Raw genomic sequence first — 51,448 nt, 5'->3', positions numbered from 1 at the left:
CGCACCACACCCGGCGACGCGGCACCACCAGCACCACTCGGTACTCGAACAGGGGAAGATCCCGAACCCGCCGCAGCGTCGTCTCGTGCACCTGCCGGGTCCGATGACCGCAGCGCTCGCAGTGCATCCATTGCCGCGTCGGCTTCAGGTGCAACTCCAGCGTGCCGCCGGCCTCCTCCGGCCAAACCGCACGCTCCAGCCGATAGCCTTCCCAGCCCCCCAGCTTCTGCAACGTCTTCTTGTCCAGCATCGCTCCCTCCCGCGTCCTTCCTGGCTCCACGCGAGACTACGATGCCCTTCAGCGGACGAACACCTCCCCGGTATCCTTCGATGAACCTCAATTTTCGGGGTCCTGTCTCCGGTAATGAGTCCCTTGCCGGGAGCCGGCCCCGCCTTGGCCCATCGGTACGGTCACTCTACGGTAAACGGCCACGTATGCGACGTCCTGTCGCGGGGCCGCGGCAATCGGTTGGCGTGCTACGGGTGGGGGCCGCTCGTGGTGGAGCAGGGGCATGGGAAAGACCTGCCCCTGAATTGACTCGGAGCTACTTCTCGCCGATGCCAAGGCCGCTATCGACACCGGTCACGGGCACGATACGGCCGTTCGGGTCAAGGAAGAGGTCGCTGGTGAATGCGCTTTCCCCGTCCTCGGTCGGCATCTCGGCCAGTTGGGTGTCGAGGGTATCGGCGGGGCGCCCGTAGAGCCGCTGGACTCCGCGCAGATCGCCGGGCTGCAGGTCGGCGAAGTCCTCGGTGTACCTGAATCCCATCACCTGCCCGGATGGCCCGGGATGGTCCAGGCCGATGGCGTGACCGATCTCGTGAGTCAGCGTATAGCGGATGTCGTACACATCCTTGTTGCCGTCGAATCCGACCTTCCACTCGTGTGCTGGATTCAGGCACACCAGCGACTGTTCGATGGTGCGCACATCCACTTCCGCATCGGGCGAGTAGGAAACGTTGGAGAAATCGTCCGAATCGGGTGCGTAGGCTACGTTGGCGAATGCCCGTCCACGCGGCTGCCCCTGGGCACCGAGGATGATATCCGCCTCCCGGGTATCGCTTACCTTGTGGAATGACAGACCGGCCGCGCGCTCCCAAACCCGAAACGCCGCCGCGGCCTCGCGATCCAGCGTCTCCATGGAGAGGGCTTCGCCCAGAAGCTCGTCAATCGGTGCGAGATCGCGGCAGTTGTGCGCATCATCGAACCGTAGCGCCTCCCCGGCAAAGGCATAGCTGATGCTGGCCCCCACCCCTAACTGCTGGTCTCCCCACTTCACCTTGTAGCCATCCAGCTTGAGCAGCCGATACCCACCGTCGTCGGCAAGGGCCGGCAGCGGGAGTGCCAAGGGCAGAAAGCCGGCCATTACCAAGGCCAGCGCGGGAAGGTGTGCATGCGTGACTGATCGCACCGCAGTCTCTCCTGGTCGGGCACCCGTCAAGAGCGCCGTCAGGGCGCGCGAGGCTCCCGCGCAGCGTAACATAACGGACGACTAACGCTTATGTGTGACATCGAACCGACGAAGCACTCGGTCGCACCCAGAGTCCGAACGGGGCGTCCTGCGGTCAGCGCACCGTACTCGGCTCAATCTGCGGCGTGGACCCGCGCAGGCGAGGGTGGGGCGCGTATCCAAAGCCGAACCAATAAGCCCGCAGTGCCGTGTCATTGCGGGCCTCGAAGAGGCCGTGGCAATCGGTTGCAGCCCCACGAATCCGGGTCGCTGGCGCGGGCGCAGGGGTATAACCGAAGCCCTACGCGAAGCCCTACGGGGTCAAACCTTGCCCTTTGCCCGCGCCTACGGCCCGTGCCGGAAAGCCAGACTGGATTGGAGAGACGCGTTTGATGAATCGATCGTGGCCCGTGCTGGGCCTTTGTATCTCCCTGGTTTTCGCCGGCGCAGCCTGGGCGGACACCACGGAGCTGGACGGCGACTGGGCCTGTCCTGCCGTAATGCACCTGGCCGCCATCGGCTCGAGCCAACTGAATCTGCAGCTCGATACGCGCTCCCGTCTGCATCCGGACGGGCGGTACCAGAGCGAGGGCGATGCCGTGGCCCAGTTCGGCCTGTGGCCGCTCACGCTGATCGCGACCAGCGAGGGGCAGTGGCAGCGCGAGGAGCAGCAGCTCACGCTCACCGTGGAAGCCCTGGACCTGTCGCCCGGCTCCCCATCAGGTGTCGAACTCCAGCGCCACCTGATCCGGCAGATCACTACGCGGCTACCGGAACTCCCGCATACGGAGGTCACACGGATCGTCACCGAATCACCCACGCGCCTCGTGGTCGAGCACGCGTCCGGCGAACAGTACACCTGCCAACGACTGTGAGCCCTCGCGCGGGCGCAGACCGAGATATGCCCCGTCTTCCCCTTTCCTGATTAACCACGAGGGTCAGCCAGTCACGGGGATCCTCCGGGGACGACAATGGCCCGTCGCAGGTCGCTTTAGTCCGGGCCTTTTGGGAATCTCACTCTCCCCGGGGCCCTTGCCCCTGCACTGTCATCCCGGCCGGAGCGAAGCGACGAGCCGGGATCTCCCCCGTCGGGGCAACCCCAGTCGCCGAGATCCCGGATAACCGCTACGCGGTTTCCGGGATGACGAAAAAGAAGGCGCGTGGAGCCGTTGGGCGCGTACCGTTGCGCTCCAGGGCCACCTTCGGCCGCCGGGTGCTGTGCACACCGGTCCTTGGGCCTGGCTGACGCTTGTGGCTAATCAGTGCTTCCTTAGGGCGGGGGCAACGGGCAAGGTCGGAAAATCCGAAGCTGGACCCCCAGGCCGTCCGGTCGTCAGACGGAACTCTCGGAGGTGTCGTTTGCCTTCTCGTAGGCGCGCAGTCCCCCGGCGATGGACTGCACATTGGTATAGCCCAGATCCACCAGCTGGGCCGCCGCCAAGGCCCCGCGGTTGCCACCATTGCAGAAACAGACCATGGGCGCGTCCTTGTCTGGTGCGACTCCCTCGATCTGGCGCGTGATGGAATCCAGCGCTACATTGTGGGCGCTCGGCAGGCTGCCTTTTTGGTATTCCTCGGGTTCGCGCACATCAATGGCCACCGCACCGGATGCCAGGCTGGCGTCTACCTGTTGCGGCTCGATCTCCTTGATGCGAGCGCGCGCGGCTTGCGCCCGACGGAGAAACTCTTCGTCGTGATGATCCATAATGATTCTCCTTTCGGCGATGGTTTTTCGCGCGGTTAGTGCTGAGAACAGCCCATCCTCGCCGCGTCGCGAATCAGGTACGGGGCACAAGACCAAGTTCGACCGCGTTCTTGCCCGTGGACAGGAGGTGATCACGATGGGTTTGAGCCAGTGGTGGCCGTTCGGCCGCGTGCCGGAAATGAGCCCCGAGGAACTGGCGCAGGCGATGGAGAACGCCCAGGTGCAAGTGCTGGATGTGCGCACCGGTGTCGAGCATCGTCGGAGTCGTATCCCGGGCGCGCGTCACCTCCCGATTACGCAGTTTTCCAAGAGACGCCTGGCGGACCTGGAACTCGATCCCGATCGTCCCGTGGTGGCCATCTGCCTCAGTGCACACCGCAGCATCCCCGCCGTGCGCAAGCTGCAGGCCCGCGGCTACGAGGCCCGCCAGCTTCGCGGCGGCATGCTCGCCTGGTGGCGGGCAGGACTGCCATGCGAGCGGGGAAACGAAGGCGTCGGTGGATAAGACCTGCGACCGTTACGCGGGCCCGGCAAGCCCAGAAACGGTGCGGCCATCCCCCTCGGACGCATGCTCTCGGAGTGCAAGGGCCCCGCTTCCGGCCCAGGGTCCAGCGTGCGCGCCCTTGGCGCGGCCGTTGCGTTCAGGCGCGCCGAGTAAACGCAGTTCGCGGCTTGCGTCTGTCCCCGGCCGGCATCTCAGTCGTCGTCCTTGTCCTGCTTGCTGCCCGGAGTGACGGCACGTCCCACCGCTCCGGCGGTCTTGCCGGTCGCCTTTGCGGCGCCGGTGGTGACGCTGACGGCGGCGCTTCCCGTGGCACCGGCGACCTTCACGGCCGTGCAGCCCGTGGTCAGCGGCAGGATGATGGCAAGCAGCAGGAGCGGGCGGGTGTAGGCAATCATCGGCTAGAGACTTCGTTGATGTCTGCGATCAAGGGTACGCCCGTCATGTCTGTGAGGCCATGGCATGTCCAAAAGGGAGCACCGAAATGGAGGATGTTCGGCGCCATCGTGGCCCCGGGCTGGCGGTCACGAACCAGCCCTCCACAGAACCAGCAGGTGCGCCGCTGGTCTGAAGGTCGAGCCCCTGTGGAGACTTGCGATGTCCCGTTTTGCGCCCTTGTTCGCTTCCCTGTTTCTGGTGCTTCCGATGGCCTGCGCAACCGCCACGGAGCCCGATACCGAGGCCTTGTTCCAGCACGAGCTGGGCCGGCTGCACGCGTCCGAGATTGTCAGCCTGCAGGAACGCTTCCAGGGCCATCCGCTGCTGATCATCAATACCGCCAGCCATTGTGGTTACACCGACCAGTTCGGTGGGCTGGAACAGTTGCATCAGGACTACCGGGACCAGGGGCTGAAGGTGGTGGGCTTCCCCTCCCACGACTTCAATCAGGAGGCCGACGACGAGGCCGAAACCGCCCGGGTGTGCTTCGAGAACTTCGGCGTGACCTTCGACATGTTCAGGCCGATCGGCGTGCGTGGCGCGGACGCCCATCCGATCTTCCGCGAACTGGCGCGCCAGGCCGCCGCTCCGCGCTGGAACTTCTACAAGTACGTGGTGGACCGGGAGGGGCGGGTGGTCGCGCACTTTCCCAGCCAGGCCGGCCCCGGGTCCGCCGAGCTGCGCCGCGCGATCGAGAGCATCTTGTAGCCCATCGTGCTGCGGCGCCGCCGACGGAAAAAATAGCGGGAGACTATCTCGCTCATGGTGAATATCAACTGGCACTAATAGCTTGTGGGGCCTAGCTTCAAGGGCAGGTGGACAGTGAAGCCCACCCTGGCCGAAGGTGGCCCTGGGTCGGAACGGCTTGCGGTCCCTGAGGAAAGCCATCGATTACACATGGATGACGGCTTCCGAAACACGAACCAGCTGAACGCAGCGAAAAATGGAGAACGATATGGGTGAGCATCAGAACATGGGCAAATGCCCGGTCATGCATGGCGGCGAGACCGCCGCGGGCCATTCGGTCATGGACTGGTGGCCGGAGGCGCTGAACCTGGACATCCTCCATCAGCATGACCGCAAGACCAACCCGATGGGCGAGGACTTCGACTACCGGGAAGAGGTCAAGAAGCTCGACTTCGACGCCCTGAAGAAGGATATGCACGCGCTGATGACCGAGAGCCAGGCGTGGTGGCCGGCCGACTGGGGTCATTACGGCGGGCTGATGATCCGCATGTCCTGGCACGCGGCCGGCACCTACCGTATTGCCGATGGTCGCGGTGGCGGCGGCACCGGCAACCAGCGTTTCGCACCGATCAACAGCTGGCCGGACAACGTCAGCCTGGACAAGGCGCGCCGCCTCCTGTGGCCGATCAAGAAGAAATACGGCAACAAGATCAGCTGGGCGGATCTGATGATCCTGGCCGGTACCGTGGCCTACGAGAACATGGGTCTGAAGACCTTCGGCTTCTCCTTCGGGCGCGAGGATATCTGGCATCCCGAGAAGGACACGTACTGGGGCGCGGAGAAGGAATGGCTGGCACCCTCCGACGAGCGCTACGGCGACGTCGACAAGCCCGACACCATGGAGAACCCCCTGGCGGCCGTCCAGATGGGCCTGATCTATGTGAACCCGGAAGGGGTCAACGGCAAGCCCGATCCCCTCAAGACCGGCGAGCAGGTCCGCGAGACCTTCGCCCGCATGGCCATGGACGATGAAGAGACCGCGGCGCTGACCGCCGGCGGACACACCGTGGGCAAATGCCACGGCAATGGCGATGCCGGTGCGCTGGGTCCGGAGCCCGAAGGGGCCGACGTCGAGGAACAGGGCTTCGGCTGGAAGAATCCCAACATGCAGGGCAAGGCCGCCAACGCCGTCTCCTCGGGCATCGAGGGTGCCTGGACCACCCATCCGACGAAGTTCGACATGGGGTACTTCGACCTGCTGTTCGGCCATGAGTGGGAGCTGAAGAAGAGCCCCGCCGGCGCCTGGCAGTGGGAGCCGATCGAGATGAAGGAGGAGGACAAGCCGGTGGATGCCAGCGATCCCTCCATCCGCCACAACCCGATCATGACCGACGCCGACATGGCGATGAAGATGGATCCGAAGTACCGGGCCATCTGCGAGAAGTTCATGGCCGATCCCGCGTATTTCCAGGACTGCTTCGCCCGCGCCTGGTTCAAGCTGACCCACCGTGACCTGGGCCCGAAGACCCGCTACATCGGTCCGGAAGCGCCGCAGGAAGACCTGATCTGGCAGGACCCGGTGCCGGCCGGCAACACCGACTACTGCGTCGAGGCGACCAAGAAGAAGATCGCCGAGAGCGGCCTCGGCATCGCCGAGATGGTCAGCACGGCCTGGGACAGCGCCCGCACCTTCCGCGGCTCCGATATGCGCGGTGGCGCCAACGGCGCCCATATCCGCCTGGCCCCGCAGAAGGACTGGGAGGGCAACGAGCCGCAGCGCCTGGACCGGGTGCTCAAGGTCTACGAGCAGCTCTCCGCTGAGACCGGCGCCAGCGTGGCCGACCTGATCGTGCTGGGTGGCAGCGTGGGCATCGAGCAGGCGGCCCGGGCGGCCGGTCACGATGTCCTGGTGCCGTTCATCCCGGGCCGTGGCGATGCCAGCGCCGAGATGGTCGACGCCGACTCCTTCGCGCCGCTGGAGCCGCTGGCGGATGGCTTCCGCAACTGGCTGAAGAAGGACTACGTGGTCAAGCCGGAGGAGATGCTGCTCGATCGCGCCCAGCTGATGGGCCTGACCGCGCCGGAGATGACCGTGCTGATCGGCGGGATGCGCGTGCTCGGAACCAACCATGGCGGCAGCAAGCATGGCGTGTTCACCAGCCGTGAAGGCCAGTTGACCAACGACTTCTTCGTCAACCTGACCGACATGGCTAACGCCTGGAAGTCTGCGGACAACGGCATCTATGAGGTCCGCGACCGCAAGAGCGACCAGGTGAAGTGGACCGCCAGCCGCATCGACCTGGTGTTCGGCTCCAACTCCATCCTGCGCAGCTACGCCGAGGTGTACGCCCAGGACGACAACGAGGAGAAGTTCGTGAACGACTTCGTCAGGGCCTGGACCAAAGTGATGAACGCCGACCGCTTCGATCTGGAGCAGTACCAGCAGTAAGCACGGCCTGAACCGGGCGGTTTGCCCGGCATGCAGACCAGGACGCCCGGGACCATCCCGGGCGTTTTTTTGTGTCTTGGGTTCGGCTCCCGCGACCGCCGGAGGGCAACCTCCCGCTCCTGATCCTCCAGGCCTAGCTGGCCCCTGCGAGCCCGCACCCACTCGGCCTCCGGGGGGTAAACGCCGTCCGGCCTTCACCCGCCGCCTGTTGCGACGCTCAGGTCGGGCCGTCCAGGACCTTCAACGAGCCCTTCGAGCCCGGACAAGCTCGTCAAGCCAATCGGTTGCCGTGGTCCGGCCTCGGCAGTTCGGTAGCTAGCCGTAACGCCCGTCGACGCGCGGTTTGACCAGCATCGGGGCATGAACCCAGAGAAACCCGGCGAAGGCCGCGATCCACAGGAGTTGCGAGGCGCTCATCCAGCTGGCGGTCAAGGCCGGCCAGAGCAGGGGGCCGGCCACCCGTACCAGCGCCCCGATGGCCAGCAGGCCGAAGAGCAGCCCGAGGACCCGCGGAGGGTCAAACACGTTACGTCCGGTATGGCCCAGGGCGACGCGCGTCATCATCCCCAGGGTCATCATGCCGATACCCCCGTAGGTGAAGGCGTGCAGCGCGGCCATCGGGCTGAGGGGCGTGAATTCGGCCACGGCCCGCAGGGCAAAGCCGACCACGATCCAGCCGTAGGCCATCATCAGCACCCAGAGCAGTGGCTTGCGCCACAGCGCCGGCGTATGCCAGCCCGTCCAGCGCATGCCATGCGCCACGGCCAGCCCAGCCGCCAGCCCCGCCGCGACCGGTGCCCATGGCAGGAACACCTCGACCAGCCAGAAGGCGAGCAGCAGTACCAGGGCGAGGCGGTCCAGCCAGTCCCGGTTCACCGGCGTAAAGGCACCATCCAGCCCGCGCTCGATAAAGAACGGGATGACCCGGCGCCCCATCATCAGGATCAGCGACAGCACCAGGTAGACCCCGGAGTAGAGCCCCAGGCGCTGGCCGCCATCGAGCAGATCGAAGGCGCCCAGGTAGAACAGGCCGTTGCTCGCCCCCAGCAGCGCGATCTTGCCGATCACGGCGAGCTGGGCCCATTGGCGCGTCTGCCATACCGGGCGGGCCAGGGCGGCCAGCAGCCACAGGGTAAAGCCGAGATCGAACAGCGCCATGGCCACCAGCCCGGGGTCCCCGAACAACGCCGCCACCCGGCCGCCGAGCCAGAGCCCGGCCAGCACCAGCAGCGCGGGCCCTTGGGTTGTTTGTACCCCGGTCCAGTTGCGTACGGCCGTGAGCAGGAACCCGGCGACGACCGCCATGGCGTAGCCGAAGATCAGGGTATGGCCGTGCCAGGCGAAGGGCCCGCCAAAGGCGGCCGTGGGCAGCGCCGCCATGTCGAATTGGTAGAGCCAGGTCCACAGACCCACGACCAGCACGGCGTACAGCCCTGCCAGCAAGAAGAACGGGCGAAAGCCCAGATGGCTCAGGGCAAACCGATACGGTCCCGGCTCTTCGATATTCAGCTTCAACAGCGCCCCCTTGGCCCTGCGGGGCTAGTACCCGCCATCTCTACGCGAACCACCCAGAATTCAGGTTCGCACCCGCTCATATAATGCATGCGGGTTAAATCTTTTTGCGAGCCTGGGTTCTTCGTCATTGCGAGGCCTCGCAGAGGCCGTGGCAATCGGTCGGAATGGCCTGGATGCCGCTCGATTGCCACGGGACCAAAAGCCAGGGACTGACCCCGAGCCCCGCGCCTCGCTATCCCGTCGCGCGCATGCCGCCGCCTCCCCCTCCGCCGGGCGGGGGTGTCCAGACGTTGCGAAAGGCCTGATGCGTCTTCGGTGGGAGGTGGCGGGAGAAGCGCAACTCGACACCCCGGTCGGTGCGCACGGCCTGGATCCGGCCCTGCTTCAGCCCGTATCGTCGAGCGACGTCCTCGCAGCCCCGCACGAACCCGGACGGCGGCTTGCCGCGCCGCACGCGGGCAGCGCCATCGCGCAGCTCCACCGAAAACACCTGCCGGGCATGCCAGAGCATCAGCGCGACGCCAAGCCCCAGCAGGGCGAACATGATCAGGAACGTGAGCAGCATGATGGATGGCGGGACAAGGGTGCGCCCCAGTGTAGCGCACCCCATCCGCGGTGCTTCGCCTCCGCTCGACGGCGACTCGTCAACGCAATAGCCCATTTACGGGCCCAAAAGCCCCGTTTAAGCCCTGGAAATAGCCCGTCAAATTCGCAAAGCCGCGTTAACTCAGTCCGTTACCGTGGTCCGACCCTGTCCTTGGCGACACGCTCAACAATTGTTTCGCATATTCAAAGCGTTCCTCTACCTCCTGGCGGTCCTCAACTTCGGGCTGTCCCTCACTAGCCCCACGGGCAATCATTTCAGCGTGCCGTAACAGCGCAGCGCGATCCTCTGGCCGCTGTACGAATCTCGCGACCTCGGCGATCGTTTCCAGCAGGCGGACAGTAACCGCGGTGTTCGAGCGGGACATTTGTCGGATCTGGTTGAAGGCCGCATCTGTGACGTCCACAAAAGTAGACCCTGGAGCAATCACCCTCAGCTGATCCGTACTGTCATAACGATAGGGCGATGGCATGTCTCGCGTAGCCAAACGACTCAAAGCGGACGCCAGGTGGTCTACGCACGTAATTGCCGTGAACGGGTCATTCACTCCCGAGGAGAGGGCACGCAGAGCGACCTCCACGAGTTGGGTAACCGCGAACTCGATGTCCTGGCCCGAAGTCCGCTGGTTACCCAGGGCAAAGGTGTTGTTGACCTGATCCGCGGGCACATCGGCCGCCCTCTCTCCCGGCCAGACCAGCATAAGCGGGCCACCGGAGACCACATAGTCGCCGGGTACCCGCTCCAGTCGAATGACCACATCCTTTTGCATCGCCAACTCGATCAAGGCGTCCGTGTCGATGAACTGAATGTATCCGTCCGCGCTCGCTCGAATGGGACGAGCCTCCCGGTCAAATGCGTCCAGAAATGCCGACTCGGGTGGCGTTGCCGACGTCCGTGGCTTCGCCCGCCCGATGTGTTCCGGAAACAGGCGGTTCACCCCGGCGATCAACTCGTCGCTCACGCGCGCCACGATTTCGTTGGCCTGCATCGAAACAGACACGTGGTGAATGAAATAGATCAGCACCCCCACGCTCGCGACCGCAAAGAGCACGCCGAGCGTGATTGATACATGAGGAACGAAAGCAACCTCCTCCGCGCGCCGGATGGTAAGGAGGACCAGCAAGCAATACAGGAAGGTGGCGACGAACGTGCCCAGCACGACCTGAGTCGTCGTATCGCGCAGGAAATTGCGGAGCAAGCGCGGCCCCAACTGCGACGTCGCCAGCGACAGGGCGACCAGCGTCATCGAAAACACAACTCCAGCGATGGTGATCATCGATCCGGCGATGATCCCCAGCACGGCGCTGGCCCCCTCGGCTCCAGCGGTGAATGTCCAGCCCCACGAACGCAACAACCAGTTCGTCACCGGCCTATCCAGGGCGACGCTTATGAAGGCCAAAAACACCGCGCCCAGGGCCATCATGGTGGGGATGAACCATAAGCTGGATCGAATGCGGTCCCAATACCTGAAAGTCAGTGTTTTCACTATGACGCCTCATTCACTCACATGCTGTCCGCCGGCTTACCGTGGTCCGACCCCGTCTTCCTCCATTCTCCCGACCCGGGGAGATCCTATCTTCCGTGGAGGAAAAACAAGGCCGTGTTCTTACAGAAGAGTACGCCGCGTGTCGTCAGGACCGGAAGGGGCGGGGGAAAAGGGTGAGATGGCGTCATTGCGAGGCCTCGCAGAGGCCGCGGCAATCGGCCGGACTGGCCCGAGACCTTGTTGGTAGCATTCGCGGTGCCGGGTCGGATCGGAAAGGTGGTGTCCTCTTTCTCCGGCTACGTCCCGCGCCCCGCCTTGAGACCATACATCGCGCGGTCGGCTTGCCCCAGCAGTTCGTCTGGATCGCCGTCTCCCGGACCGTAGGCCCAACCCAGAGTCATCGCCAGCGTGACCTCGCCCGCAGCAAGCTGGACCGGCCGGGACACCGCCGCCTGCAGTCGCTTCCCCTCGGCTTCGGTTGAATCCTCGCCAAACAGCAGCACCGCAAACTCGTCACCCCCGACCCGGGCCACACAGGCCGGCTCGCTGAGCGCCTCCTCCAGCCGGCGGGCGACCACCCCCAGCAGTTCGTCGCCGGCCGCGTGTCCGAACCGATCGTTCACCGGCTTGAACTGGTCGAGATCGATGAAGCCCACGGAGAACGCTTCGCCGGTCCGTTGGGACCAGGCGATTGCGTCCTGCAGGCGCTTATAGAAAGCACGCCGGTTGGGTAGACCGGTCAGCGGGTCGTGGCTAGCCTCGTGCTGCAGCTGGCGTCCGGCCTCGTCGAGCTGTGACGCCTGCTCGCGCAAATCATGGTGCATGGTCACCAGGGTCCGCCGGGTGAGCAGAATCAGCGCCAACGCGAACACCACGCCGCCCCCACCGAACACCAGCATGAAACGCTGCGTGTGCGCCCCGACTTCGCCTGCGCGCTCGGCTGCCGCTTCCATCTGTGCGCGTTCATGTGCTCGCAACGCCTCGATGGAGCTGTCGAACTCCCGATCAAGATCAAACAGACGCTCGCTCAGGATCGCCATTGCCGGCGCGATCTCCTCGCGGGCCGCCAGGTCCACCACCTGGTCCTGCAGCCTCACGATCTCCGGGATCAGGGCATCCTGTTCCTCGAGTCTTGCCCGCGCCGCATCCTCGGTCACGCGCTCATTGAGGGCCGCGCGCACCTCGCCGACCCGGTTTCCCCAGCGGTGGTACGCCATCATCAGGTCATCACGCTCGAAGGGGTCGTCGGTGATGACCTGATTCACCATGGTCTGGTGGCGATTGTAGGCGGCCTCCAGCAGATCGGACGCCAGCTGGATGCGCTGTCCTCGCTCCTCCGTGATGTGACGCAGCTCGTCCAGCAGGCGCTGGTTCTGCCACAGGCTGTTGCCCACAATCACAATCATGCCCGCCAGCAGGACCACGAAAGCGACCGTGATGGCGTTCAACAACCGCCCGCTGATCCGCTGCACCTTTTGCGAGAACTGCATCGACTACTCCTTCCAAGGGGCGAGCATGGGGAGCCGCCCTCCCATGGGCCAAGCGCCCCGCACTGTCGCGCGGATTCCGGATAGTATCGGATCAAGTCGTGATTTCTTACCCGAATATGAGGCGGAGGGCCAAAGCAACGTCTGCCCCGTCATTCCTCGCCGTCATTGCGAGGCCTCGAAGAGGCCGCGGCAATCCGTCAGAGCGGCCCGAGACTCTACCGACCCCCTTTGCGGTGCCGGAGTGGGATCTAGTCTCAGAGCAAGAGCCCATTTATGGGCCGGAATGCGCCGTTCAAGGCCCTGAATTAGTCCGCCTGATTCGGAAAGGCGTTTTAAGTCAGTCCGGTACCGTGGTGGTCCGACCCGTCGTCTGCTCGGCTGGCTGTCACAGTGCCTCGTAGTATCGGCGGACGAGTGCGGCCATCATTTTGCGGCGCGCTTCCAGGAACTCCTGATAGTTGGTGGCCGTGACGTCCCCGATAAACTCCGGTATGGCGTTCTCGGCTAGATTCGCCTTGAGGTCTTCCTGATTGGTGATCTCGCCAAGCCGAAATTGCCCTGTGGCAATCTGCTCGGATATCCACGCCATGTACTCCTTGGGCGGACGATCCTTGATCGCGATATTGATAGGCGTTTCGGTGAGCGCGAAGTTGGCCACCTGGTTGTAGTCCCCCTGCTTAGGAAACCCGTTCTGGATCAGGTGGTTTTTGGGGACGATGTGATGCAGGTCGCCGTGACCTTCGATCATCTGCGCGACGCTGATCGATTTGGACAGGAATCCGCGGCCCCCGCTGTTAACCCGCGCCGCGAGATACGTCTGGAAAGCCGGGTTGCGAGTGCTGGGTGTGTTGAGCTCCTGAGGGAGCGCCACATTCCAAAATCCGTCCCCGAGCTCGGACTCCTCGAGTATTTCGAGGTAACGTTCAGCACCACTTTCACGAATTCGTCTTAGATCGGTCTCCCAAGTCGACTCAAAACTCCCTACAGCCCGACCCGAGAGCAGGGTGAGCACAAACCAGCGCTTGATGATCCGAGACCGTTGTCCTTCGGTCATGTCGCCATCCTGACGCAACAGTAGGTACAAGGCGTAGGCGAAGTTCAGCGCGTTTTTCGACCCGATCATGCTGGCGTCTATGAACCCCGCTGATTTGATCATCATCACGAAGCGCTCGATGTGTGTCTTGCTTACCAACTGATCCAGGGCATGGCCAAATCGCTCATAGGCACCCGGAATCCGGGCTTCATCGATCTTCCGGGTTTCGGGGTCCAGCCCGGAGAGTTCGCTCACGATCGCGCCCGCCTTGCCTCGGTTGAATCCAACCAATCCGGTAATGCGGATTACATCGGTGTACTCGGGCTGGAAGAGTTCATCTGACTGATTTCGAAGCCACTGTATTTTCTGAAGATGCTCCGTGGCGGCGAATTCCTCGTCGTTCTCCTTGATGTCCGAGAAGGCGTGCCCCGCCACGGCCAGGTGACAAAAATAGTCGATCAGCTTTCGCAGGTTTCGGCCTTCGTTACCGTAGGTGGCGATCTTGCTCATCACGAAATCGGCGCTCGAGAGGGGGACGCCCTTGGCATTGATGCGAACAAAGATCTCCGCGACCGTTTCGACATCCAGATCATCCGCCAGCGAGATGACGCCGACCTGGGCGTGCTCGATTGCCGCGAGTTTCGTTACCGAATCCTCGACCTTGCGCTGGTCGGTATCCGGATTCTTTTCGAAATAACTGCGCAGAAAGGTTAGCTGGCTCGAGCCGGAGTAGAACTCGCTGATGTCGTGGATCCACTCATTGCTCTTTCGGATCGCAGGCGTTTGCGTTGCGAACACCTCGGTTAGAGGATTAAACGAGATCGCGATGCGCTTTTTCTGATACCGGGTACCGACGACAGGCTGGCCAGCAATCGCGGCGCGGAGGGCTGTTACCCGCTGTTGCCCGTCGATCAGAATCTGCTGGTGAGCAGCGACCTCTCCCCCCTTGAGCTTCGCGCCAACGGATTGCCAAGTGATCAGGTAGCCGACCGGGTAGCCGTTGTAGAGCGAATCCAGTAGGTCCCGAACCTGCCACGTCTTCCAGACAAACGGCCGCTGCAGTTCCGGAATCGCAATCTTGTCGCTTCGCACGTCAGCCAGCACCTGGCTTACCGCGGTTTGCTTCACTTCATACTTTGCCATTCTTATCGCCTTGTGCTTGATGCGGGACGGTCGCGTAGCGCTCCCAAATACCAGTCAGACGCTAGCCCTGCCGGTGGGGGGTAACGCCGCAACCCTCAACGCACGTTTGTCGCCGTTTTTCAGGGTCTCTGGAATCGTCGAAGTCAGGATGCTACTGCTCGGTAGAACTGCCACGCTGCTCGAACACCACCCACTCGTGGGAGCAGTCCTGGCAGGCGCTGGTGTAGGTCGGGCCGGATTTGGTCACTCGCACTTTGCGGGACTGGCAGGCGGGGCAGGGCACCTTCATTGAGGTGTTCGTGCCGCAGGAGTCGCAGCGCACGTAGTAGCCGTATTTGCCGTACATGCCGGTCAGCTTGTCTTGCTCGCCGCATTTCTTGCAGGCGAGAGTGGAGGCTTGACTCGGGCTCGTAGCCGGCGAGGGCCCGGCTTGGGCGGATTGCGGCTCTGGCGTCGGCGCTCGCTGCGCCTTTGGTGCCGGCTCGGGATTATCGGAAACGGGCGGCTCCTGGACCCGCGGGGCCGGCTCGGCCACGGCAGAGGTATTCGCGCTAGGCCGGAGGTGGCTTTGGAGCAGGAAGTCGCCGATGCCTTCGATTTCCTTTTGGCTGAATCTCGGCCGGGCCGTCACCAGCCCCTTGGCTCGTGAGCCGACCAGTTCGCGTACCTTCTCCGCGACGAACTCGCTCTTCACCACGCGATTCGCGATCGCGCGAGGCATCTCATCGCGGTGCAGGATCGCGCTGCTAGATACGGCGCAGAGCGTCCTCCAATCACGGCCGCCAATCTGGGTCTGGAGGCCCAGCAGTCGGCCGAGAAACTTCTCCACGTTCTCGCGAAGGAGATCTTTGACCAGGGCCTCTTGCAGCTCCGCCTGCCGCACAGGGGAGGGCATGCCGTACCAATCGCCGCGGTAGCTACGCGACCACTCCCCGTGCCCGTTCACCTTCACCTCGCCATAAATGCTCTTTGACTCGATGACCACCAGCCCGTACGGATGAACCACCAGATGGTCGATCTGCGCGCGTTCGCCGTTATGCTCGATGCGCAGGTCGTTGATGATCCGCACGGCCTCATCGTCGCCGAATTCGCGTCGCAGGTAGAACGCCACGTCCTGTTCTTGCTGGTGCCCGGCCTTCGAGCGTTCATCCTGGCCGCTTGGGCCGTCCTTCTCCTTAAGAATCATCGAATCTCCTGAGTTGAGCCGTAAAGCCTCTCCGTCGTCGCCTTACACGATTTCCGCCAGACGCCCCCAGCGGCCGATTTCAGCATCGAAATGGGCGCTTTAAGGCGTTGAACAAGCCTTCAGAGGAAATTAATCGTTGGAAATACAGATGGTTACCGTGGTCCGACCCCGTCATGCCCTTTGATTTCACCTCCAACCCATTGTCAGGGTCGAGGAAAACGAAATCGCTACCTTGCGCCCGCTGAGCAAGCGAATTGAACCACGAACTTCGAACTGACGCTGTATCCGGCACAAGGGAGGAGAAGTATTCTGCTTTCGGGATAAGGCCACTACCTTCGATTAAGCCTACCCGACACTCTTGGCCAGACGCCAAAAGCTCTTTGATTCTTGTGAACAGAACAGGGTCGTAACGTGACCACTTACCTGGATGCTCCAAATACGAGATGAACTTCCCATCTGTACTCCCATCGTCAGGCGTCAGCATCCAGACGACCAAAATACGGAGCCCGCTGGCACGAATGATTGCACGCAACAGTCCGTACTTCCGATAGTCGTTGATGTCCCCGAAATATTGGTCCTTCATGGTGCTCTCTTCTTTTACGCCCAACGCCAAGCTCAGCCGAGGAAGGCCGCGTTGCGGCCTGACGTCGGCTGGAGCATAGTGTTAAGGCTATTCCCCGACATCGTAGGGATAATCAAGGTTATCGATCCAATCGCGCAGGTTTCGCTCGCCGAATGCCGTATTTCCGGGCTGGTACAGACGAACATTCGCCCCATCCAAGGGACCAGTCCCGAAACCGCCTTGCGGTTCATACCCAGTGGTAGACTGCACATCCAGAGTAAAGCAACCGAGTGGCCGACCACTCTTGACTAGATACTGCCTGAACAAACTCAACGCCGGAATGACGTGGTTAAACCAATCTTCTACGGGCTGGTCTTGTGTTCCTAGCCTCGGATATCGATAGGAACTACCCCCAAGGTTTTGCCAGCCGAATCGCTCGAAAAAGCTTTGGATTCGGTTCCGTTCCCCTGGGGGCGCCCCTTCAATATCAAATGTAATAACTACTGGCATGAAATTTTCTCCTTTTGAGCCTTAACAGTTGATTATACTTAATCCATATAACACGGTTTCACCCGCATCCATATAGCACGTGTTATACAGCATCTGCCTGCCCTTCTCCCATGCACCTTCCAGGCCCACCGCGCCATATATCCCGTATTCAACAGGCATTCCTCGAGCACCCACATTCACGCCAACCGCCACATCTCCCCATCCCGCTGCGCCTGCCCCAGCACCTCCAGCGCCCCGAGCACCTGGTTGATGGACTTCGTCGGCTTGCGCTTGAACTGCCCGGCCAGCGCCTCGCTGGTCTGCGAGCCAACGGCCAGCAGGCGGCGGACGGCCTCGACCTGCTCGGGCATGGCCTTCGGCCAGGTCGGCTTCTTCGCCGGCTCGCTGACCGCCTCGGCGGCGGCCTCCGGCGCCGTCTCCGCGCTCACCGTACCCTGCACCGCCTCCGGCGCCTGATACTCGGGACGCAGCCAGCGCACATGGCCCTGGGCCTCCTCGGCGGCGCGCTCGGCGTTGAGCGCCACCAGACGGCTCAACAGCTCCTCCTCGGCCTCGGCCTGCTCGGCGGGCTTGTCCGGCAGCGGCGTGGTCGCACCGGGCCGCCCGACCAGAACATCGGCCAGATCGCCCCAGCCATACGCCTCGAACACCGCACGGTCGAGATCGTCGTGCAGCTCCCGCAGCAGCGAGACCAGCCCCTGCTCGTGAATCGTGCGCTCCTTGGGCGTCAGCGGCTCCTCGGCCCGCAGCTTCTCCAGCACGTTGTACATGCCGGTGAGGGTGAGGCCCGGGTGTTCGGCCTGGCGTGCCTTGCGGTGGGCGTCGGTACGCTCGGCGAGATCGCCGATGGTAGCCGCCTGCTCGGCGTCGAGTTCCGGGAAGGGGAAGGTCTCGAAACAGCGGGTCTTGTTGTAGCGGGCATCGTTGCCCATGCCCAGGCGTCCGCCTGCCGCGAGCGCCCAGGCGGCATGGATGCGGCTGGACAGGACACCCAAGGTGGCGGGCCGGTCGATGGCGATGTTCACCAGCATGTTGTCGGGCAGGATTTCCGCGTCGAGGAACTGGAAGACGCGGTGCTTGGTGGTCTCAACGGTGGCGATGTAGCGCGGGAGGCCCTTTAGCTGCGCACGGAGGTCCGTGCGTAGTCGACGATGGAGCCACCAATTCTCTCGGAGATTCCGATCACGGTTTTGTTCGCGTTCGGGCTTAACACGCTCAAGCACCCACTGATAAGCCGACGGATACTTCATGCAAGCTTCTTCTGCTGTCAGCCCGAAAAAATCGATGACCATCACGCCACGTGGGCGTTGCGTGAGGTCACGGCCGTTTCGGTATTGGCGGATGACCCGTCCAATATCCGAAGTCTGGCCCAGTCCGAAACGACCGGCATCATTAGGCTCGATGATGAAACCCGAATTACCGAGTTCGAACCCTCGCTGACTGATGGTCGCGTTGGCCTGAAGCGGCAATGCGCCTGCGACGTTGGCTCCAATGGCTAGATCCGCAAAAAGTTTCCCCGCCCGGTGGCTCAGTTCCACGGTGCAGGCATCGTTGTCCGTATCGCGTTCGTTGACGACGTGGTGCAGGGTACCGGGCTGGTCTCCGGGTATGCCGACGGTCATGGCGATACGCACGGCGGCGCCGTCTGCGCTGTCCACCCAGGGGTGGTCGGGAATGGCGAAGGCGAGCGACAGGGGCTTCTTGCTGTCGCTCAGATGCGGTTCGAGCACGCGGCGGTTGAAGGTCTGGCGCAGGCTGTTGGTGGTGATGAAGCCGAACCGCCGGGCCTCGCCCTTGCGCACCTTCTCGGCGGCGATGTGCCACCAGTACATGACGAAGTCGGCGGAGTCCGGGACGATTCCCTTGAAGACCTTGCGCACGGCGTCCACGTAGCCATCCCCCAGTGCGCGGCGCATGGTAGCGGCGCCGATAAACGGCGGATTACCAACGATGAAGTCGGCTTCGGGCCATTCGGTGCGGCGCGGGTTGCTGTAGTGGTAGACGGGGGTGCGGCCGGTTTCGTCGGGGATGAGTTCGCCGGTGACGGGGCTTTTCTTGTAGCTGATGCCGTCCCAGATGGTGACGGGTTCGCCGTGTTCGTCGCGCATGGGTTCGCGGGCATCAAAGTCGATCAGTGCGTCGCGGCATTCGATGTTGTGGAAGTCGCGCAGGATGGGTTCGGGCAGGCTGAGGCGGCCGTGCAGGCGGTAGTGCCATTGCAGGTAGCCGATCCACAGCACGATTTCGGCGATGGCGGCGGCGCGCGGGTTGATCTCCAGCCCGAGGAACTGGTGCGGGTCGACGGTGAGGCCTTCGGTGTCGAAGGTGGCCTGTCCGGCGCTCAGGTCGCGGATGAGGTTGAGCACTTCGCCTTCGAGGCGCTTGAGGTGTTCCAGCGCGACGTAGAGGAAGTTGCCGGAGCCGCAGGCGGGGTCGAGCACGCGCGTTTCGCACAGGCGGTGGTGGAAGCGGTGCAGCTCGTCCAGGGCCTTGTCGGGCTTGTTCTGCTGCAGCCAGGCCTCGGCGGCGACCTGGACGGTGTTCCACTCGGCGCGCAGGGGCTCGATGAGCGTGGGCATGACCAGGCGTTCCACGTAGGCGCGCGGGGTGTAGTGGGCACCGAGCTTGTGGCGTTCGCGCGGGTCCAGCGCGCGTTCCAGCAGGGTGCCGAAGATGGCGGGTTCGACGAAGCGCCAGTCGGCCTTGCCGGCCTGGATGAGCAGGCCGATCTGGTCGGCGTTGAGCGGGATGGGGTCGATGTTCTGGAACAGGCCGCCGTTGAAGCGCTGCACCTTGTGCATGAGCTGGCCTTCGTAGCCGCCGGTGTTCATCGTCTCCCACAGGGAGTGCATGGCGTCGGGGAAGTGTTCGGGGTCTTGCTGCAGGCGTTCGAGCAGGGCGGTGAAGCTGCCCTTGGGCAGGAGTTCGACGTCCTCGCTGAACATGGTGAACAGGCAGCGCTTGAGGAAGTGCGCGACGCGCTCCACATCAAAGCCGTGCTGTTCCAGGGATTTGGCGAGTTCGGCCAGGCGCGCGCTGACCTCGCGGGTGACGCGGGCGGCGTGCTTGCTGGCGTCGAGCTGGTCCGGCGCGAGCCACAGGTGGTGCAGGCGCTGCTGGATCTCGGGGTCGCGCAGGTCTTCCAGGCGGATGCGGTGGCGGCTCGGGTCCGGGTAGGGGACGTAGGTGCCGCCGGAGCGGGAGAACTCGGAGTAGAGCTCCAGGCTGCGGCCGACATCGGTGACGACGATGAACGGCGGGCGGCCTTCGTCTTGCGGCAGGGCGCGCACGTACTGGTCGGCCTGGTTCTGCGCGGCGAGCATGGCCTTGTCCCAGCCCTGGGTGTGCAGGCCCTTGCCGGTCTGCTTGGCCTCCAGCACGAAGCAGCCGCGGCGGTAGAGGTCGATGTAGCCGCGGTTCTCGCTGCCATCCGGGTTGCGGATGGTGACGCGGCGTTCGAACACGTAGGCGTTGTCGGCGGTGTCGTCGCTGGCCGGGTCGGGGTGGGGCAGGTCCAGCAGCTTGCACAGCTCGGTGAGGAAGAGTTGGTAGTTGGCGCGCTCGGAGCCGCCGGTGTCGCGCCAGCGCTCGATGAACGCCTCGACCTGCTCGGGGGCGGCCAGGGGCGTTGCGGTGTCGTGGTCGAAGAACGCGGCGTGGGCCGGGTTGCCCGGGGTGACTTCCATGTGACGAAGGTCCGTTTTCGTTTGGGGGCTACCTTACCGATCCGTGGCGGTGTTGTCGTCTGTGGCTTCGGTTGGAGATCGCCGCGGCCGCATTGCGGCCTCGCGATGACGGGGTTTGTGGGGTTTGGATGGCGCGGGAGGGGTGGCTAGCGTGGGAGATCCCGGCTCTTCGCTGCGCTGCGGCCGGGATGACAGGGTGTGGCGCGGCGGCCGGGGTTTCGGGTTTGGCGTTGGTGCCTGCCAAATGTGGGGCAGCTGTCCCGTCATCGTGAGGCGCGAAGCGCCGTGGCGTCCGGTCCGGTGCCCTGGGCACTCGCCAAGCCTGAACCTTCCGGTCTGCGTGTCTTCCTGTGAATGCATTCTGGTTCTGGCACGAAGCTCGGGCGCGCGGTTCGCCCTGGCGGGCGCATGATCTTGTTTTCCGCGTGGGCAGTGTGGCGTTCTGACCCGGTCGCGATAACCCATGTGTCGTTTTGCATCATTCCGGAGTGGAGTGTTGCGGTGTGAGCCAGCGGAATCGATCACACTTTGTTTCGATGATGAGACCTTCGTCGGCAGGGGTCATGTTTGGCATCCCCCTTGCTCCTTCTCTGGCGCAGTCAATTGAAAGCCTGACTGGCCCGATTCGGTTGGCTGTGACTCGATTCCAACTTGAAGGAGCGAACCATGATGTCGACTTTCCAGAAAACTGCGATCGCGATGGTGCTGGGTTCCATGTTTGCGCTGGGCGGCCTTGGCGCGGCGCACGCCCAGGCGGGCGGCGACGCCGGCGCAGATACCGGTGCCCCGGAGGCCGGTGCTGGTGCTGAAGGAGGCGCTGGCGCTCCCGACGGCGCCCCCGAAGGCGCTGCCGGTGGCGGCGCGGGTGCTCCGGAAGGGGGTGCTGGTGGCGCCGGTGGCGGCGGCACCATGGGCGGCGGTGGTGCCGAAGGTGGTGCGGCCGGCGGCTCCATGGGTGACCACGACGAAGAAGACGACGACGATGACGATGACGAAGGGGCCCCTGACTGGTAACAAGCCCCAGTCCCCTCAACAAGCCGGGCTCCCCGCCCGGCTTTTTTGATTGTCTCCCATCGCCCCGGTGCTTCCTCCCTATAGCCCGGACGGGCGAGGCCTCAAACCCGTTATCGCGGTCCGACCCTGCCGTTGTTCCCGGTCGGTCGTTGGCTTTGTTGCTCCGGAAGCCGCGCTTTGTCCCAGTGTCGTCATCCCGGAAACCGCGAAGCGGTTATCCGGGATCTCGGGCGTCGGGGTTGGGCTGGCGTGGGAGATCCCGGCTCTTCGCTGCGCTGCGGCCGGGATGACGAGGTGTGGCGTTACGGCCGGGATGACGGGGTGTGGGGCTGCGGCGGGGGTGTTTGGCGAGGCCGGGGAAGACGGTGGGGCGGTAGGTGTGTGGCAGCGGGGCGCGGCCGCATTGCGGCCTCGCGATGACGGGTGGGGTGTGGGGGCTACAGCCAGCCGCGGCGGCGGAAGAGGTAGAGCATGACGGCGACGACGGCGAGCATGATGCCGAGCAGGATGGGGTAGCCGTAGTAGGTGTAGAGCTCGGGCATGGACCAGGGGCTGTCGGGGTGTTCGAAGTTCATGCCGTAGATGCCGACGATGAACGTGAGCGGTATGAAGATGGTGGCGATGATGGTGAGCACGCGCATGACGTCGTTGGAGCGCTGGTTGATGGCGGACATGTAGGCCTCGATCAGGGTGGCCGCCATCTCGCGGTAGGACTCCAGAAGATCCATGATCTGGATGGTGTGGTCATAGGCGTCGCGCAGGTACGGGAACAGCTCCGGGGTGAAGGGCTCGAGGTCGTCGCGCATGAGGCGGGCGATCACGTCACGCGTGGGCCAGAGCTGGCGGCGCAGGACGAGGAGCTCGCGGCGCAGGATGTGGATCTCGTTGAGGGTGTGGCGGTCGGGCTGGTCGAGGACGGTCTCTTCCAGTGTCTCCAGGCGTTCGCTGATGTGTTCCAGCACCGGGAAGGCCTGGTCGATCACGCTGTCCATCAGGGCGTAGGCGAGGTATGCGGCGCCTAGCCGGTTGAAGTTGCGGTTGGCGTTGCGCATCCGTTCGCGGACCGGCCCGAAGGGATCGGCCGCGCCGCTATGGACGCTGATGACGAGGTGGGTGCCCACCACGAACAGGTTGAGCTGGTCGAGTTCGATGTTGCCGTTGTGATGGCGCGGCTGACGCAGGATGGCGACCATTTGTGTGTCGAAGAAGTCCACCTTGGGGCGCTGGCCCTGGTGGCGCACGTCTTCCAGCGCCAGCGGGTGCAGGTCGAAAGCCTCGCCCAGGTCGTGCAATTGGCGCGGACTGGGGGCCCCCTGCAGGTGCAGCCAGACGAATCCGCCGTCGACGGTCTGTACGCCTTCGCGCAGGGTGCGCTGCGGGTCGAGCTCGACGAGCTGTTCGCGATGGTAGTGCCAGGCGGAGACGGTGGCGTCGGCGGCGTGCGGGTGTTCGGTGGCGTGGGCGCCGTGTCCGGGGGCGGCGCCGGGCTTGAGATAGGTCTTTTCGAACAGGCGGGTCATCGCGGTTCCTGTGCCGATTTTCTGCCCAGTATAGGGTGCTGAAAAGTGCTGCGCGCGGGGGGCAACTCTGGCAGTCTGGGCGGCGACTGAACGGCCGCGGAAGCGGGCGAGTCCCACGGGGTGAGAAACAAGGAGCGCGGTATGGAACTGAAGACCATGTTGGTGCCGGTGGATGGTTCCGCCAACGCCTGGCGGGCGGTGGAAGTGGCCGCGGATCTGGCGTCCAAGTATCACGCCCGGGTAGTGCTGGTCAGCGTTCTGCTGCAAGGCGAGGTGCCGCCGCATATCCGCCAACTCTCGGACCTGCCGGACCCGAACGATCCGCCGCTGGCAGCGGGCGGTGCGGCCGTGGGCGCCGCGGTGCCGCCGAAGGTGCTGCGGGATATCGCGAAGAAGCTGATCGAGCAGGCCCACGGATACTTCACCGATCTGGGCGTGACCGACATCGAGCACCATGTGGAAGACGGCTCTCCGGCCAAGGTGATCCTGCAACAGGCGGAGTATCACGACGTGGACATGGTGGTGATGGGCTCGCGCGGCCTTGGGGGCCTGCAGGGGCTGCTCTCCGGGAGTGTCTCGCACAAGGTGCAGCAGCTGGCGCGCTGTATCGTGGTGACGGTGAACTGAGCCTCTACTCGCGGGGTTCGCGATGTCGCGGTTGTCGATCGATCTGCACGAGTGCTTCCGCAATGGCCGCCGGATCGACGCTGAGTTGAACGGCGCGATCGAGCAGGCCTGTGACAAGCGCATCAAGACGGTGGAGATCATCCACGGCAAGGGCAGCGGGCAGTTGAAGAAGCGCGTGCTGCGCTTTTTGCAGCAGCCGGAGGTCAAGGCGCGCTATCACCGCCTGGAGAAGGATTCGAAGAACCACGGGCGGCTGTTCGTGCACTTCAAGCATTGATCCGAGGCCTCCTACAGTTCTTCGGGGTGCTGTCGGCGCGTGCCTGCGTTCGACTTTGGCAGGGGCTTCGCGTGCAAGCACGCTCCCACAGTGATGGTCCCACCGGGGGGCAACTAAGGCTTCTGGCGGCCCGGAAGAGGCTGGCATCCCGGAAACCGCGAAGCGGTTATCCGGGATCTCGGGCGTTGGGGTGGGGCGTGGCGTTGGAGATCCCGGCTCTTCGCTTCGCTGCGGCCGGGATGACGAGGTATGGCGCGGCGGCCGGGATGACCTGGTGGGGGCGATGGCCGGGAGGATATGGGCTGAGGTTCTGTAGGAGCGTGCTTGCACGCGAAGCCCCTGCCCGCGTCCGACTCTGGCAGGGGCATTCGCGTGCAAGCACGCTCCTACAGTGATGTTCCCACCGGGGGTAACTAAGGCTTCTGGCGGCCGGGAAGGGGCTGTCATCCCGGAAACCGCAAAGCGGTTATCCGGGATCTCGGGCGTTGGGGGTGGGCTGGCGTTGGAGATCCCGGCTCTTCGCTGCGCTACGGCCGGGATGACGGGGGTAGGGGCGCTGGCCGGGATGACGAGGTATGGTGCTGCCGCCGCGATGAGGGGGTGTGTGGCTGGCGCGGACGTGGGGATGGATCAGCGTCTCCCTAGTTTGCGGTCGGCGAGTTCGTAGCCGAGGTCGATCATCTCGGCGGCGCGGTGGAAGTCGAATATGCCGCAGGCGTTGACCGGGACTTCGATCAGGTGCTCGGGGTTGTAGGCGGCGATGCGAAAGCGCGCGATCGTGCCCTGCATGGCCTCGATGGAGTGGGAGACGATGTCGATCATGCCCAGCGCGTGGGCTTCCTGTTCCCGGCTCAGGCCGGGGTCGGTCTCGCCCAGGCCCAGCTTGTCCTGCCAGTCCAGCAGCCAGCTGCCGACGCGATCCGGCAGGGCGTCGGTCAGGCGGTGGTTGAGGAACCCGCTGTCGAGTTCTTCCCGGTCCGGGTCGGGCGCCTTGGTGCGCTCGGGACGGATCAGCTCTTCGCCGACGCGGCCGTTCAGACTGACGGCCAGGGTGATGTCGGTGTCGTCGGTCAGGGTCGGGGCGATCGGGACCGGGTTCAGCAGGCCGCCGTCCACCAGCAGCCGGCCCTTGAGGCGCACCGGGGTGAACACGGTGGGGATGGCGATGGAGGCGCGGATGGCGTCGAACAACGAGCCGGAGTTCAGCCAGACCTCGCGTTCGCGCTCGATGTCCGTGGCCACGGCGGTGAACGAGATCGGCAGCTGTTCAATATCGGTGTCGCCGAGCATGTCGCGCAGCTTCTCGATCAGGCGGTCGCCGCGGATCAGGCCGGCGCCGCGGAAGGAGAAGTCCAGCAGTCGCCAGACGTCCTGGCGGCGCAAGGACTTTACCCAGTCCTCGTAGGCATCCAGCTGGCCGGCGGCGTAGATGCCGCCGACGACCGCGCCCATGGAGGCACCGGCAATGGAGCGGATGTGGTAGTCGGAGTGTTCCTCCAGCCAGCGGATCACGCCGATCTGTGCCAGACCGCGGGCGCCGCCGCTGCCGAGGACCAGGGAGATGGACTGGGGCTTTCGCGTCATGGTGATCGGTGTGCCTGGGTGGAGTGTTTGCGGAGGGCCCCGCCTTCTTGCGTCACAGCCTTCGCTGCGAGCGCCGCCGCCCGCGACGAGCCTGCTTAACCCAACGTTGGGGGTGTGGTGCGCTTTTTCCAGTGGTATGTCATGCGCGGTCCGGGTCGAGCAGGTGGTCGTGCAGGGCCTGGGCGGACTCGCCGGCGGGTTCTTCCACCCGCAGCTGCCACACGGCGGCGGGGTGATCCGGCGACCATTCGCTGAAGACTACGAGGCCGGCGTACGGGCCGTGCCCGCGGATGGTGCCCAGCGTCAGGCGGCCGTCCGGGTCGCCGTACAAGTGCACTTCGAACTCGGGGGCGGGTGGCGGCAGCTTCCAGTAACCGTCCCGACCGGTCTCGCGGAAGGCGGCGTCGGAAGGCTCGGCGTCGTCGCCGAAGTGGCGGCGCAGCAGCGGCACCGACAGTCGGTGCGGCAGCCCCAGGACGGTCTCGATGCCCGTGCGGCCATGGTCAACCGCTTGGGCGGCGGACGCCAGCGGATCCCGCCGGCCCAGCCATTTCTTCAGTAGCTTGCGCATGCGCGGATCATCCGTGTGCCGTCCGCGGTCTGCAAGCGCCGGGCTTCACGTGCTGGCTTGGAGACCGGCGGTCGGCGGCGTTACCGTGCGGGTAGGTAATGCAAAGGAGTACGTCATGGGTTTTGCACTGTCCGAGATGCAGCTGTCGAGTTCCGCCTTTGGCCCTGGTCAGCCGATCCCCAAACGCCACAGCGGAGAGGGTGAGGACACCTCCCCGGCATTGCGGTGGCGGGACGTGCCGCAGGGCGCCGGGTCCCTGGCGGTGATCTGCCATGACCCGGATGCGCCATTGATCCAGCCGGGCACCTACGGCTTCGTGCACTGGGTGTTGTACAACCTGCCGCCGGACCTGGATGGCCTCCCCGAGGCAACCGATCTGGGCGCGACCGGCCAGACGGACTTCGGTCGCACCGGCTACGGCGGGCCGATGCCGCCCGAGGGCCACGGTAAGCACCACTACTTCTTCTGGCTGCTGGCGCTGGACGCCGACCTGCAGCTCCCACCCGGCCTGACCCTGTGGCAGTTCCTGGAGCACGCCGAGCCCCACGTGATCGGCATGAACCGCCTGGTGGGCACCTACCAGCGCGACTGAGGCCTTGGGGGCATGGGGCATTTCCTGTAGGAGCGTGCTTGCACGCGAATGCCCCTGCCCGCGTCCGACGCTGGCAGGGGCTTCGCCGCCAAGGCGGCTCCTACAGTGATGCCCCCACCGGTGGGGGCCAAGGCTTGTGGCGGCCTGGAAGAGGGCGTCATCCCGGAAACTGCAAAGCGGTTATCCGGGATCTCGGGTGCTGGGGGTGGGCCTGGCGTTGGAGATCCCGGCTCTTCGCTTCGCTACGGCCGGGATGACGGGGTATGGCGTTGCGGGCGGGATGACGGGGGCAGCGGTCGGTGCTGGCAGGGGCTTCGCGTGCAAGCACGCTCCTACAGGGGCCCCCTTTCCCCGCTTCGGGCCGTTTGGTCTTGACCGGGTTGTGCGGTGGGCGCACGATATGTACCACTTTATGTACGTTTCGGGTGACTGGCGATGACGACGCTGACGGCTACCGAGGCCCGCAAGGGTCTGTTCGATCTGATCAAGGGCGTGAACGAACAGCACGCGATCTACCATATCCGGCATCGCAACGGCGATGCGGTGCTGATGTCGGAAGACGAGTACGCCAGTCTGATCGAGACCCTGGAGCTGCTCTCCGAGCCCGGCTTCCGGCAGGAATTCGAGCAGGGCCGCCGCGAGGCGGATGAAGGCGATACGCTGGGATTCGAGGAGGTGTTCGGGGAGAAGCAGTGACCTGGACCATTCGGTTCACCCGTCAAGCCGAGAAGGACTTGCGGCGTCTGACGCCGAAGCTGCGTGACAAGGTGAAGCAGATCCTGCGCAACCGGGTGGCGGTTGACCCGTACTGCGGCAAGGCGCTGGTTGGTGATCTGCGCGGGTACTACTCCCTGCGGATCAGCTACAAGGACCGTCTGCTGTACACGATTCGGGACGAGCAGTTGCTGGTGATTGTGATCCGGGCGCGTACGCACTACGGCGAATAGCCTTGCAGGAATGTCTTGTGGGAGCCGGCTTGCCGGCGAAGCCCCTGCCAGAGTCGGACGCGGGCAGGGGCATTCGCGTGCAAGCACGCTCCCACAGTGATGCCCCCACCGGCGGGGGCCAAGGCTGGCGGCGGTCTGGAAGACGGCGTCATCCTGGAAACCGCAAAGCGGTTATCCGGGATCTCGGGCGTTGGGGGTGGGCCTGGCGTTGAAGATCCCGGCTCTTCGCTTCGCTACGGCCGGGATGACGGGGTATGGCGCTATGGCCGGGGTGACGGGGTATGGCGCTATGGCCGGGGTGACGGGGTATGGCGTTGCGGGCGGGATGATGGGGGGTGCGGTTGGTGCGGGCAGGGGGTGGCGGTGTTGTTGGCGCCATCCAGTCACAAAAAAGGCCCGGGCCGAGCGAACTCGGTCCGGGCCTTTTGCGTTCCCGGGCGGGTGCCCGGGGCGGCGGGGTCGCTTACTTAGTAGCGGTAGCCGAAGGCCTTTTCGAACTTGTCGGCGAACTCCTCGGCGGTGAAGTGGTGGTTCTGGGTGCCGGAGTGCGCGATCTTGATCGAGCCGATCAGCGAGGCGATACGGCCGGTGGTCTCCCAATCAAAGCCCTTTTCCAGGCCGAACAGGATGCCGGCGCGGTAGGAGTCGCCACAGCCGGTCGGGTCCTTGATCGCGGCCGGTTCGACCGACGGGATGGTGATCTTCTTGCCGCCGGTGTAGATGTCGGAGCCCTCGCCACCGCGCGTGACGATCATGGCGTCGACCATCTCGGCCAGCTGTTCCAGGCTCAGGCCAGTGCGGTCGGCGGTCAGCTGCGCTTCGTAGTCGTTGAACGCGGCGTAGGTGGCGTTCTCCATGAAGCGCTTCAGGTCGTCGCCGTCGAACATCGGCAGGCCCTGGCCCGGGTCGAACATGAACGGGATGCCGGCGTCGGCGAACTGCTGGGCGTGCTCGATCATGCCGTCACGGCCGTCCGGGGAGACGATGCCGACCTTGATGCCGTCGGCGTCGGTGACCTTCTGCTGGTGCGAGAAGCCCATCGCGCCCGGGTGGAAGGCGGTGATCTGGTTGTCGTCCTGGTCGGTGGTGATGAAGGCCTGACCGGTGTAGGTGTCCTTCAGCTCCTTGACGAACGTGCGCGAGATGGCGTGCTTGTCCATCCAGTCGGCGTACGGGGTGAAGTCGCCGCCCACGGTGGCCATGATGGTCGGGTCCGCGCCCAGCAGCTTCATGTTGTAGGCGATGTTGCCGGCGCAGCCGCCGAACTCGCGGCGCATGTCCGGGACCAGGAAGGACACATTCAGCATGTGCACCTTGTCCGGGAGGATGTGGTTCTTGAAGCGATCGGGGAACACCATGATGGTGTCGTAGGCCATGGACCCACAGATCAGTGCGGACATTGTTGCTCCTTAGCGTTGGCTGAAATCGTTGTCGTGCGCGCCTTTGAAGGCGGCACAGGACGTCCCGTGGCGCGCGCTGGAAGCCATGATTGCGCGCCGATGGCGGGTCGTGCGATGTGCATAGGGTAAGTATTTGGGCGCAAAACAACAAATCGGGGGGCGATGGAAGCAGGGGTCGCGCTGGTATTTCACCCCCTGTCATCCCGGCCGAAGCGAAGCGCAGAGCCGGGATCTGCGACGTCAGCGGTGCCACCGTGGGAGATCCCGGATCACCGCTGCGCGGTGTCCGGGATGACGGGGATGGGGCGCACCACATGACGCAGATCCCGGCTCTGCGCTTCGTTTCGGCCGGGATGACAGGAGGTTGGGGCGGGGTGTCCGGAAGCGCCTCGTTGCGGGGCGCCGCAGGTCGCCCCGAAGGGCGAGCGCAGCGAGTAACCTTCTGAAGCTGACACCGAAGGCGGATCTTGGAGGCACTGCCAGCGTTCGGAGGTTGCTTCGTCGCTGTGCTCCTCGCAATGACGGGGACAAAAGCACCGTCATTGCGAGGAGCCGCAGGCGACGTGGCAATCGGGTGAAGCTGGCGGTGCGGCGGGATTGGTTGGTTCTGGGTGGAGATCGCCACGGCGCTACGCGCCTCGCGATGACAGTGATTGATGCCCCGTCATCGCGAGGCGCCGAAGGCGACGTGGCGATCATCCGGAAGGAACCCCGACGTTTGCCCGGTTGGCGCCGGGACGGCCCCGAAGGTTGCGGCGGCGCTGCACGCCCCGCCATCACGCTGCGTGCGGTGCCGTTGTGCCGGGGGCTTTGTGGCAGCATGGGGTCATTCCCGCGAGCGAGGGCGTGACTGATGAATCCGCGCGTACTGATCCCGATCCTGATCATCCTGCTGTTGTTGCTGAGCCTGTGGTCCATGAGCCTGGACGGTGACGGGGGCATCCTGCCCGGCGTGCCCGATACGGGTGCGGCACCGGCGGCCGAGCGCTTGGCCGCTGGATCAGGATCGGTTGCGCCCCGGGCGGCATGAATACAGCCACGGCGCCCGCCCCGGATGCGCCGCACGCCGGGCGCGAAGTGATCTTCCGCGCGGCCGGGGTGACCAAGGTCTACCGCATGGGCGAGGTCACGATCCACGCCCTGCGCGGGGTGGACCTGGAGCTCTATACCGGCGAGCTGGTGGTGATGCTGGGGGCCTCGGGCTCCGGCAAGTCGACGCTGCTGAACATCATGGGCGGGCTGGATACCGCGTCCGAGGGCGAGGTGCGCTACCGCGACCAGGATCTGGCGCAGGCCTCAGAGCGCACGCTGACGGCCTTTCGCCGTGACCATGTCGGCTTCGTGTTCCAGTTCTACAACCTGATCGCCAGCCTGACCGCGCGCGAGAACGTGGCCATTGTCACCGAGATCTCGCGCGACCCGATGCCACCGGAGGAGGCGCTGGCGCTGGTCGGGCTGGAGGACCGCATGGACCACTTTCCCTCGCAGCTCTCCGGCGGCGAGCAGCAGCGGGTGGCCATCGCCCGCGCGGTCGCTAAGCAGCCGGCGGTGCTGCTGTGCGACGAGCCGACCGGCGCGCTGGACTCGAAGACCGGTATCCGCGTGCTGGAGGTGCTGCAGCACATCAACGAGCGCCTGGACACGACGGTGGCGATCATCACCCACAACGCGGTAATCGGCGAGATGGCCGATCGCGTGATCCACCTGAGCGACGGCCGCGTGAGCGAGATCCACGAGAATGCCAGCCGGCAGTCTCCCTCCTCGCTGCACTGGTAGCGGCGCCGGTCCCGGCTCGTGCGCGCCCTGAACCGCAAGATCCTGCGCGATCTCGGCCACCTGAAGGGCCAGGCGGCGGCCATCGCGCTGGTGATCGCCAGCGGGGTGATGACCCTGGTGATCGCGGTGACCAGCCTCGACGCCCTGACCATCACCAAGGAGCGCTTCTACTCCGAATACCAGTTCGCCGACGTGTTCGCGCAGATCACGCGCGCGCCGGAGAGCGCGGTGGAGCGCTTCCGCGATGCGCCGGGCATCAACCAGATCGAGACCCGGGTGCAGGCCCCGGTGCGCCTGGAGGTCGCCGGCTTTGATGACCCGATCCGGGGCACCATGCTCTCCCTGCCGGACGGGGGCGAGCCGCTGCTGAACCGGCTCTACCTGCGCGAGGGCCGGCTGCCCGAGCCCGGGCGTGAGCGCGAGGTGGTGGTCAGCGAGGCCTTCGCCGAGGCGCACGGGCTGGGGGCCGGCGATGCCCTGCGCGCGATCATCGACGGGCGTCTGACCGACCTGCAGATCAGTGGCATCGCGCTGTCACCGGAGTTCGTCTACCAGATCAGCCCCACCGACCTGCTGCCGGACTACCAGCGCTACGGCATCCTGTGGATGAACCGCCGCGCGCTGGCCGCCGCCTACGGCATGGAAGGCGCGTTCAATTCCGTCGCTGTGAGCCTGGAAAGAGGCGCCGACCCGGAGCCCGTGATCGAGGCCATGGACCGCGCGCTGGCCCGCTACGGCGGTCTGGGCGCCTACGGGCGCGAGGACCAGTTCTCGCACCGCTTCCTGTCCGAGGAACTGACCCAGCTGCGCGCCCAGGCGGCGATCCTGCCGACCATCTTCCTGGCGGTGGCGGCGTTTCTGCTGAACGTCGTGGTCGGACGCATCATCCGCTCGCAGCGCGAGCCGATCGCGGTGCTCAAGGCCTTTGGTTACGGCAATGGTGCGATTGCCGCGCACTACGCTCTGCTGACCGGCGGCATCGTGCTGGTGGGCTGTGGGCTGGGGCTCGCGTTCGGGGCCTGGGCCGCGCAGGGCCTGGCCGGCATCTACGCCGAGTACTTCCGCTTCCCGGAGATGAGCTTTCGCCTGCAGCCCTGGGTGATGGTGCTGGCGGTGGCTGTGGCGATGGGCGCGGCCATGCTCGGTACCTTTCGTGCGGTGTGGCAGGCGGTGCGCATGGCTCCGGCCGAGGCTATGCGCCCGCCGGCGCCGGAACGCTTTCACCGCGGCTGGATGGAGCGCACGGCGGCGTGGCGCGGGTTGGACCAACCGACCCGCATTATCCTGCGCAATCTCGCGCGCCACCGGCTCAAGTCCGTGCTGTCGGTGATCGGTATCGGCCTGTCCGGTGGACTGCTGCTGATGGGCGCCTACCAGCTGAACGCGGTGGATCAGATGCTGGATACCCAGTACGGGCAGGTGCTGCAGATGGACATCGATCTGCAGTTCACCGATCCGGTGCCGGCGCGCGTGGCCGGGGAGCTGCGCCACGAGCCGGGCGTGCTGGCGGTGGAGACCTTCCGTGCGGTGCCGGTGCGTCTGGTTGGCGTGAACCGCGAGGAGCGCGTGCGCCTGCTGGGACTGGACGCGGAACCGCGCCTGCGTCAGCTGCCGATGGCCGGCGGGCGCGGTCGCCTGCCGGACGAAGGCATCCTGCTGACCGACTACCTGGCGGAGCAGCTGGGGCTGCGCGTCGGCGATCCGATAGAGCTGGAGATCCTGGAGGGGCGCCGGCGCACGGTCTCGGTGCCGCTGGCCGGGGTGGTGGAGGAGCCGATCGGCGTTGGCGCCTACATGTACCGCCCGGCCCTGAATCGCCTGATCGGCGAGGGGCCGGCCGTCTCCGGGGCCTGGCTGCTGACCGACCGCGCGCAGGAGGGCGCCCTGTTCGCGCGGTTGTCGGATCGTCCGCGCGTGGCCAGTGTCGGTCTGATCGCGGAGGCGGAGCGCAACATCCGCGAATACATCGGCGAGACCATTATCGTGTTCGCCCTGGTGTTCGTGGCGCTGGCGGTGTCCATCGCCTTCGCCGTGACCTACAACAACGCGCGCATCACCTATGCCGAACGCGCCCGCGACCTGGCCACGCTGGAGGTGCTCGGCTACTCGCGCGGCCAGGTCAGCTGGATCCTGCTGGGCGAGATCGCCGTGCTGACGCTGGCGGCGATCCCGGTCGCCTGGCTCACCGGCACCGGTTTCGCCTGGCTGCTGAACCAGGCCTTCGCGATGGACCTGCTGCGCGTGCCGTTCGTGATCACGCCGCAGGCCTACGGCTTCGCCGCGCTGGGCATCCTGGTGGCGGCCAGCCTGACCGCGTTCCTCGCCTGGCGCCGCCTGCAGAGCCTCGATCGCGTGCAGGCCCTGAAGGCCGCGGAATGACATTCCGGAGGACCGAACAGGCCAGCGGTCATTGCGAGGAGCGCAGCGACGAAGCACAAAAGCGCGAAGCGCGTTGAACGGCCGCAGGCCGGCCCGAAGGGCGAGCGCAGCGAGTAATCTCCATCCGGAACCAGCGCAGCCAGATCTTGAACGCATTGCCCGCTTTCGGAGGTTGCTTCGGCGCTGCGCTCCTCGCAATGACGGGGCTTGTGACGGTGGTTGCGGATCTTTACCGGCTGCGTTCGGCCGCCTGCCTTGTTGTGGCTGGCCCTGGTTCGGCATCTGGTGTTTACGGAGCCTTCGTCGGGCCGCCTGCCACGCGCTCTCTCGCGAGCGCACCGCGAGGTCCTTTCTTGCTTGTCCAAGAAAGGACCCAAAGAAGGACACCCGGATTCCGCCCGGGAACCTTGCTCCAGGGCCCTCGGGCCGGCGGCGCTGAACTCGCTACGCTGCGCTTCGCTCAGACATCCAGCGCCTTCTCCCGGCCCGAGGACCCTTCCGCAAGGGGCTGCATACGGGAGGGGAAAGTCAAAACAGGCGGCATCCCGTAGGGTGCGGTTGAGCCCAGCGAAACGCACCACACCCAACGTCGTGCGAAACCCTGATGCGATTCGCTACGCTCATCGGCATCCTACGAAAGCCCCCGGCGCCCGCTTCGCGGGCGCGGCACGCCATGGCCAAAGGCCGAGCGTGCGAAGATGTCCGAAAGCCTAGCCATCATCTATTAGCCATAGCGCTGGGATAGCCGTTGTTTTGACCTGCCTCCCCGTTGTCGTCGCGCCGAGTGGAGAGGCTTTTCGCGGGATTCAAGGCGCTGGATGTCTGAGCGAAGCGCAGCGTAGCGAGTTCAGCGCCGCCCGCGAAAAGCCTCGGAGCGAGGGAAACCCCGGCCCGCGCAGCGGGCCGGGGTCGCGGCAGTCGGGCGTGTTTCTTGGGTACTTCTTTGCACGAGCAAAGAAGTACCTCGCGGTGCGCTCGCGAGAGAGCGCCTGGCAGGCGGCCGGACGAAGGCACGTAAACACCCGATGACGAACCCGGGCCAGCCACCACAAGGCGGCTGGACTGGGCCCCGTAAAAGGGACGTCGCTGTGCCGACTTGCCGCAGGCATGCGAGTGCATGGGGGAGCGCCCGACAGCAGGATTTGCGAGACTGATGATATGGCGATGAAGAAACGACTCACGGTTGGGTTGGTGGTGTTGGCGGGGGTGGCCGCGCTGGTGTGGGCGCTGCGCCCGCAGCCGGTGCCGGTGTCGCTGAGCGAGGTGCACAAGGGCTCCTTCGAGGAGACCGTGCGCGAGGAGGGTCGTACCCGGCTGCGCGACACCTACACGGTGTCGGCACCGATTGCGGGCTATCTGCATCGTGTGGCACTGGAGGAGGGCGACGTGGTGGCGCTGGGCGATACGCTGTTCCGCCTGGAGCCGTTGCCGACGCCAGCGCTGGATGCCCGCTCGCGCGAGCAGGCGCGCGAGAACCTGGCCGCCGCGCGTTCGCGTTTGCAAAGCGCGGAGGCGAACCTGGAGAACCTGCGGGCCGAGGCGCGTTTTGCCGAGTCCGAGTATCGCCGGCATCAGGAGTTGTTCGGCCGGGGGGCGGTGTCCGCGACCGAGATGGAGCGCATGGAGACGATGCGTGACCGCGCGCGCTCCGCCGTGCGCGCGGGCGAGTCCGCCGTGGAGGTCGCGCGCAGCGAGATCGAGAGTGCCCGGGTAGTGCTGGATATTGCCAGCGGCCAGATGCCGGAAGGCGAGGCGGATACCCTGTCCGTGCGCTCGCCCGCCGAGGGTGTGGTGCTGGAGCGCTACCGCTGCTGCGAGGGCACTATTCGTGCCGGCGAGCCGGTGCTGGTGGTTGGCGATCTGGACGACCTGGAGGTGCAGGTGGACCTGCTGTCGATGGATGCGGTGCGCGTGGTACCAGGGATGCGCGTGCGCCTGACGGACTGGGGTCGTGACACGAAGCTGGACGCCACGGTGCGCCGGGTGCAGCCCTTCGGTTTCACCAAGATCTCCGCGCTGGGCGTGGACGAACAGCGCGTGCCGGTGATCCTCGATCTGGATGCGGTGGAGGCGCGCATGGCCGGGTTGGCCGTTGGCTACCGCGTGGAGGCCGAGTTTCTGCTGTGGGAGGGCGACGACGTGCTGCAGGTGCCGACCAGTGCGTTGTTCCGCGACCGTGGCGAGTGGTCGGTGTTCGTGGTCGAGGACGGACGCGCCGAGCCGCGCCGGGTTGAGGTGGGCCGCCGTTCCGGGTTCACCACGCAGATCCTGGAGGGGCTGGCGGAGGGTGAGCGGGTCGTCACCCGACCGGGCGACCGTGTGCAGGCCGGTACCCGCGTCGTCGAAAACTGACGCGACATGACGGAGAGTCCGAATGCGGCCCCGGAGTACCGGGCGCTGGACGACTTGCTGGTGCCGTTGGATGACGCACTGGACGTCCATGGCGGCGCCGTGCTGGTGGCCGAGCCGGGGGCGGGCAAGACCACGCGGGTGCCCCTGCACCTGGCGGATTCCGTATCCGGGGGGCGGGTCATCGTGCTTCAGCCGCGCCGCCTGGCCGCGCGCATGGCGGCCACGTTCATGGCCGCGCAGCGCGGCGAGCCGGTCGGGCAGACGGTGGGTTACCGCGTGCGCGACGAGCAGAAGGTCTCGGCGCAGACCCGCGTCGAGCTGGTCACCGATGGCCTGTTCCTGCGCCGCATCCAGGCCGACCCGTTGCTGGAGGATGTCGGCGCGGTCGTGTTCGACGAATTCCATCTGCGCCGGCCCGAGGCCGAACTGGCGCTGGCCTTCGCGCTGCAGGTACGCCGGTTGCTGCGCCCGGAGCTGCGGATCGTGGTGATGTCCGCCACCCTCGACGACGAGGCCGTGGCGCGACTGCTTGCGGGGCCGGAGGCGGACCCCGCGCCCGTGCTGCGGGCCCGCGGGCGACAGTTCCCGGTGGAGGTGCGCTACGCGCCGCCGAAGAAGGACGCCCCGCTGGCCGACGCCGTGGCGCAGGCGGTGCGCGAGGCACTGGAGGCCGAGCCGGGTTCGGTCCTGGTTTTTCTGCCCGGCGAGCGCGAGATCCGCGAGGTGGCTGGGCGCCTAGGGGAGATCCTCGAAACGCCGTCTGGCCCTGCGCGGGTGGCGCCGTTGTTCGGGCGGCTGTCGGCGGAGGAGCAGAACCGCGCGGTGCGCCCGGCCCCGAAAGACGAGCGCAAGGTGGTGCTGGCCACCGACATTGCCGAGACCAGCCTGACCATCGAGGGCGTGCGCGTGGTGGTCGACGCGGGGCTATCGCGCGAGCCGCGTTTTGATGCCGCCACCGGGCTGTCGCGACTGGTGACGGTGCCCGCCTCGAAGACCGCGGCGGAACAGCGCGCCGGCCGCGCCGGGCGGACCGAACCCGGCGTCGTGATCCGGCTGTGGGCGCGCGCCGAGGAGGTGCAGCGCCCGGACTACGCGACACCCGGACTGCAACAGGTCGATCTGCTGCCGCTGGCCCTGGAGCTGGCGGGCTGGGGCGAAGCGGTGGCCGAACTCGACTGGCTGGAGCCGCCACCGGCGCACGGCATGGCCGCCGCGCAGGCAATCCTCGCGGAGCTGGGCGCGGTGGATGGCGAAGGGCGGATCACCGGTCACGGCCGCGCCCTGCTGCGCCTGCCGACGCACCCGCGCCTGGCGCACATGCTGCTGCGGGCGCGCGAACGGGGGCTTGCGCGTCTGGGCTGCGAGCTGGCGGTGGTGGTCGAGGAGCCCGGGATGGCCGGGCCGGGTGCAGCGCTGGAACTGGGGGAGCGCCTGGTGCAGGCACGGCGTGCGTGCGGCCGCGCCTGGAAGTCCGGGCTGCGGCGGCTGGAGCAGGCCCTGGCGCGGCTGGACGACAGCGCCGGCGCAGCAGAATCCGTACTGGACGAGGGTGTGGCGCTGGGGGTGCTGGCCGCGCTGGCCTGGCCCGAACGCATCGCGCGGCCACGCGGCGGGCAGGCCGGGCGCTTCGTGATGGGCAATGGCCGCGGGGCGTTGCTGCCGGAGCGCGAGCGCCTGGCGCATGCCGAATACCTGGTGGCAGTGGACTGCACCGACGCCGAACGCGAGGCACGTATCCGCTGCGCGGTGGCGCTGGACCTCGCCGCGCTGGAGCGCGAGGCCCCGGAGCTTTTCCACCGCGAGACGCGTTGCGATTGGGTGGAGGACGGGGCGCGGCTGGAGAACGCGCGCATCCGCCGCATTGGCACGTTGGTGGTCGAGCGGCAGATGGTCGCGCTGGACGACCCCGCGTCCACGATCCCGCGCTGGTGCGAACGGATGCGCCGCGAAGGGCTGGCGCTGCTGCCGTGGGATGACGCGGCGACCCAGCTGCGCGCGCGCATCCAGCTGCTGCATCAGGCGATGCCGGAGGCGGGCTTTCCCGACATGGGTGACGCCGCGTTACTGGTCGGTCTGGAGGACTGGCTGGGGCCGTACCTGGCTGGGATGACGCGGCTGCGCGATCTGGATCGGCTGGACCTGGCTGCGATCCTGCGCGCGCGGCTGGACTGGGAGCATCAACAGCGACTGGAACGCGAGGCGCCGGCCCGTATCGCGGTGCCCTCCGGTTCCGCCCACCGGGTCGACTACACCCAGGACCCGCCGGTGCTGGCGGTGAAGCTGCAGGAGTTGTTCGGCCTGGCGGAGACGCCCGCTGTGGCCGGAGGTCGCGTGGCGCTGGTACTGCACCTGCTGTCGCCGGCGCGGCGCCCGGTGCAGGTCACCCAGGATCTGAAGAGTTTCTGGGAGAACGGCTACCCGGAGGTGCGGCGCGAGCTGAAGGGCCGTTACCCGAAACACCCGTGGCCGGAGGATCCGTGGAATGCGCCGGCCACGCGGCATGCGAAGCGGCGTGGGTAGGCGATCCTCAGGGGTCAGGGTAACACGGGACGCCGGGCGTTCTTCCCTGTGTCGTCATCCCGGAAACCGCGGAGCGGTTATCCGGGATCTCGGGCGTCGGGGTGGCCATGGCCGCGGAGATCCCGGCTCTTCGCTGCGCTGTGGCCGGGATGACGCCGGGGTGATGAGTGCCAGGCAGCACCTGGGGCGCCGGGTGGTGTGGACGATGCGGCGGAGGGCGTTCTCCGGTAGTGTCGCGTTCAGCTCTGTTGCGAGTCCCGTGCGAGGAAGCGAACCCCGATGCTGAAGTTTCTGACCGTGATCCTGATCCTGCTGTTCGTCTGGTGGCGGGTGTCGCGCTGGATGGATGTGCGCCGCCGCCGTGCGCGGGGGGAGGATGTGTCCTATCAGGTGGACGTGAAGGGGTTTCGCCCGATCACGGTGCTCAGTGTCATCTTTCTGCTGCTGTACGGCGGCTACGTGATCTGGTTTGCCCTGAACGAGTGGTTCGATCTGCTGTAGATCAACGTCTCCCTAGTCGATCCCGAGTTTCTTCAGGCGATAACGCAACTGGCGGAAGCTGAGGCCGAGCAGGCGTGCGGCGGCCGTGCGGTTGCCGCCGGTCTGCTGCAGGGCGGTAGCGATGGCCTGGCGTTCCTGCGCGGCGAGCTGGTCGTCCAGGGCGCTCTCCGCGCCGTCGAAGCCGTTCTCGGGTTCGCCGTACTTCGCGCCCGGGGTGGGTTCGGTGCCCAGACCGTTCGCCGGCAGGTCGATGTTGCCGGCGCGGATCAGCGGCCCTTCGCACAGCGTGGCGGCGCGTTCCAGGATGTTCTCCAGCTCGCGGACGTTGCCGGGGAAGCCGTGCCCCTGCAGGGCCGCGAGGGCGTCGGGTGCCAGCTCCAGGTCGCCGGTCTGCCACTGCTCGCCGATGCGTTGCAGGATGCGCGTGGCCAGGCGTTCGATGTCGCCGCGGCGCGCGCGCAACGGCGGCACCTTCAGCTCGATCACGTTCAGGCGGTAGTAGAGATCCTGGCGAAAGCGGCCCTCGCGCACGGCCTTTTCCAGGTCGTGGTGGGTGGCGCTGAGGATGCGTACGTCGACCGGGATCTCGCGGGTGCCACCGACCGGCTTGATGGCGCGTTCCTGGATGGCGCGCAGCAGCTTCACCTGCATCGGCAGCGGCAGGTCGGCGACCTCGTCGAGGAACAGCGTGCCGCCGTCGGCGGACTGGAACAGACCGGTATGGTCCTGGGTGGCCCCGGTGAACGCGCCCTTGCGGTGGCCGAAGAATTCGCTCTCCATCAGCTCGCCGGGGATGGCGCCGCAGTTGACCGGCACGAACGGACGTTCGGCGCGCGGGCCGAGGCGGTGGATCTCGCGCGCGACCAGCTCCTTGCCGGATCCGGACTCTCCGGAGATGAACACCGGGGCCTGGCTGCGCGCCAGCTTGTGGATGGTGGCACGCAGACGCTGCATGGGCTCGGACTGGCCCAGCAGCGGGCTGTCATCGGGGGTAGCCGGGGTGGCGTCGTCGCCGGGCTCTTCCGCGATCGAGGCAGCCGGCTCCAGGCGCAGGGCCGCGTCGATCAGTTCGCGCAGCTGTTTCAGGTCCACCGGCTTGCTGACGAAGTCGAAGGCGCCCAGCTTCAGCGCCAGGACGGCGGTATCCACGCTGCCGTGGGCGGTGATGACGGCCACGGGAAGCTCCGGGCGTTCGCTCTGGATGTGGCGGACGAGGTCCAGCCCGTCGCCGTCCGGCAGGCGCATGTCGGTCAGGCACAGGTCAAAGTCGTGCTCGGCGATCAGGGCGCGGGCCGGCTCGAGGCGGGTGGCCGTGGTGGCCTCAAGGCCCATGCGGGCCAGGGTGATCTCGAGTAGTTCGCAGATGTCGGGCTCGTCGTCCACGACCAGCACGTGGCGGATACTCATGCGCCTTGTTCCTTTGGCGAATCGGTTTCCAGGGGGGCGAACAGGATCCGGAAGCAGCCGCCGATGGGTGTGTGGACGTATTCCAGCGATGCCCCGTTGTTTTCGCACAGCATGCGCGAGATGTACAGGCCAAGGCCGGTGCCCCCGGCACGCCCGGAGACGAACGGTTCGAACAGGTCCTTTTCCTGCTCGGCAGAGATGCCCGGCCCGGCGTCGATCACGTCCAGACTGACCACCCGCGCGACCTGGCCGGCGCCGCCGCGCAGCACGATGGGCGGGCTGTCGGGCTGATCGTGGCCGCCATGGATGCGCGCATTGCTGCACAGGTTCCACAGGATCTGGTTGAGCTGGGAGGGGTCGAACTGGATCTCGGAATCGGCCGGCTCGATGCGCGCATGCAGGGTCTCTCGCGGCAACTGCAGCGCACCGCAGAACTCCTCGGCGAAGCGATCCAGGGTCTCCTGAAGGTTCAGCCGCTCGCGTCCTCCGGCGTCCCTGCGTGACAGGCTGAGGACGTTGGAGATCAGTTCGTTCACGCGCTTGCTCTGGTTGTTGATGATGTCGAGCAGGCGCTGGTCGTGAGGCTTGAGATCCGGCGATTCGCCGAGCAGCTGCGCGCTGTGGCTAATGGCTCCCAGGGGGTTGCGGATCTCGTGGGCAATGCTGGCGGTCAGGCGGCCGAGGGCCTGCAGCTTGCCGGCCTGGGCCTGGCGCTGGAGTTCGGCGGCGTCCTCCAGGATCAGCAGACTGCCCTGGTCGCCGCGGTCACCCAGCGGGGCCAGACGGATCCGCAGGGCAGGCTGGTCGCGGTCGCCCGGCAGCTGCTGGCTGGTCGTGGGCATGCCGTTGCGCTGCCAGTCGCGGATCACGCGTGCCACCGAGGGCGACAGGGACGACAGGTGGCGTCCCGGCCGCGGGGGGAGCAGCCGGCGCGCGGCCTCGTTGATGGAGCGGATGTACCCGTCCGGGTCGACCGCGATGACACCGGCGCTCATGCGCGCGATGATCTGGGCGTTCAGTTCGGCCAGGTTGGCCAGGTCCACCTCCTGGCGTTCCACCTGGGCGCGGGTCTCGCCGGCCCGACGGGCGAACTGGCGGGCCAGCAGGCCGGCCGCAAACAGGGTGGCACCCAGCAGCCCCGCCTGGGTGATGGCGGTATCGGCGGGGTGCAGGAATAGTGCGCTCACGCCCTCGGCCAGCAACAGGGCCAGGGTGGCGATCGCGGCCAGGGTCAGGGCGAAGCGTGCGCTGGAGAGCAGCACGGCCGCCACCAGGGCCGGGACCAGCAGAAGGCCAATGCCGGTGCCAACCCCTCCGGAGACGATCAGCAACGCGATCAGGCCGATGCCGTCGCCGGCGCCGCCGATCAACGCGATACGGGTGAGGCTGGTGGTGTCCGGATTGTGGGTGCAGCGCCAGGCGAAGGCGGCGGCGACGAGCGCAAACGCGAGATAGGCGGTGGCGATGACCGCGTAGAACTGGGGGGTGACGAGATGCAGCCCCAGCGGGGTATCCGGGAACAGCCCGAGTAGTAGCAGGACCGCCGCGACAAAGACCCGGTAGAGCGCGAAAAGCCAGGCGGAACGCCGGGTGTCGGCGTCGATCGGCGTGTTCCCCCCGGACTGGTTATCCATGGACGAGGGTCAGTCGTCTTCGGTGCGGGAGTCGGCGTCCGAGCGGTTGCGGTCGACCTCGGCGTGCTGCGGCGAGCAGTAGAGGCGGTCGCCGTCGCGGTAGGCCTCGGCCTCCGGCACGTGCACGCCGCAGAAGGCGCAGCGGATTACCGCGCCGCCCTCTTTCAGGCGTTCGGGCCGTTCATCCTGGCGGACCTGCTTGCGGTTGCTGGTGGAGCGCACGAGGGTGCGCACCGCAAGGAACACGGCGACGATGGCGACGATCAGTAGCAGCAGGCGCATGGCGTGATTCTAGGGAAACACTGATTAATGTGCACGTCCGCGTAGACGCCCCGTTGTACCGGCAGGAGGACGATCGCGGACCCCCGTCGTGGGAGGCCCGCGAGCCCGTTGGCTTTAGCCGGTGTTGCGCATGCCTGCGGCGATCGCGTTGATCGAGCGCAGCAGGGGCGACAGCCACGGGTTTTCGTCGGTGTCGTCGTCGGCCTCGGCGTCGAACTGGCGAGACTCGCGCAGCAGGTGAATCTGGATGCTGTTGAGCGGGTCCAGGTACGGGTTGCGCCGTTGCAGCGAACGCGCCAGCAGGGGCGTTTCGTCCATCAGTCGGTCCAGTTGTGCCACGCGCAGCACCTCGGTGACGGTGCGGCTGTGTTCCTCGCGCACCAGGACGTAGATGCGCTCGGCCAGTTCCGGGTCGCTGCACAGGCGGGCGTACTCCGCGGCGGTGCGCATGTCGGCCTTGGTCAGGGCCATCTGGCAGTTGGACAGCAACGAGCGGAAGAACGGCCACTCCTGGTACATGCGCTGCAACTGGGCCAGGCGTTCGGGGTCGTCGCCGCGCCACTGTGCCAGCGCGGTGCCGATGCCGTACCAGGCGGGCAGGGTGTGGCGCGCCTGGGCCCAGCCGAAGACCCAGGGGATCGCGCGGATCGAGCTCTTGGAGCGGTCGGTCTTGCGCCGGTGCGATGGCCGCGAGCCGATATTCAGGAAACCGATCTCCTGTACCGGGGTGATCTCGTAGAAGTAATCGAGCACGCGTTCGGTGCGGTCGATCAGCTCGCGGTAGGCATCCTCGCCAGCCTGCGCGAGCTCGTGCATGGTGGCGCGGTAGTCGTCGCGGTCCTTGCGCGGCGGCCGGATCAGGCTGCGCGAGGCGAGCATGACGCCGGTCGCACCCATGCCCAGCTCGTACACCGCGGTCTCCACGTTGGAGTACTTGTACGACAGTACCTCGCCCTGTTCGGTGAACTTGATCCGGCCCTGCACCGTGGCCGGGGGCTGGGCGAGGATGGACTCGTGGGTCGGGCCGCCGCCGCGCCCGACGGTGCCGCCGCGGCCGTGGAACAGCTGGCAGCGCACGCCGAAGCGATCGGTAATGCCGACGATCTTCTTTTGTGCCTCGTAGAGGTTCCAGCTGGAGGCGAGGATGCCGCCGTCCTTGCAGGAATCGGAGTAGCCGAGCATGACGTCCTGGATGTTCCCGGAGGCGGCCAGCAGTCGTGCATACACCGGGTTGGACAGCAGGCCCTCGAGGACGTCCTCGACATGCAGCAGGTCCTCGATGGTCTCGAACAGCGGCGAGATGCGCAGATGGCAGAACGGGTTGCCTTCTTCGTCGTTGCCCGCGAGACCTGCCAGGCGGCCCAGCAGCAGGACCTCCAGCACATGCGAGGCGGCGTGGGTCATGGAGATCACGTAGGTGCCGATGCCGTCCGGACCGACCTCGCGGCGCATGCTCTGGATCACCTCGAATACGCGCAGGGTCTCGCGGGTGCTCTCGCCCAGGGCTTTGCAGTCCACCTCGGGCAGGTTCTCCAAGGCGATCAGTTCGCTCAGCGCCTGCTGGCGGCCGGTCTCGTCCAGCGCGGCGTAGTCGGTGTCCGGTGCCAACTGGCCCAGCAGTTCCGCGATCGCGTCGGAGTGGACGGTGGACTCCTGGCGCACGTCCAGGTGGTGCAGGTGAAAGCCGAAGGTCTCGACCAGGCGGATCAGGTCGGTCAGCGCGCCGCTGGCGATGTTGCGATCACCATGGCTGACCAGCGAGTCGCGGATCAGCTTGAGATCGTTCAGGAAGGCCTGGGCGTCGGCATAGGCGCTGTTGGTCGGCAGCACGGCGGCCTCGCCGCGGACCCGGCGCACCACGGTGTCCAGGGTCTCGCGCAGACGGTAGCGCATGATGTAGAGCTTGCGCCGGTAGGGCTCGCTCTCGAAGCGGTCGGAGGCGCCCTGGAACACCGCGTTGGCGATATTGGAGTCGGCGTCCAGGCTGTCGAGGAATGCCTGCGACGGCTGGCACATGAAGGACGAGTGCGTCAGCACGTTGCGCAGGTGGTTGACCCGCTTGAGGTACTCGCGCAGGACCTGTTCCATCGCCAGGCGGCAGGACAGCTCGGTGACCTCGGGGGTCACGTTCGGGTTGCCGTCGCGGTCGCCGCCGATCCAGGAGCCAAAGTGCAGGAAGGCCGGGATGCGTACCGGCAGGCTGCCGTCGGGATTGACGCCGTAGATCCGGCGGATGGCCTTCTCGAGGAAGCGGTAGGACTGCGGGATGGCCTCGAACAGGCTCTCCTCGAAATAGAACAGGCCGTACTTGATCTCGTCCTGAACCTGCGGCTTTTTCACCCGCACCTCGTTGGTGCGCCAGAGGATCTGGATCTGGGTCTCCAGTTCCTCGGTGATCAGGCGGCGCTCTTCCTCGCCCAGCCCCGGCTGGTTCAGCCGGTCGGCGGTCTCGAACACGCGGCGCTGGTTCTCCATCGTGGTCCGGCGGCGGGCCTCGGTGGGGTGGGCGGTGAACACCGGCTGGTAGTGCAGCTCGTTGAGCAGGCGTTCCAGCTCCTCGGCGGTGACGCCTTCGCCATGCAGCTCGCGCAGGGTCTGGTCGAAGGAGCCGGTCCACAGCGGCTCGCCGCTGGAGACCTGGGCTCGGCGCCAGCGGTAGAACAGGTCTTCCTCGGCGATGTTGACCAGGCTGAAGTAGATGCTGAAGGCGCGGATCACGCGCTCGGTCAGCGAGGCGTCGAAGTGCGTGATGTCGGCCATCAGCTGGCGGCGCAGGTCCGGATCCTCGTCCTTGCGCAGGCTGACGAAGCCGCGGCGCAGCTTCTCCACCGCGTCGAACACGGCCTGGCCTTCCAGGTCGTGAATCACGTTGCCCAGGAGTTCCCCGAACAGGCGCACGCGGGCGCGCAGTTCCTTGTCCTTGGGGAGGAATCGGTCGTGTTGATCGCTTCGAGTCATATCGGGCCTGTGCGCGCAGGACGACGATCGCCGCTGCCTGGGCTTGCCGGTTGGGGTTCGGGAGGTCGCGAAAAGGACGCGATTATAGCGCAGATGCCGCCTTCGCACGCCGGCTGCGGCGCGGAAGCTGTTCGCGGTACAGGGCGAGATAGGCATCGGCGCTGGCGGTCCAGCCGAAGTCGCGTGCCATGCCGTTGTGCATCAGCTGTTCCCAGTGGCCGTCGCCGCGGGCGGTATACAGCGCCAGGGCGCGCTCCAGGGCGGCGCCGAGGGCGGCGACGCTGTCCGGGGTGAAGCTGAAACCGGTCGCGGTGCCCGCCTCCAGGTTCTCCGGCGTGGCATCCACCACGGTGTCGGCCAGACCGCCGGTGGCGTGGACCACCGGCGGGGTGCCGTAGCGCAGGCTGTAGAGCTGGTTGAGCCCGCAGGGCTCGAAGCGCGACGGCATCAGGAACAGGTCGGATCCGGCCTCGATCTGGTGGGCCAGCGGCTCGTCGTAGCCGATGTGCACGCCGACCTGGCCGGGGTAAGCGCGGGCGAGGGCGCCGGTGGCGTGTTCCAGGTCCTTCTGGCCGGAGCCGACCAGCGCCAGCTGGATGCGCCCGGCCTCCAGCAGTGGCGTGCAGGCCGCATGCAGCAGATCGACACCCTTTTGGTCGACCATGCGGCCGACATGGCCCAGCAGCGGGATGTCCGGGGTGGTCTCCAGGCCCATGCGGGTCTGCAATGCCGCCTTGTTGGCGGCCTTGCCCGCGAGGTCCTCGGCGCTGTAGCGCGCGGCGATGTGGCGGTCGCGCGCCGGATCCCAGTCGCTATAGTCGACCCCGTTGAGGATGCCGTGCAGGTCGGCGCTGCGGGCGCGCAATACGCCGTCCAGCCCCATGCCGTGGACCGGTTCCTGGATCTCGCGGGCGTAGGTGGGCGAGACGGTGGTGATCGCGTCGGCGAAGATCAGGGCCGCCTTCATGAACGAGAGCTGGTCGTGAAACTCCAGGGCCTCCGGGTGCCACAGGTCCGCGGGCAGGTTCAGATCCTGCACGGTGCTCGCCGGGAACAGGCCCTGGTAGGCCAGATTGTGGATGGTGAACACCGTCCGCGGGCGTTCGACGCCGGTGCGCTCCGGATCCAGCAGCAGAGGCACGAGACCGGTCTGCCAGTCGTTCAGGTGAATCAGTTCCGGCGCCCAGTCCAGCCCGGCCTCGTCCCGCGCCAGCGCCACGATGGCGCGGGCGAAACCGGCAAAGCGCTGGGCGTTGTCCGGCCAGTCCATGCCGTTGCTGGCGCTGTAGGGGTTGCCGGCGCGCTGGAAGTATTCTGGCCAGTCGATCAGGTAGACCGGGAGCCGGGTCCCGGGCAGTCGGCCCTCGATGATCTGCCAGGGGGCGCCGTCCGGACCCGGGCGCGGGGTGGCATCCACCAGGTTGCGACAGGCCTCGGGGTAGCCGGGCAGCACCAGGCGGGCATCCTGGCGCCGCCGGCGCAGGGCGGCGGGCAGGCTGGCGCTGACATCGGCGAGCCCCCCGGTCTTGACCAGACCGTAGGCCTCGCTGCTGGCGAACAGGATGCGCATGCAAAAAATCCCCAAGTGCGGAACCGGCGGCGCCGGATGACTTTCTGTTAATTGTAACGCAGGGGCCGGGGCGGCACTCTGGGCTTGGGACAATCGAGGACACAGGATGACGGCAGGAGTGGGTGCGGTGATGGAGAGTGCCTTGCGGGTCGAGGCCCGACGGTTGGCGGACGAGCCCCTGCGCGAGCTGTTCGCGCGCGATCCGGATCGCGTGCAACGCGACGTGCAGGAGATCGCCGGGTTGCGCCTGGACTGGACGCGCCAGCGCCTGGACGGTGCGGCCTGGGATGCCCTGTACGAGCGCGCTGCGGCCTGTGAGGTATCGGAGGCGCTGCGCGCGCTGTTTGCCGGCGAGCGGGTCAATACCACCGAGGGGCGGGCGGCCCTGCACACGGCCCTGCGCCTGCCGCGCGACGCCCACTGTGAAGTGGATGGCGCGGACGTGGTTCCGCAGGTGCATGCGCAGCTCGACCGGGTCGAGACGTTCGTGCGGCGGATCCACGACGGGGTCCATCGTGGCTACAGCGGGCGTCCGATCCGTCGCGTGGTGAACATCGGCATTGGCGGCTCCGACCTCGGGCCACGCATGGTCTGCCGGGCACTTGCGCCGCATGCACAGGCGACGGCCGACGGCGTGCCGCTGACCGTGCAGTTCGTCTCCAACGTGGATGGCGCGGCGCTCTCCGCCGTGCTGCGCGAGGCCGATCCGGAAACCACGCTGTTCATCGTCGCATCGAAGACCTTCGGCACCCAGGAGACCCTGACCAACGCCCGTGCGGCGCGCGCCTGGCTGCTGCGGCATGCGCCGGACGACACGGCCGTCGCGCGCCACTTCGTGGCGGTCTCCACCGCGCGCGACCGGGTAACGGAGTTCGGTATCGACCCGGACAACATGTTCGGCTTCTGGGACTGGGTTGGCGGACGCTATTCCGTGTGGTCCACCATCGGGTTGCCGGTGGCGCTGCTCCTCGGCATGGACGGCTTCCGCGCCTTTCTCGGCGGGGCCCATGCCATGGACGAACACGTGCTCCAGACGCCGGTCTCCGGCAATGCCGCGGTGCGCATGGCGTTGGTGGATTTGTGGAACCAGAACCTGCTGGGGGCGCAGTCGCGCGCGGTACTGCCCTACGACGAACGCCTGTCGCTGCTGCCGCCGTACCTGCAGCAGGCGGAGATGGAGAGCCTGGGCAAGCGCGTGGGGCTGGACGGGCAGGTCGTGACGGACGCAACCGGCGCGGTGGTCTGGGGTGCGGTGGGCACCGATGGTCAGCACGCCTTCTTCCAGTTGCTCCACCAGGGCACGCGCTTCATCCCGGCCGAGTTCATCGGCGTGGCCCGCCCCGAGCACGACCTGCCGGCGCAGCACCCGTTGCTGCTGGCCAACCTGGTGGCGCAGGCCGAGGCGCTGGCGATGGGCAAGGACGAGGCCGCGGTGCGCGCCGAGATGGCGGCGGCCGGGCAGTCGCCGGAGGCGATTGATGCGCTGGCGCCGCACCGGACCTTCCCCGGCAATCGGCCGAGCACGCTGATTCTGCTGGAACGCCTGGATCCGGCCACGCTGGGCGCGTTGATCGCGCTGTTCGAGCACAAGATCTACGTGCTGGCCACGCTGTGGGGGATCAACGCCTTCGATCAGTGGGGGGTGGAGCTGGGCAAGCAGCTGGCCGGTCAGGTGCTTGAGGACCTGGCGCCCGGCGCGACCGCCGGCGAGCACGATCTTGCAACCACCGCCACGCTCGACTGGCTGCGCCCGCGGCTTCCGCCGCGGGACTGACCCGCGTCCGTTCCGGCTCTGCTCAGACGGTCAGGGCGTCGTCGGACTCCTTGATCTCGGGGACGTCCGTGGGCAGCGTGATACTGCGGGTCTCGCCATCCAGCCAGTAGCGGATTTCGGCGGGCTCGCCCTCCGGTGTCGCGGAGATCGCCTCGAGGAAGTCCATCGGGGTGGTGGGCGTGCGCCCGTTCACTTTCAGAATCAGGGCGCCGTGGGTCAGGCCCGCGGCGGCGGCGCGGCCCGCGGCACGGCTGACCAGCACGCCGGATTCGTCCGGCAGTTGCAGGGCTTCGCGCAGGTCGTTGCGGGCCTCCACAACGGTGATGCCGAGGGCGGTGACGACCTCGTCCTCGCCCGGCGGGGTGTAGTCGAAGGCGACATCGGCCTCCAGGATTTCCGGCGCGACATGGATGGCGGCCCCGCTGCGTACCGCCAGGGCGAGCCCGTCGCTGGGGCGGGTGTCGATCAACCGGGGTTCGGCCTCGCCGGCGATCCGTACCTCCAGCCAGCCGAGATAGGTACCGTTCTCCAGGCCGTCAATGATCACCCGTTCCAGGCGCGCATCCATCTGCTCCAGCAGGTCGATCATCAGGTCGTGGGTCTGCGGGCGCGACAGTGTTATGTCGTGCATGGCCAGCAGGATCGCGCGGGCCTGGTCGGTCCCGATCACGATGGGGACCACCTCGCCGGACGCCGGGTGTCGCAACAGCGCGATGGGCGTGCCGGAGCCGGCATCCACCCCGACGGTGGCCAGTTCGACCGGCAGCAGGCGCTCCGGGTCGGTCGCCATGTCGCGGGCCAGCGCCTCGCCGCCGATGACCAGCAACAGGACGAGCAGGGCGGGCAGGAACAACCGGAAGCGGGGTGTCATCAGGGCAGCCTGGAAATAGGGTGTATCCCGATCATGGCAGTGCGGTTGCGGGGCGTCCAGAATACTGCCTTGTCCCCCGTGAACGGATCGCTGCGATGACCTCCGACAAGCCCTATGCCCCGGCCGCGGATCAAAACCGCGCGCCGATCCTGGCCCAGCTGCGCGAGCAGTTCCTTGCGCATGGACGGGTGCTGGAGATCGGCGCCGGCACCGGGCAGCACGCGGCGCATTTCGCCGCGGCTTTGCCGCATCTCGACTGGTATCCCAGTGACGTGGCAGAGAACCTGCCGGGCGTGGAGGCCTGGCGACGCGACGCGGCCCTGCCCAATCTGCGGCCCCCGCTGAAACTGGACGTGCTGCGGGATGCCTGGCCGGAGGGGCCGTTCGAGTACGTCTACAGCGCGAATACCGTGCATATCATGCACTGGCCGGCGGTGGAGGCGCTGTTTGCCGGCGTGGCCCGGGTACTGGCGCCGGGTGGGCTGTTCGCGCTGTACGGCCCGTTTGCCCACGACGGTTCGCATACTGCCGAATCCAACGCCCGGTTCGACCAGATGCTGCGGGCGCAAGATCCGGGCATGGGCGTGCGTGACCGCGCCGACCTGGATGCCCTCGCCACGGCCGCCGGCCTCGAGCCCGCCGCGGTCCTCGACCTGCCGGCCAACAATCAGATCCTCCTCTGGCGCAGGGCTTAACGACCACGAAGGCACGAAGAAAAGTCCGGGGGCTGAAGTGACGCAAGTCGCGCCCCGTACTTGCGGCTCTTTCCAGATCGTTCTTCGTTTCCGTGCCCTCTGTGACCTCCGTGGTGAATACGGGGGGTCAGCAGTCGCCGATGCGCTGGCCGCGCATTTCCATCCGCACGTTCATCGGGCCCATGGGGGTGTCCATCTCGCTGGTCATTTCGCCCTCGGCGCGGTCACCCATGAAGCGCATGCTGCCGTCCATCTGCATGCGTCCGCCCTGCGGGCCGGGGCAGCTCATGGTGTAGTCCATGCGGTCGGCGCTCATGTCGACGTGGTCCAGGGTGCAGCCTTCCGGCGCCTCGATGATGTTCTCGCCGCGGTCGATGTCTTCCTGGGTGACGCACTCGGTGCTGGTCTCGGTCTGGTCCGGCATGCCGCCCATGCCTTCCATGATCATGGTGGTCTGGTTTTCCCAGAGACCGGGCTGGATGTTCGGGGTCTCGGCCTGGACGACGAGCGGCAGGGCAACGAGCGGCAGGGCGGCAAGAAGGGTGCGCAGCATGGCAGTCTCCTGAATCGGGGGTATCGAATGGGTTCAATGGTGCCTGGCGCATCATGACGGGGCAAACGCGGGTGGCGGCGCCCGCTGGCTGGTACCTTGGGTGTGTGCGAGGGAGGAACTGTAATGGCAATACCGTTATGGCTGGTCGGCGGTGTCGGGGCGCTCGCGCTGGGCGGTGTCCTGTGGCAGGAGGGGCACTTGTCGGGCGGCTCCGCGGGGCATGCGCACTTGGCCGCGCCGCGCTGCGAGGTGCCCATCACCCTGCATCTGGAGGCCGTGGACCCGCGCTTCCGGTTGGAGCGTGACGCGGTGCAGGCGGCCCTGGATGCGGCCGTGAGCATGTGGGACGGGCCGACGCCGGAAACACTTTTCCGTCAGCGCGAGGGCGAAGGCATGCCGGTCCGGCTGGTGTTCGACGAGCGCCAGGCGGGTGCCGAGAGCCGCGACCGGGCGCGCGCGGAGCTGGACCGGCTCAAGCGGGGGATCGCCGAGCGCGAGGAGCGTCTGGATCACCGGCACTCGGCGCTCGCAGCGGATGCCGCGGGCTACCAGGGGCGCCTGGAGGACCTTCAGGCACGCCAGCGCGAGTACGAAGAGGCGGTGGCCGCCTGGAATGCCGGACGCATGGCGCACAGCGCGGGGAACCGCGAGCGGCTGGAACGGCAGCGCCGGGCGCTGGATGCGGCGCGGGACGACCTGGAGCAGGGCCGTCGCACGCTGGAGCGTCGGCGCGACGAGCTCAACCGCGAGATCCGCGACCTCGAGGGCGAGATCGATGGCTTCAACGAACGGGTCGCGGAACTGAACCGCGAGATCGGCGCGACCGGGGCCTTCGACATGGCGGTCTACGAGCAGCAGGGCACGCGGCGCTCCATCACCGTGTTCAAGGCCAGTGACGCGGACGAGCTGCGCCTGACGCTGGCGCACGAGCTGGGGCACGCCCTGGGGATCGAGCACGTGGACGACCCGGCGGCGGTGATGCATGCGATCCTGGGCGAGGCCAACGCCGGACGGCGCGACCTGAGCGACGCCGACCGACGCGCCCTGGCGGCGGCCTGCGGAGTGGAGCTGGAGTGGTGATGAACGGGGCGGGGCGCATGCCCAGCCCCGGATTCGGCGCTAGAAGTGGTAGCGCATGGCGGCCGACAGGACGTGCACGTGACCCTTGGTCGTCCCCTGCATTCTCACGCCGTTACG

Annotated in this window: 43 protein-coding genes and 1 pseudogene (1 of these 44 only partly in view); 19 read left to right on the top strand and 25 right to left on the bottom strand. The window is 66.6% G+C overall.

Translation table 11 applies throughout. From position 1 onward, the window contains the following. Nucleotides 1–250 (bottom strand): transposase family protein (locus tag D579_RS0105745; protein ID WP_018951368.1); only part of this gene is annotated, 250 nt, incomplete at its 3' end. A gap of 295 nt (nt 251–545) precedes the next feature. After that, a complete protein-coding gene (locus D579_RS0105740; protein WP_018951367.1) occupies nt 546–1,367 on the bottom strand; it encodes a matrixin family metalloprotease in 822 nt (273 codons plus the stop codon). Nucleotides 1,368–1,843: 476 nt separating this feature from the next. On the opposite strand from D579_RS0105740, the gene D579_RS0105735 reads away from it, so the two are divergent. Then, a complete protein-coding gene (locus tag D579_RS0105735) occupies nt 1,844–2,326 on the top strand; it encodes a hypothetical protein (RefSeq protein WP_018951366.1) in 483 nt (160 codons plus the stop codon). 458 nt (nt 2,327–2,784) lie between these two features. Here D579_RS0105735 and D579_RS0105730 read toward each other — a convergent pair whose 3' ends face one another. Beyond that, nucleotides 2,785–3,156 (bottom strand): rhodanese-like domain-containing protein, encoded by a 372-nt coding sequence (locus tag D579_RS0105730; RefSeq protein ID WP_018951365.1) that lies wholly within the window; start codon nt 3,154–3,156, stop codon nt 2,785–2,787. A gap of 136 nt (nt 3,157–3,292) precedes the next feature. Here D579_RS0105730 and D579_RS0105725 point away from each other — a divergent pair, with 136 nt between their 5' ends. Further along, nucleotides 3,293–3,661, top strand: coding sequence for a rhodanese-like domain-containing protein (locus D579_RS0105725; RefSeq protein WP_018951364.1), 369 nt, complete (start codon nt 3,293–3,295; stop codon nt 3,659–3,661). A 191-nt stretch (nt 3,662–3,852) separates the two neighbouring features. Here the strand turns inward: D579_RS0105725 and D579_RS0105720 are convergent, their stop codons facing one another. Continuing rightward, a complete protein-coding gene (locus D579_RS0105720) occupies nt 3,853–4,056 on the bottom strand; it encodes a hypothetical protein (RefSeq protein WP_018938832.1) in 204 nt (67 codons plus the stop codon). 199 nt (nt 4,057–4,255) lie between these two features. On the opposite strand from D579_RS0105720, the gene D579_RS0105715 reads away from it, so the two are divergent. Both D579_RS0105715 and katG read left to right on the top strand, forming a co-directional pair. Beyond that, nucleotides 4,256–4,804, top strand: coding sequence for a glutathione peroxidase (locus D579_RS0105715; RefSeq protein ID WP_018938833.1), 549 nt, complete (start codon nt 4,256–4,258; stop codon nt 4,802–4,804). Between the two features lie 235 nt (nt 4,805–5,039). Continuing rightward, nucleotides 5,040–7,232: a catalase/peroxidase HPI gene (gene katG, locus D579_RS0105710; protein ID WP_018951363.1), complete on the top strand. Its 2,193-nt coding sequence runs from the start codon at nt 5,040–5,042 to the stop codon at nt 7,230–7,232. A gap of 315 nt (nt 7,233–7,547) precedes the next feature. On the opposite strand, the gene D579_RS0105705 is transcribed toward katG, so the two are convergent. The 8 genes from D579_RS0105705 to D579_RS0105675 form a co-directional block, all read right to left on the bottom strand. Next, complete coding sequence (locus D579_RS0105705; protein WP_018951362.1) at nt 7,548–8,747, bottom strand: NnrS family protein; 1,200 nt, start codon at nt 8,745–8,747, stop codon at nt 7,548–7,550. 232 nt (nt 8,748–8,979) lie between these two features. After that, nucleotides 8,980–9,312: a DUF3634 family protein gene (locus D579_RS0105700; RefSeq protein ID WP_018951361.1), complete on the bottom strand. Its 333-nt coding sequence runs from the start codon at nt 9,310–9,312 to the stop codon at nt 8,980–8,982. Between the two features lie 157 nt (nt 9,313–9,469). After that, on the bottom strand, nt 9,470–10,837 hold the full coding sequence (locus tag D579_RS0105695) for a DUF2254 domain-containing protein (protein WP_018951360.1): 1,368 nt from the start codon (nt 10,835–10,837) through the stop codon (nt 9,470–9,472). Between the two features lie 296 nt (nt 10,838–11,133). Continuing rightward, nucleotides 11,134–12,327: a diguanylate cyclase domain-containing protein gene (locus tag D579_RS0105690; RefSeq protein WP_018951359.1), complete on the bottom strand. Its 1,194-nt coding sequence runs from the start codon at nt 12,325–12,327 to the stop codon at nt 11,134–11,136. 385 nt (nt 12,328–12,712) lie between these two features. Next, complete coding sequence (locus tag D579_RS0105685) at nt 12,713–14,503, bottom strand: DUF262 domain-containing protein (RefSeq protein ID WP_018951358.1); 1,791 nt, start codon at nt 14,501–14,503, stop codon at nt 12,713–12,715. A 151-nt stretch (nt 14,504–14,654) separates the two neighbouring features. Beyond that, nucleotides 14,655–15,689, bottom strand: coding sequence for a nuclease-related domain-containing protein (locus D579_RS0105680; protein WP_018951357.1), 1,035 nt, complete (start codon nt 15,687–15,689; stop codon nt 14,655–14,657). 79 nt (nt 15,690–15,768) lie between these two features. Then, nucleotides 15,769–16,272 (bottom strand): hypothetical protein, encoded by a 504-nt coding sequence (locus tag D579_RS15070; protein ID WP_155985598.1) that lies wholly within the window; start codon nt 16,270–16,272, stop codon nt 15,769–15,771. A gap of 665 nt (nt 16,273–16,937) precedes the next feature. Next, nucleotides 16,938–20,447, bottom strand: a complete 3,510-nt coding sequence (locus D579_RS0105675) for a DNA methyltransferase (protein ID WP_018951355.1) — start codon at nt 20,445–20,447, stop codon at nt 16,938–16,940. Nucleotides 20,448–21,113: 666 nt separating this feature from the next. On the opposite strand from D579_RS0105675, the gene D579_RS0105670 reads away from it, so the two are divergent. Beyond that, nucleotides 21,114–21,461 (top strand): hypothetical protein, encoded by a 348-nt coding sequence (locus tag D579_RS0105670; protein ID WP_018951354.1) that lies wholly within the window; start codon nt 21,114–21,116, stop codon nt 21,459–21,461. Between the two features lie 437 nt (nt 21,462–21,898). Here the strand turns inward: D579_RS0105670 and corA are convergent, their stop codons facing one another. Next, the gene (gene corA, locus D579_RS0105665) at nt 21,899–22,981 is read right to left on the bottom strand and encodes a magnesium/cobalt transporter CorA (RefSeq protein ID WP_018951353.1); all 1,083 of its coding nucleotides are present in this window, start codon (nt 22,979–22,981) and stop codon (nt 21,899–21,901) included. 141 nt (nt 22,982–23,122) lie between these two features. Here corA and D579_RS0105660 point away from each other — a divergent pair, with 141 nt between their 5' ends. Both D579_RS0105660 and D579_RS0105655 read left to right on the top strand, forming a co-directional pair. Further along, nucleotides 23,123–23,608, top strand: coding sequence for a universal stress protein (locus D579_RS0105660; protein ID WP_018146349.1), 486 nt, complete (start codon nt 23,123–23,125; stop codon nt 23,606–23,608). Nucleotides 23,609–23,630: 22 nt separating this feature from the next. Then, nucleotides 23,631–23,885 (top strand): Smr/MutS family protein, encoded by a 255-nt coding sequence (locus D579_RS0105655; protein WP_018146348.1) that lies wholly within the window; start codon nt 23,631–23,633, stop codon nt 23,883–23,885. A gap of 630 nt (nt 23,886–24,515) precedes the next feature. Here the strand turns inward: D579_RS0105655 and D579_RS0105650 are convergent. Further along, nucleotides 24,516–25,469, bottom strand: coding sequence for a patatin-like phospholipase family protein (locus tag D579_RS0105650; protein ID WP_018951352.1), 954 nt, complete (start codon nt 25,467–25,469; stop codon nt 24,516–24,518). A gap of 139 nt (nt 25,470–25,608) precedes the next feature. Then, nucleotides 25,609–26,040 carry a hypothetical protein gene (locus D579_RS0105645; RefSeq protein ID WP_018951351.1) on the bottom strand — a complete coding sequence of 144 codons (432 nt, stop codon included), beginning with the start codon at nt 26,038–26,040 and terminating at the stop codon, nt 25,609–25,611. 115 nt (nt 26,041–26,155) lie between these two features. On the opposite strand from D579_RS0105645, the gene D579_RS0105640 reads away from it, so the two are divergent. From D579_RS0105640 to D579_RS0105625, 3 genes are all read left to right on the top strand, one after another. Then, nucleotides 26,156–26,632, top strand: a complete 477-nt coding sequence (locus D579_RS0105640; RefSeq protein WP_018168012.1) for a YbhB/YbcL family Raf kinase inhibitor-like protein — start codon at nt 26,156–26,158, stop codon at nt 26,630–26,632. 435 nt (nt 26,633–27,067) lie between these two features. After that, a complete protein-coding gene (locus tag D579_RS0105630) occupies nt 27,068–27,328 on the top strand; it encodes a type II toxin-antitoxin system Phd/YefM family antitoxin (RefSeq protein ID WP_018146344.1) in 261 nt (86 codons plus the stop codon). Beyond that, nucleotides 27,325–27,579 (top strand): type II toxin-antitoxin system mRNA interferase toxin, RelE/StbE family, encoded by a 255-nt coding sequence (locus D579_RS0105625; protein ID WP_017940358.1) that lies wholly within the window; start codon nt 27,325–27,327, stop codon nt 27,577–27,579. Before D579_RS0105630 ends, D579_RS0105625 begins: the two co-directional genes overlap by 4 nt. A 467-nt stretch (nt 27,580–28,046) precedes the next feature. Here the strand turns inward: D579_RS0105625 and D579_RS0105620 are convergent, their stop codons facing one another. Next, nucleotides 28,047–28,979 carry a carbohydrate kinase family protein gene (locus tag D579_RS0105620; RefSeq protein WP_018146342.1) on the bottom strand — a complete coding sequence of 311 codons (933 nt, stop codon included), beginning with the start codon at nt 28,977–28,979 and terminating at the stop codon, nt 28,047–28,049. A gap of 853 nt (nt 28,980–29,832) precedes the next feature. On the opposite strand from D579_RS0105620, the gene D579_RS15220 reads away from it, so the two are divergent. Genes D579_RS15220 through D579_RS0105605 form a run of 3 tightly spaced genes read left to right on the top strand, consistent with a single transcriptional unit; the run spans nt 29,833 to nt 33,134 of the window. Continuing rightward, nucleotides 29,833–30,009 (top strand): hypothetical protein, encoded by a 177-nt coding sequence (locus D579_RS15220; protein ID WP_018938023.1) that lies wholly within the window; start codon nt 29,833–29,835, stop codon nt 30,007–30,009. Continuing rightward, the gene (locus tag D579_RS0105610; protein WP_018951350.1) at nt 30,006–30,755 is read left to right on the top strand and encodes an ABC transporter ATP-binding protein; all 750 of its coding nucleotides are present in this window, start codon (nt 30,006–30,008) and stop codon (nt 30,753–30,755) included. Before D579_RS15220 ends, D579_RS0105610 begins: the two co-directional genes overlap by 4 nt. A gap of 18 nt (nt 30,756–30,773) precedes the next feature. Beyond that, a complete protein-coding gene (locus D579_RS0105605) occupies nt 30,774–33,134 on the top strand; it encodes an ABC transporter permease (RefSeq protein ID WP_018951349.1) in 2,361 nt (786 codons plus the stop codon). A gap of 460 nt (nt 33,135–33,594) precedes the next feature. On the opposite strand, the pseudogene D579_RS15445 reads toward D579_RS0105605, so the two are convergent. Beyond that, nucleotides 33,595–33,855, bottom strand: a pseudogene (locus D579_RS15445) (hypothetical protein). 437 nt (nt 33,856–34,292) lie between these two features. Between D579_RS15445 and D579_RS0105600 the strand changes: the two are divergent. The 3 genes from D579_RS0105600 to D579_RS0105590 all read left to right on the top strand — a co-directional run bounded on the left by D579_RS0105600 (nt 34,293) and on the right by D579_RS0105590 (nt 38,507). Beyond that, entirely contained in the window at nt 34,293–35,486 is a 1,194-nt protein-coding gene (locus tag D579_RS0105600) for an efflux RND transporter periplasmic adaptor subunit (RefSeq protein WP_018951348.1), read from the top strand. Between the two features lie 6 nt (nt 35,487–35,492). Then, complete coding sequence (gene hrpB / locus D579_RS0105595) at nt 35,493–38,006, top strand: ATP-dependent helicase HrpB (RefSeq protein WP_018951347.1); 2,514 nt, start codon at nt 35,493–35,495, stop codon at nt 38,004–38,006. 279 nt (nt 38,007–38,285) lie between these two features. Then, nucleotides 38,286–38,507 carry a hypothetical protein gene (locus D579_RS0105590; protein ID WP_018146336.1) on the top strand — a complete coding sequence of 74 codons (222 nt, stop codon included), beginning with the start codon at nt 38,286–38,288 and terminating at the stop codon, nt 38,505–38,507. Nucleotides 38,508–38,519: 12 nt separating this feature from the next. On the opposite strand, the gene D579_RS0105585 is transcribed toward D579_RS0105590, so the two are convergent. The 5 genes from D579_RS0105585 to glgA form a co-directional block, all read right to left on the bottom strand. After that, the gene (locus D579_RS0105585) at nt 38,520–39,914 is read right to left on the bottom strand and encodes a sigma-54 dependent transcriptional regulator (protein WP_018650459.1); all 1,395 of its coding nucleotides are present in this window, start codon (nt 39,912–39,914) and stop codon (nt 38,520–38,522) included. After that, entirely contained in the window at nt 39,911–41,548 is a 1,638-nt protein-coding gene (locus D579_RS0105580; RefSeq protein WP_018951346.1) for a PAS domain-containing sensor histidine kinase, read from the bottom strand. Before D579_RS0105580 ends, D579_RS0105585 begins: the two co-directional genes overlap by 4 nt. Nucleotides 41,549–41,557: 9 nt before the next feature. Further along, the gene (locus D579_RS0105575) at nt 41,558–41,830 is read right to left on the bottom strand and encodes a PP0621 family protein (protein WP_018168003.1); all 273 of its coding nucleotides are present in this window, start codon (nt 41,828–41,830) and stop codon (nt 41,558–41,560) included. Between the two features lie 114 nt (nt 41,831–41,944). After that, the gene (ppc, locus tag D579_RS0105570) at nt 41,945–44,788 is read right to left on the bottom strand and encodes a phosphoenolpyruvate carboxylase (protein WP_018951345.1); all 2,844 of its coding nucleotides are present in this window, start codon (nt 44,786–44,788) and stop codon (nt 41,945–41,947) included. Between the two features lie 82 nt (nt 44,789–44,870). Beyond that, nucleotides 44,871–46,358 (bottom strand): glycogen synthase GlgA, encoded by a 1,488-nt coding sequence (gene glgA, locus D579_RS0105565; RefSeq protein WP_018951344.1) that lies wholly within the window; start codon nt 46,356–46,358, stop codon nt 44,871–44,873. A 130-nt stretch (nt 46,359–46,488) separates the two neighbouring features. On the opposite strand from glgA, the gene pgi reads away from it, so the two are divergent. Next, nucleotides 46,489–48,132 carry a glucose-6-phosphate isomerase gene (gene pgi / locus D579_RS0105560; protein ID WP_018951343.1) on the top strand — a complete coding sequence of 548 codons (1,644 nt, stop codon included), beginning with the start codon at nt 46,489–46,491 and terminating at the stop codon, nt 48,130–48,132. Nucleotides 48,133–48,154: 22 nt separating this feature from the next. Here pgi and D579_RS0105555 read toward each other — a convergent pair whose 3' ends face one another. Further along, a complete protein-coding gene (locus D579_RS0105555) occupies nt 48,155–49,003 on the bottom strand; it encodes a bifunctional nuclease domain-containing protein (RefSeq protein ID WP_018951342.1) in 849 nt (282 codons plus the stop codon). 95 nt (nt 49,004–49,098) lie between these two features. Here D579_RS0105555 and D579_RS0105550 point away from each other — a divergent pair, with 95 nt between their 5' ends. Next, nucleotides 49,099–49,698 carry a DUF938 domain-containing protein gene (locus D579_RS0105550; protein WP_018951341.1) on the top strand — a complete coding sequence of 200 codons (600 nt, stop codon included), beginning with the start codon at nt 49,099–49,101 and terminating at the stop codon, nt 49,696–49,698. A gap of 127 nt (nt 49,699–49,825) precedes the next feature. On the opposite strand, the gene D579_RS0105545 is transcribed toward D579_RS0105550, so the two are convergent. Further along, complete coding sequence (locus D579_RS0105545; RefSeq protein ID WP_018938010.1) at nt 49,826–50,251, bottom strand: DUF3617 family protein; 426 nt, start codon at nt 50,249–50,251, stop codon at nt 49,826–49,828. Nucleotides 50,252–50,374: 123 nt separating this feature from the next. Between D579_RS0105545 and D579_RS0105540 the strand changes: the two genes are divergently transcribed. After that, on the top strand, nt 50,375–51,331 hold the full coding sequence (locus tag D579_RS0105540) for a matrixin family metalloprotease (protein ID WP_018951340.1): 957 nt from the start codon (nt 50,375–50,377) through the stop codon (nt 51,329–51,331). A gap of 39 nt (nt 51,332–51,370) precedes the next feature. On the opposite strand, the gene D579_RS0105535 is transcribed toward D579_RS0105540, so the two are convergent. Beyond that, on the bottom strand, nt 51,371–51,448 hold the end of the coding sequence (locus D579_RS0105535; protein WP_018951339.1) for an OmpP1/FadL family transporter. It continues 1,194 nt past the right edge of the window; 78 of the gene's 1,272 nt are visible here — the last part of the coding sequence; its start codon lies beyond the right edge, outside the window — the gene reads right to left on this strand; the stop codon is at nt 51,371–51,373.

Origin of the sequence: Thioalkalivibrio sp. AKL12 (genome assembly GCF_000377925.1) — a bacterium.
Classification (GTDB): domain Bacteria; phylum Pseudomonadota; class Gammaproteobacteria; order Ectothiorhodospirales; family Ectothiorhodospiraceae; genus Thioalkalivibrio; species Thioalkalivibrio versutus.
Note: the sequence above shows the minus strand (reverse complement) of the source record. Positions and strands in the feature narration are given on the sequence as shown.

Excerpts from the sequence above, each read along its gene's own strand:
- D579_RS0105730 (WP_018951365.1), bottom strand. The coding sequence starts at position 3,156 with ATGGATCATCACGACGAAGAGTTTCTCCGTCGGGCGCAAGCCGCGCGC.
- D579_RS0105600 (WP_018951348.1), top strand. The coding sequence starts at position 34,293 with ATGGCGATGAAGAAACGACTCACGGTTGGGTTGGTGGTGTTGGCGGGG.
- D579_RS0105620 (WP_018146342.1), bottom strand. The coding sequence starts at position 28,979 with ATGTCCGCACTGATCTGTGGGTCCATGGCCTACGACACCATCATGGTG.
- katG (WP_018951363.1), top strand. The coding sequence starts at position 5,040 with ATGGAGAACGATATGGGTGAGCATCAGAACATGGGCAAATGCCCGGTC.
- D579_RS0105720 (WP_018938832.1), bottom strand. The coding sequence starts at position 4,056 with ATGATTGCCTACACCCGCCCGCTCCTGCTGCTTGCCATCATCCTGCCG.
- D579_RS0105680 (WP_018951357.1), bottom strand. The coding sequence starts at position 15,689 with ATGATTCTTAAGGAGAAGGACGGCCCAAGCGGCCAGGATGAACGCTCG.
- ppc (WP_018951345.1), bottom strand. The coding sequence starts at position 44,788 with ATGACTCGAAGCGATCAACACGACCGATTCCTCCCCAAGGACAAGGAA.
- D579_RS0105545 (WP_018938010.1), bottom strand. The coding sequence starts at position 50,251 with ATGCTGCGCACCCTTCTTGCCGCCCTGCCGCTCGTTGCCCTGCCGCTC.
- D579_RS0105555 (WP_018951342.1), bottom strand. The coding sequence starts at position 49,003 with ATGACACCCCGCTTCCGGTTGTTCCTGCCCGCCCTGCTCGTCCTGTTG.
- D579_RS0105550 (WP_018951341.1), top strand. The coding sequence starts at position 49,099 with ATGACCTCCGACAAGCCCTATGCCCCGGCCGCGGATCAAAACCGCGCG.
- D579_RS0105645 (WP_018951351.1), bottom strand. The coding sequence starts at position 26,040 with ATGCGCAAGCTACTGAAGAAATGGCTGGGCCGGCGGGATCCGCTGGCG.
- D579_RS0105735 (WP_018951366.1), top strand. The coding sequence starts at position 1,844 with ATGAATCGATCGTGGCCCGTGCTGGGCCTTTGTATCTCCCTGGTTTTC.
- hrpB (WP_018951347.1), top strand. The coding sequence starts at position 35,493 with ATGACGGAGAGTCCGAATGCGGCCCCGGAGTACCGGGCGCTGGACGAC.
- D579_RS0105670 (WP_018951354.1), top strand. The coding sequence starts at position 21,114 with ATGATGTCGACTTTCCAGAAAACTGCGATCGCGATGGTGCTGGGTTCC.
- glgA (WP_018951344.1), bottom strand. The coding sequence starts at position 46,358 with ATGCGCATCCTGTTCGCCAGCAGCGAGGCCTACGGTCTGGTCAAGACC.
- D579_RS0105575 (WP_018168003.1), bottom strand. The coding sequence starts at position 41,830 with ATGCGCCTGCTGCTACTGATCGTCGCCATCGTCGCCGTGTTCCTTGCG.
- D579_RS0105650 (WP_018951352.1), bottom strand. The coding sequence starts at position 25,469 with ATGACGCGAAAGCCCCAGTCCATCTCCCTGGTCCTCGGCAGCGGCGGC.
- D579_RS0105740 (WP_018951367.1), bottom strand. The coding sequence starts at position 1,367 with ATGGCCGGCTTTCTGCCCTTGGCACTCCCGCTGCCGGCCCTTGCCGAC.
- D579_RS0105585 (WP_018650459.1), bottom strand. The coding sequence starts at position 39,914 with ATGAGTATCCGCCACGTGCTGGTCGTGGACGACGAGCCCGACATCTGC.
- pgi (WP_018951343.1), top strand. The coding sequence starts at position 46,489 with ATGGAGAGTGCCTTGCGGGTCGAGGCCCGACGGTTGGCGGACGAGCCC.
- D579_RS0105690 (WP_018951359.1), bottom strand. The coding sequence starts at position 12,327 with ATGCAGTTCTCGCAAAAGGTGCAGCGGATCAGCGGGCGGTTGTTGAAC.
- D579_RS0105590 (WP_018146336.1), top strand. The coding sequence starts at position 38,286 with ATGCTGAAGTTTCTGACCGTGATCCTGATCCTGCTGTTCGTCTGGTGG.
- D579_RS0105715 (WP_018938833.1), top strand. The coding sequence starts at position 4,256 with ATGTCCCGTTTTGCGCCCTTGTTCGCTTCCCTGTTTCTGGTGCTTCCG.
- D579_RS0105610 (WP_018951350.1), top strand. The coding sequence starts at position 30,006 with ATGAATACAGCCACGGCGCCCGCCCCGGATGCGCCGCACGCCGGGCGC.
- D579_RS0105725 (WP_018951364.1), top strand. The coding sequence starts at position 3,293 with ATGGGTTTGAGCCAGTGGTGGCCGTTCGGCCGCGTGCCGGAAATGAGC.
- D579_RS15070 (WP_155985598.1), bottom strand. The coding sequence starts at position 16,272 with ATGAAGGACCAATATTTCGGGGACATCAACGACTATCGGAAGTACGGA.
- D579_RS0105655 (WP_018146348.1), top strand. The coding sequence starts at position 23,631 with ATGTCGCGGTTGTCGATCGATCTGCACGAGTGCTTCCGCAATGGCCGC.
- D579_RS15220 (WP_018938023.1), top strand. The coding sequence starts at position 29,833 with ATGAATCCGCGCGTACTGATCCCGATCCTGATCATCCTGCTGTTGTTG.
- D579_RS0105580 (WP_018951346.1), bottom strand. The coding sequence starts at position 41,548 with ATGGATAACCAGTCCGGGGGGAACACGCCGATCGACGCCGACACCCGG.
- D579_RS0105540 (WP_018951340.1), top strand. The coding sequence starts at position 50,375 with ATGGCAATACCGTTATGGCTGGTCGGCGGTGTCGGGGCGCTCGCGCTG.
- D579_RS0105630 (WP_018146344.1), top strand. The coding sequence starts at position 27,068 with ATGACGACGCTGACGGCTACCGAGGCCCGCAAGGGTCTGTTCGATCTG.
- D579_RS0105685 (WP_018951358.1), bottom strand. The coding sequence starts at position 14,503 with ATGGCAAAGTATGAAGTGAAGCAAACCGCGGTAAGCCAGGTGCTGGCT.
- corA (WP_018951353.1), bottom strand. The coding sequence starts at position 22,981 with ATGACCCGCCTGTTCGAAAAGACCTATCTCAAGCCCGGCGCCGCCCCC.
- D579_RS0105640 (WP_018168012.1), top strand. The coding sequence starts at position 26,156 with ATGGGTTTTGCACTGTCCGAGATGCAGCTGTCGAGTTCCGCCTTTGGC.
- D579_RS0105700 (WP_018951361.1), bottom strand. The coding sequence starts at position 9,312 with ATGCTGCTCACGTTCCTGATCATGTTCGCCCTGCTGGGGCTTGGCGTC.
- D579_RS0105660 (WP_018146349.1), top strand. The coding sequence starts at position 23,123 with ATGGAACTGAAGACCATGTTGGTGCCGGTGGATGGTTCCGCCAACGCC.
- D579_RS0105675 (WP_018951355.1), bottom strand. The coding sequence starts at position 20,447 with ATGGAAGTCACCCCGGGCAACCCGGCCCACGCCGCGTTCTTCGACCAC.